Origin of the sequence: Curtobacterium sp. APC 4022 (assembly GCF_030407555.1) — a bacterium.
Lineage (GTDB): Bacteria > Actinomycetota > Actinomycetes > Actinomycetales > Microbacteriaceae > Curtobacterium.
This window is the reverse complement of sequence record NZ_JASDDD010000006.1, coordinates 54925-110890: the sequence shown is the minus strand read 5'-3', so window position 1 is coordinate 110890 and position 55966 is coordinate 54925. Positions and strand designations below refer to the sequence as shown.

Here is a 55966-nt window from a genome sequence, read left to right as displayed (position 1 = left end):
GGCCCGCGCGGCCGCCGTCGCACTGCCGCACGACTGGCTGTCCTGGCGCCTCCGCGGCTACGGCCCGGCGGACGAGAGCCCGCTCGGCCCGGACCTGGACGCGCTCGCGACCGACGGTTCCGACGCCAGCGGCACCGCCTACTGGGACCCGGCCCGCCGCGAGTACGACGCGGAGCTGTTCGAGCTCGCGCTCGGCCGCCCGCTCCGGGTCGCCGAGACCGGCGACGACGGGGACGCGGTCGTCGTGCCCCGCGTGGTGGAGCCGGCCGAGGCGATGGGGACCCTCGAGCAGGACGTCGACCTGCCGGGCGGGGCACGGGCCTCCCGTGGGCTCGTCGTCACGGCGGGCGCCGGGGACAACGCCGGCGCCGCGCTCGGACTCGGCCTGGCCGCCGGCGACGTCGCGGTGTCCCTCGGCACGAGCGGCACCGTGTTCGGCGTCACCGACACCGCGATCGCGGACCCGTCCGGCACCGTCGCCGGGTTCGCCGACGCCACGGGCTCCCGCCTGCCGATCGTCACCACGCTGAACGCGGCGCGGGTGCTCGAGGTGATCGGCGGCCTGCTCGGCGTCGACCACGCCGAACTCGGTCGACTGGCGCTGCAGGCCCCGGCCGGCGCCGACGGGCTCGTCCTGGTGCCGTACTTCGTCGGTGAGCGCACCCCGAACCGGCCGGACGCCACCGCCTCGCTGCTCGGCATGACGCCCGGCACGACGGACCGGGCACACCTGGCCCGTGCCGCGGTGGAGGGCATGCTCTGCGCCCTCGCCGACGGACTGGCCGCGGTGGAGCGCACCGGCGTCACCGTGGAGCGGCTGCTGCTCATCGGCGGGGCCGCGCAGAACGAGGCGGTCCGCGTCGTCGCGGCGCAGGTCTTCGGCCGCGAGGTCCTGGTGCCCGAACCCGGCGAGTACGTCGCCGCGGGTGCTGCACGACAGGCGGCGTGGGTCGTCACCGGGGAGCTCCCCGGCTGGTCGATCCCCACGACGTCGATCCCGGCGGACCCGCACCCCGAGGTGCTCGAGCGGTACCGCGCCGCCGTCGCCTGACCGCAACACGCAACGTCGGCGGCGAGACGCAACGCGATCGCGTTGTGGTTCGTCGCCGATGTTGCGTTCTGCGGGCGCCGTTCAGGCTGGCTTCGACCGCACGTGCGCCCGCTCCCCCTGCGGCCCGTACAGGCAGAGCACCTCGGTCACCTGGTCCGAGACGTTGCCGACCCAGTGCGGGGTGTGGGTGTCGAACTCGGCGACCTCACCCGGGCCGAGGTCGAACACCTCGTCGCCGAGCGCCAGTCGGAGCCGACCCGAGAGCACGTAGAGCCACTCGTAGCCCTCGTGCGTCTTCAGCGTCGTGTCCGAGCCGTGGTCGTTCGGTTCGATGAGCTGCTTGAACGACCGCACTCCCCCGGTCCGCTTCGTCAGCGGGATCACCACGCGGCGGCCGTGTCGCTCCGGCTTGAGGTGCACCCGCGGGTCCCCGGTCGCCGGTGCCCCGACCAGGTCGTCGAGCGGCACCTGGTACGCGCGTGCCAGCGGCAGCAGCAGTTCCAGGGTGGGCTTCCGCTGCCCGGACTCCAGCCGCGACAGGGTGCTGACCGAGATGCCGGTCCGCTCCGCGAGTGTCGCGAGGGTGACGTCGTGTCGGGTGCGGAGCGCCCGCAGGCGCGGGCCGACCGCGTCGACGACGTCGGCCGTCGTCGGTTCGGTGGGGCGTGCCTCCCGGCCGGATCTCATGCGGCCGATCTTGCCACACCGGCAACAGCACTTGCCGCGACGCTAGCTGCCTGGGGAGGGAGACGACGGCGGGGCGTGCCTTCCCGTGCAATCGGGTGCCAGGGATGCTGACCGTGCCGACGGAGCCTGCGACCAGGTGGACAGGTCCGGCGGCGTCACCGGGATGCGGAACGTGAAGCGTGCACCATGCGGCCGGACGTTCGCGACGTCGATGGTGCCGCCGTGCAGCTCGACGATCCGACGCGCGATGGTCAGGCCGAGGCCGTGCCCGGGCCCGTCGCGCTTTCGTGAGCGATCCGCTCGCCAGAGGCGATCGAACACCGAGCGGAGGTCGTCCTCGAGGATGCCGGCGCCGTCATCCTGCACGTCGACCTGGACCGAGCCGTCTCCGAGGGTGAGCGAGACGGTCACCGTGCTCGGACGGGCGTGCGCGAGGGCGTTGTCGATCAGGTTTCCCACGACCTGTCGCATCAGAACGGGATCGGCGATGACGACCGAGCGGATGGGCCCTCGGTACTCGACGACCGGCACCTGCCGCCACTGTGCGTTGACGGTGTCTCGCAGCAGCGCAGCGAGGTCGACCTCTTCGGGCTGCAGCTTCAGCTCCCCCGCGTCGGACGATGCGACCGTTCGTAGGTCGTCGATGAGACGCTCGAGGTGCTGAGTCTCACGACTGATCACACGGACGACCTCGTCCTTGTCGGAGACCACCCCGTCGTCCCAGGCCTCCGCCCAGCCACGGATGTTGGTCAAGGGGGTCCTGAGGTCGTGCGCGATGTCAGCCGTCAGCTGGTCGCGCTGTCGGCGCGCCTGCTCGAGTCCGTCTGCAAGTTGGTTGACCGCGCTCCCCAGTCGTGAGATCTCGTCCTGCCCTGACTCCGGTGCGCGAGCGGCGTGCTGCCCTGCCGTGAGCCGTTCAGTGACCAGCTGCAGGCGACGGACGCGACTGACCGCCTGGCCGCTCGCGACGAGCACCAGGGCCCCGCTGAGCGCCACGAGGCCGATGACGACGGCCGCTATCCGGGCGAGGGAATCGGTGGTGAGCGAGTCCAGGGATGGTCGGGTGCCGTCGACCGGCGAGGTGACCAGGTAGGCGCGGGGCGGGACGAGGTCCTCGTTGATCGTCGTCCAGGCCCTCGTGACGCAGCTCCTCGTCCGCTGCAGCGTCTCCAGGGGGACGGCTTCGTCGCCTCCGACGACGCGGAGCGAGATGCCCTCCGCGGCACCCGGCGACACCAGATCGAGCTCGACGGCGCTGACAGGGGTGATCGACTGGACCGCCAGGCACTCGTTGGTCCGCGCGGTGAGCAGGTCGAGGGCCGCCTGCTCCGGGCCGAGCGGCGTCGTGTAGGACGCGGTCTCGCAGCTGGGCGGGACGGAGCCCACGACGACCGCACGGCCGTTCGGCCAGAGCGTGACCGACGACGGCGCTCGGCCCGCGCAGGCGGCCACCGCATTCGCCGCGGCACGGGACGACCGTGCCTGCGACTCATCGAGAACCATCGCGCCCGCGACCGTCGTGCTGATCGGGCTCAGCGTGTCCGCGAAGGTCTCGGAGAGCGGGTCGACCGGCGTGCCGGGCAGCTGGGGCACAGGCCGCGACGCGTCGGTGTCGCCGATGGTCTGCCCGTCGACACCGAGGAGGACGAGGCGCCGATGGAACCGGTCGCCGAGCCGGTCGAGCTCGGTCGCGACCGTGGCCCAGCTCTGCTCCCGGCCCGCCCAGCTCCGCACCGCTGCCACGATGTCCTGGTCGGTGCGGGCGTCCCGATCGATCTGGACGGCGTCCCGGCGGGTGACGGCCGTCGAGACGATCCACGTCGTGCCCGCGATCGATAGGGTCACGATGACGATGCCGATCGCGAGGAAGCGGACGAGCAGACTACGACGCACGGGGGCCCGTCTCCCCGGTCGAGGAGAAGCGGTACCCGACGCCGTAGACGGTCTCGATGCCGCCGGGTGCCTCCGGGTCGAGCTCGAGCTTCGCCCTGAGGTTCTTCACGTGGGCGTCGATGGTCCGCTCCGTGATGAAGCGGCCGTCACCGTGCAGGGCGACCAGCAGTTGCCCTCGGCTGAGCACGCTCCCCGCTGCCGACATCAGCGCCCGCAGTAGGTCGAACTCGGCACGCGTGAGGTCGACGAGCCGACCGGAGCTCCGTGTCTCGCGCCGCGCCGGATCGAGGGCGATCGCTCCGGCGCGGAGCACGCCGTCCACGCGCCGGGGCGCGCTCCGCCGCAGCAGCGCCCGGACCCGGGCGAGGAGCTCGCGCGGGCTGTACGGCTTCGTCAGGTAGTCGTCCGCGCCGTGGTCGAGGCCGAGCAGCAGGTCGTTCTCCGCCACGCGGGCGGTGACCATCAGGATCGGCAGCTCCGACCCCTCCTCACGGAGGCGGGTGCTGACCTGCAGGCCGTCGAGGCCCGGCAGCATCACGTCGAGCACCAACAAGGAGGCGCGGCCGTCCTTCACGCTCTCGAGCGCGCGGACGCCGTCGGCGACCACCTCGACCTCGTGCCCCTCGCGTTCGAGGTAGCGCCGGAGCAGCTCCCCCTGCAGTTCGTCGTCCTCCGCCACCACTATCCGCGCCACGTGAGCCACGCTACGGGGCCGTGAGCCCGGTGATCTCCCTGCGACGGCTCTTCTCACCGAATGGGCACGGCGAGCGCACAGGTCCTTCACACTCCTGCCCGACGCTGGGATCTCCCCAACCGAAAGGACCGACATGTCCCTCACCAAGATCAGCGCCGTCGTCGGCGGCGCACTCGTCCTCGGAGGTGCCGCGGTCGCGGGTCTCTCGCTGTCCGCCCAGGCTGCCGAGGCTCCTGCTGCGGACGCGACCCGCGCCTCCGCGGAGGTCTCGTCGACGACGACCCACGCAGCTGCGAACGAGGTCGCGAAAGCCGTCGACGCGTCGACGCCGTCGGCGATCCAGGAGTACGGCACCCCCGGGCGAGAGTCGCTCGCCTACGTGGCTGCGGCGGACCCGGCGAACGACCTGTACCTGACGTGCATCGCCGACCGCACGGAGTCGGCGGCCAGCGCCGCGACCACGACCGGCACCACGACCACGGAGACCGCCGGATCGTCGTCGCTGACGCGGCCCGCGACGGCGGCCGAGACCGCGGTCGGCGAGCAGGCCGAGGCATTCTGCGCACCGCTCGAGCCGGCACCGCCGTGGGAGCTCGACCGGAGCAACCCCGAGGCGCCGGCGTTCGCCGCCGAGGTCGTGAAGCGCCTGAAGGCGGCCGGGGTCACCGAGGTGGCCGTCGCGCCGGACGACGGCGGCGACCGCGTGGCCATCGAGTTCGGCGGCGTGCAGAACGACGCCTCCTCGATCTCGAAGGGCATGGAGCTCCTGCCCTCGGTCGCGCTCGAGGTCGCCCGGGGCTGACCCGCTGACAAGTAGGGCCGTCGCCGTCGCCGGCACCGGCACCGGCGGCGGCGGCGCTGCGGCGCTGCGGCGCCAGCCCCGCAGCGCCAGCAGCGCAGCCTCGCCCTCCGGCGCAGCCAGAAGTCGACCGGGTCGAAGAGGCTGAGCCAAGATCGACCCCAGACAATTGCGGTAACCGCAATTCAGATAGGAAGTCATGACGAAGATCCTGTTCACCGCCGTATCCGCTCACGGGCATGTTCTGCCCCTCGGCCCGCTGATGCAGGCCGCCCTCGACGACGGCCACGACGTCGCGCTGATCGCAAGCGAGGGCCTTCGCGGGCTCGTCGAGTCGGAGCTCCCCGCGGGCGTCACCCTTCTCGCAGCCGGCCCCATGCCGTTCGAGCTCGCCACGACCGCCGCGGAACGCACGGGCGGCGACGTGATGCAGCCGAGCATCGAGGGGATCGGCGAGACGTTCGGTGGCGTGCTGGTCGACCTGTCGCTGCCCGAGGCTCTGCCGCTCGCCCGCGCATGGCAGCCCGACGTCGTCGTGGCCGACCAGTACAACACCGTGGGCCCGCTGATCGCGGCGATCTTGGACGTCCCGTGGTACCGCTACGCGATGTCGGTGCACCCGCCGCAGTCGTGGACCGAGGCGATCGACGCGTCGGCGGCCTCGCGGTACGAGTCGTACGAGACTGCGCCGGTCGCCCCGCAGGCGACTTTGCTCGCCTGGCCGTCGTCCCTCACGGATTCGGGCGATGCCGCTTGGACCGATGCCCCCGTCCACGAGATCGCGTTCACCGCGCACGTCGGGCGTTCGGGCGGCGACGTGGTCGATGTGGCCGATGCCGGTCGCACAGCCGACGCCAGCGAGGCGCAGCCGAAGGTGCTCGCCACCTTCGGCACGATCTTCTCCGACGCCGCATCGCTCGAGCGACTCGCCTCGTCGCTCGACGGGATCGACACGGTCATCACCCGTGGGCTCGCGCTCGGCGAGACGACGGCCGGCGACGAAACGACCGGGTCGGTGCAGTGGGCCGAGTTCGAGCCGATCGGCCGACTGCTCGAGGGCGTCGACCTCACGGTCAGCGCGGGCGGCGCGGGTACGGTGCTCGCCTCGCTCTCGCGGGGTGTTCCGCTCGTGCTGTGGCCCCAGGGCGCCGACCAGCCACACATTGCCGAACAGGTCGTCCGGGCGGGCGCCGGAGTCACCATCGCGTCCCTCGATGACACCCGGCAGGCGGTGGACGATGTGCTGCGCGACCCGCGCTTTGCCGAGCGCGCCGCAGCTATCGCCGACGAGAACCGATCACGGCCTCAGCCCCGCGAGGTGCTGGGCTCGATCCTGCAGCAGACGTCGCGCCTCAGCTGAGCCTCGGTCGTCCGCGTGCGCTCCGACGGCGGCGCGCTCCTGGACCCTGCGAGCCGGGTCGAGGCCCGGGTCGGGTGTGCCGCCGGACTCGGGCTGACGCCGGTGGCACCAGGAAGTCGACGGCACGGTGATCGGCCGAGTGCTGGCGGTCGACGCGGTCGGGTGGGCCGACGTGCTCGGCGTGTCCGCGGCGGGCAACGCGGCGAACGCGGTGCACACCGTGGTCGCCGCGGCCGCGGCCGCTGCGGGTCGCGGAGCGGGGCCGCGGTGCACGGCGACCTGCTGCAGGCGGACGTCGCGTCCGCGGTCCGGGGGCGCGCAGCGGAGGCCGTCGATGCGCCCGTCCCGGTCAGGTGAGGGTGCCGATCGCGACACCCGCGGCAGCAGCGGCCACCGACACCACGAGCATCCCGAGCCCGTTGACGGCGGCGGCCGTGGTGCGGCCGCTGCGGGCCAGGCGGACGGTCTCGAAGCTGGCGGTGCTGAACGTCGTGTAGCCGCCCAGGAGCCCGGTGCCGAGGACCGCGACCGACACGACACCGAGGTGCCCGGCGGCGCCGGTGACGACGCCCAGGAGGAACGAACCGGTGACGTTGATCGTCAGCGTCCCGACCGGGATCCGGAACTCCCGACCCCGGTTGACCGCCCCGTCCAGGAGGAAGCGCAGCGCCGCACCGAGTCCGCCGGCGGCCGCGACGCCGAGGAAGACCACCGCGCTCATGCCCGCGCTCCATTCGACCGGATCCGGCCCGCGACGGCGATGCCGACACCGGTCGCGACGGCACCGGTGAGCACCGTCAGCAGCGCGTACCCGGTCCCGTCGAGCCCGCGGCAGTCGCGGAACAGGACCGCGGTGCTCGTCGCGAGGGTGCTGTACGTGGTGAAGCCGCCGAGGACTCCGGTGCCGAGCAGGAGTCGCATGGTCCGGCGGCGGCCCGCATCAGCTCCTCGACGGGCGAGGTGCTCGAGCAGCAGCCCCAGCAGGAGCGCACCGGAGACGTTGATCCAGAAGATCGCCCACGACACCCCGTGCTGCGCCGGGAACGCCGTGCTGATCGCTTCACGCGCGGCGGTGCCGATCGCACCGCCGACCGCCACGAGGCCCAGGTACCGCCACCGCAGGTGCACAGGCCGCGGTGTCGCGGGCGTGGACGTGGACGTGGACGCATCGTCGATGTCGGGGTCGATCCCCACGGGTTCGGACATGGCTCTCCCTACCTCAGGCGCGTCGGAACGCGACCAGCTGAGATAGGGACTGTTGTCGACGGACGTCGAGGTTGGGTCCGGCAAGCCCCACTGCCGGGTCGGATGACGACACCAGTATGCACCTTCGACCGGGCACCGCGCGATCGCGTCCCGACCGGCCGTCACCCCGTCGGCGTGAGCGTGCTCGCGAGGAGCAGGTCCTTCGCCGGGCCCCGCGCGTGCCAGCGGACCGTCCACCGCTCGGGTGTCCCGGCGAGCAGACCGGTGTAGTCGTCGGGGGCGCAGGCATGCTCGACCTGCGTGCCCCATACCCAGTCGTGGAACGGGCGGCCGTCGGCGAAGCAGACCAGCCACCGACCGTCCGGGTCTGCTTGGCCCCGCCGGACCGTCAGTGTCCGCCACACCGGGGTCGTGCGGTCGCCGAGGACCATCGTGCCGGCCTCGTGCCAGCACACGGTGTCATCGTCGACCGTCGTGAGCTCGGTCGTGCCGGTGACGGTGCCGCGCAGGTCGGCCAGCCGGTCGTGCACGGTCCGGTCGAGCACCCACTGCCCGAGCAGGTCGGTGGGCGCGAGCGCGTCGGTCACTCGACCCGGTAGCCGGCCTGGGCGGCCAGCAACGGGGCGAGCGTGAAGAGCTGCTCGCCGCCGATCGTCGCACCGCGCAGACCGTCCAGCCGCTCGAGTCGGTCGAGGTCGGCGCCGCGCAGGTCGACGTCCTCGATGCGGGTGTTCGTGCCCGCGAACTCCCGGACGGTGCTGCCCGGGAACGACACCCGTAGCAGTCGGGCGTCCGCGATGTCGATCTCGTCGATGACGCAGTCGCGGAACACGACGTCGGTGAGCGTCGAGGCGCGGAGGTTGACGAACCCGAGCTTCAGGCCGACGAACTCGACGCTGGCGAGCGAGCTGTCGTGCAGTTCGGCCGAGCCGATCCGACCCCCGGCGATCCGGACCTCCCGCCAGGCACCGCTGACGGCGCGGAGCACGGGGGCATCGAGCACCTCGACGACGCTGTCACGGATCCGGAAGCCACGGAGTTCGGCGTCGCCGGCGCGGAGGGTCTCGATGACGCACTCCTCGACCTCCAGGTCGGGCAGCCGCTCACCGGACAGGTCGAGGACGCCGATGCGCTTGCCCTCGATGCGGTCGCCGGTCAGGACGTCGCCGGGGCCGGGCGTCCAGTCCTCCAGGTCCGTCGGTTCGGTGAGCGTGATGCGGGGCGCCGTGACGCCGGTCTTCCGTGCCATGCCCCCAGTCTGGCGCGCGGCACCGACGAGGTGCCGATCTGGTGGTGGGATTCGCTCGGTCGCCGGCGTGTGGAACGCCTATCCGTCGAGCACCGAGGCGCTCTGGCCGACCTTCCGCAGGAACGCGGTTTCGAGGCGCTTCGCGCGCCCTGATGCCTCCGGGTAGCCGCGGCCCCGGAGGGTCGCGATCGACGACCGGACGAGTTCCTCATCCGGTCGCTCACTCGCGACGACCTCGCAGGCTGCCGCGTAGAACACACGTTGCACAGGACCGCCCGGATGGCCCCAAGGAACGGTGAAGTCGTCGTCGTCGTGCGCCAGCAGGACGTCCCGCACTGCTTCCAGCGAGTCGAAGCGTGCCATGAGGTCATCGGCGCTTGAGAGCGCGTTCCCGATGCCGTTCGACAGCTCCGCGAGGTCCATCTCGCCGAGTTCGTCGCCGAGGATCGCTGAGAGGATCCGGCCCGGACCCGCACCGCTGTCCCGCAGGACTCCGCTCATGAACGACCACGCGACACTGCTGCCGTACCCCGGTTCCCAGATGATCGACGACACGTGCTCGTTGACCAGTCCCCATTGGATGTACTCGTTGAACCCGCTCCGCGTCCACCCCAGGGTGCGCGTGATCGACCCGACCGGCTTCCCCCATCCCTGCCCGCCGATCCGGCGGTACCCCCGGAGCTTGATCGACCGCACGAACGCGGCGTTCTTCACTTCTGCGCGCAACGACACCACGGCTCTCCCCTCGGCACCCGGCCTCGTACCGGACGCCACAGCGATCTTCGCCCGGACCAGGCAGGTCACCACGGACATGCCAGCCGATCTACGGAGAACCGCCACGGCCTGGCGGAAGACCGCGGCCCGCCTCAGCGCCCGGCGTTGTAGTGGTTCGCGACCTGTGTCGCGGAGAGCACCGAGCTGTACACGGCGGCGAACCGCATCGAGCCGGCGTAGTAGTAGTTGCCCGCGCCCGGCCACCCGGTGATCGTGTCGTAGCCGACCCGGAAGTACCCGGCCGCGTTCTCCGGGGTGGTGAAGGCGGTGTTCGACGCGACCAAGGCCCCGTCGGCGTAGAGCCGCATGCCCGTCGAGGGGGACATCGTCGCGACGACGTGGTGCCAGGCTCCGTCGCTGTACGCCTTGGGCGACGTGACGACCTGCGTGGTGTTGTTGTACGTGCCGAAGACGAGCTGCCCGCTGGTGTTGAGGTACACCTGGCGGTCGTGCTGCCCCGAGACGGAGACCTGGTTGCTGCCGAACCCGATGAGCAGGCCGCCGGCGACCGTGGTCCGGAACCAGACCTCCTCGCTGAAGGTGGTCGGGTTGCGGTACATCGTCGGCGTGGAGACGAAGCTCGACGACCCGTCCAGCACGTAGGCGCCACCGGTGTCGCGGGGGCAGGCCTTGGGGGTGGTCGTCGCCGTGATCATCGACCCCTGGTAGGTGCCGTTCGCGGCCTTGCCGGAGTCGTCGACGGCGGTCTTCGCGTTGCTGGCCTCGGTGAGCTGGTAGGTGAACAGTGCGTTGGCGTTGTCCACGTCGACGGCGCTCGCGCAGGTGAAGTAGCTGGCGGTGCCGGCGCTATTCGAGCCGTTGGTCACCTTCGCGCTGAACGCGGACCGGGTCGGCGCGAACTGGTTGAGCACGATGACGACGGCGAGTGCGACGACGAGCAGGACGGCGACGACCTTGCCGTCACGGAGTCGGTGCAGGTTCACGCGGCACGCACCGCCTCGACGCGGCCGATCGCCAGGCAGAACAGCAGCGGCAGCAGGCAGGCGGCGATGAGCGCGGCCCAGCCCATCGGGTCCAGGTCGATGTTCGACATCAGCTGGTACTGCCCGTGGTGGGAGAGCTCGTGGATGGTGACCCGCCCGACCTCGCCGTCGACCAGGTGCACGGTGTTGCCACCGACCGCGTCGATGCGGACGGGGAACATGCCGGAGGAGACCACGGTCGCCTCGACGGTGCCCTTCGCGGACGTGTTCGAGATCGTGGTGACGTTGACGAACGGCTTGAGCAGGAACGCGGCGTACGCCACGGTGAGCGCGCTGCCCGCGATGCGCAGGCTGCCACGGGTGATCCGGTCGGTGAAGGCGCTGGTCAGTGCCCAGATCAGGAGCGTGCCGATCAGGAGGATCGGAGCCGCCCGGAAGAGCCAGCCCAGGTGCGGGACGAGCAGGACCGGGGCGCCGACCAGGTTCTCCTGGGTGAGCGTCCACGGGTCCTCGGCACCGTTCACGTCACCGCGGGCGTGGATGCCGCCGTCGGGGTCGATCGCGACGATGCGGTGCGTGTAGGTGACGTCGGGGTTCGCGGGCGTCTGGTAGGACACGATGTCGCCGATCCGGAGGGACGACGCCTGCACCGGCATGTCGAGCACGAGCGTGCCGACGGGTGCGGCTTCGCCCATCGACGGGGTCTCGACGACGAACCAGCGGCCGCCGTTGGTGAGGAAGAGGACGGCGGCGGTGAGGAACAGTGCCGCGATCGTGGCGACCGACCAGGCGAGGACGGTCTCGGAGCGGCTGATCGCACGACCGCCGAGGAGCGACCGCGGGAGGGTCCCGCTGAGCGGGATGGCCGAGGTGAGGCTCATGTGTTGCTCCGTCCTGGTCGGTCGTGGTCACGGTGAATGGCGACGCTCGACCGTAGGGGGGTCGGTCGAGCGTCGCCGGTCTGGGGTGCTGCGGATCAGGCGGTGAAGGTCCAGGTCATCGGCACCGAGGCGGCGAGGCCCTGGTAGGTGTTGCCGGCCGAGGAGTCGAGCGTGACCGCGAAGTTGAAGGGGACGCTCGCACCGGCGGCGGGAGCGGTCGGCAGGGTGATCGCGGCGCCGCCCTTGAAGCTGGCGAGGGTGCCGGAGAAGACGGTGGTGGAGCCGGAGGTGACGACGAGGTTCATCTTCGCGCACAGGTCGGTCGCGGTGCCGTTCGACGTGCCGTTCGCGCTCTGCGTGCAGGCGGCGCCCGGGGTCAGGGTGAAGGTGCTGGCGGCTGCGGTGCCGGTGTTCTTGATGGTGATCGGGGTGTTCACCGTGTTGCCCGGGGTCATCGTCGTGCTGCCACCGAACTTGTTGATGGTGGAGCAGGTCGCGGCGTTGGTCGAGACCGAGCCACCGTCGGTGCTGAGGCAGGTGACCGACGCGTTGGCGTTCTGCTCCTGCATGATCAGCGTGCCGCTGGCAGCGGTGTTGCTGCTGTTGGTGATGCTCGCGGCGAACCCGGAGAGGGTGCCGGTGAGCGAGAGGGAGAGGAGCACGGCGGCGAAGATGCCCGCGAGGAGCGCCACGGGTGCGAAACGGATGCGCTTCAGCGGGGAGGTGCGGAGCTGGTTGGACACGGGGTACCTCGATGTTCGTGGGGGTCTGGTTCGCAATCTCCGTCTGGCCGATTGCTCAATGATTAAGATAGTCACCGGTTCAACAAGATGGAACCGCCGTGTGGCCCCCAGAGCGGGGGACACGACGGACTGGAGGCGCATCCACGTCCGGCAGGCACGCCTCGGACCGGTAACCTCCCGCAACGAGAGAGATCTGGAGAACGACTGGTGAGCACGCGAGACGAGAAGGACGCGACGGACCTGATGGCCGCGTTCGACGCCGTCGTGCGCGCCAACGCGAGCCTGGTGGGGCAGCTCAGCGCCCGCGCCGGCGTGCACGAGAGCGGCCTCCGCGCGCTCGTGCTCATCAGCGACACCGGCTACTCCACCCCCACCGAGGTCGCCGGGTTCCTCGGCCTGACCTCCGGCGCGGTGACGAACATGGTCGACCGACTCTCGACGGCGGGACTCCTCGAGCGCACACCGAACCCGTCCGACCGACGAGGGTCGCTCCTGCGCCTCAGTTCGGCGGGCGAGGCCGTGGTCGCGGACTACCGGGAGCGCTACGCCGCCATGCTCCGCGCCGTCGACTCCGGCCACCGCGGGGACCTGCACGCGGTCCTCAACGACCTGGCGACCGGCCTGTTCGAGCAGGCCGCGACGGCCGGCCCTGCACCGGCGGACGCCCCGGACTGACCCCGCCGCCGGACAGCAGAACGGGCGCCACGGTCGACGACCGTGACGCCCGTTGCTCCGCTCAGATGCCCGCCGTGCTCCGGATCCACGAGGACGCCTGTGCGAGCAGCGCGTAGTTCGACCCGGCACGGGTGTTCGCCCCCGGGTCGGCGCTGTCACCGGTGGAGCACACGCCGACGACCTTGCCGTTGACGATGAGCGGCCCGCCGGAGTCTCCGTGGTTCGAGGCGCCCGAGACACCGGTCACGTGCTGCGCCCGACCGCCGAACGCGTCGGTGCTCGCCCCGGTCAGGGACACGGACGCCTGGTACAGCCCGTCGGACTGCACGGCGTTCGCGCGGAGGCCGTAGCCTTGGATGGTGCCGGTGCCGCTCGACTTCGCGGTCGCGGCCAGGTCCAGCGGCGTGTACGAGGACAGCGCGTACGCGGTGCGCAGGTGCACCAGGGCGACGTCACCGGTGGGGGCGGCGCTGATCCGGTCGACGGCGACCGGGGTGCCGCGATTCACCGTCGAGTTCGAGTGGTAGACGTTCATCGCCCCGATGCCGTCGATGCAGTGCCGGGCGGTGAGGACCCAGGACGCGGAGATCTGCTCGCCGGTGCACGAGCTGGCGTAGCCGGCGGGGATCGTGCCGCCCGTCGCCTGGAGCTGGACGATCGACGCCGTCGCCGGGGCCTTCTCGCCGCCGACCACACGGGTCGACGCGGTGAGCGCCGAGGCGGGGGCGGCGGCGAACAGGCCGGCGGCGATGACGGTGGCCACGGCGGCGGCCGCGATGGACTTCTGCATGTCGACTCCTCTGTCGGTGAAGCACAAGACAGTTGCGTACTGCAACTGACTCGTATCCTCACCCGCCGCAGAGGGCGACGCCAGTCCGCTCTTCAGCGGACCCGGCCGGGCGACCTCAGCCGCGCAGCGGCGGCGACGCGGGCACGCCGTGCTCGTCGGCGAACCCGGCCACGAGGTCACGGAAGGCGTCCTCGGCACTGTGCCGGGCCTCCCACCCGAGCACCTCGCGCGCCCGGTCGGTGCGCATGATCGGCACCCCGGCGGCGATGTCCACCCAGCCGGCGTCGGTCGGCTGCAGGCGCAGCCGCCACGTGAGCGTGACGAGGCCGCGCACCAGGCCGAGCGGCACGCGGACCGCGCCGAGCATCCCGAACACACGCGCCATCCGCGGTGGCGTGAGCACGGGGGCAGCGGCGATGTTGAACGCGCCCGCGGCCTTCCGGTCGATCGCCCGCCAGTAGGCGTCGGCCAGGTCGTCGGCGTGCACGGCCTGGAACACGAACGGGTACGGCAGCGGCAGGACGGCCCAGCGGATCCATCGCACGATCCGCATCGGCACCAGGTGTCCGAGGAACAGCCCCCGGATCTCGGCGGCGGCATCGCGCTGGAAGACCAGCCCGGGGCGCAGTCGGGTGACGACGACGTCCGGGTGCTCGCGCTCGAAGACGTCCATCGCCCGCTCGTTCTCGGCCTTGTGGATCGAGTAGGTGGCGGTCGGGATGCCGTCGGTCGGCCAGGACTCGTCCACCGGAGTGCGCTTGCCGTCGGCGTCGACCCCGCGGTAGGTGCCGACCGAGGACGCGACGACGACCTGCGGCACGCCCGCGGCGGCGACGGCGGCCAGGACGTTCGCGGTGCCGCGGACGTCGGTGCGGTGCTGCGCCGGGATGTCGTGCGTCGGCTGCAGCGCCCACGCCAGGTGCACGACGGCGTCGGCTCCGCGGAACACGGCGGTCAGCCGGTCGATGGCGTCCGGGGCACCGACGTCGACCGTGTGCCAGAGCGCACTGTCGTACGGCTGGGCGCGCAGGTCGGGCTGGCGGCGGGCGACACCGACCACGTCGGCGCCGGCGTCCCGGAAGCGACGGAGCAGCGCGGTCCCGACGTTCCCGGTGGCGCCGACGACGACGATGCGGGTCATGCTGCGGAGGAGGCGGCGAGTGCCGGGTCGAGGACGACCTTGATGCAGTCGTCCTCCTTCTTCTGGAAGACCTCGTACATGTGCGGGGCGTCCTCGAGCGACACCCGGTGGGTCGTCAGGTCGAGGGTGCCGAGCGGGTCGGACGGGTCCTCGACGAGCGGCATGATGTCGTCGATCCAGCGCTTCACGTTGCACTGGCCCTCGCGGATGGTGATCTGCTTGTCGAACATGGTCATCATCGGCATCGGGTCGGCCATGCCGCCGTAGACGCCGCTCAGCGAGACGGTGCCACCGCGGCGGACCAGGTCGATCGCGGTGTGCACGGCGTCGAGCCGGTCGACACCGGCGGTCTCGATGGCCTTCTGCGCGAGCTTGTCGGGCAGCAGACCGGCGGCACGCTGGGCGAACCCGGCGACGGGGTTGCCGTGCGCCTCCATGCCGACCCCGTCGACGACGGCGTCGGGGCCGCGGCCGTCGGTCAGGTCGACGAGCTCCGCGACGAGGTCCTTCGACAGGTCGAACGTCTCGATGTCGTACTTCGCCGCGAGGTCACGACGGACCTGCTCCGGCTCGACGGCGAGCACGCGGTAGCCGAGGTGCTTGCCGATGCGGGCGGCGAACTGCCCGACCGGGCCGAGGCCGAGGACCGCGAGCGTCCCACCCTCGGGCACGTCCGCGTACTGCACGGCCTGCCAGGCGGTCGGCAGGATGTCGCTCATGAACAGCCACTGGTCGTCGGCGCCGGTGTCGGGCACCTTGATGGGGCCGTAGTCGGCGTGCGGCACGCGGAGGTACTCGGCCTGGCCGCCGGGGACCTGGCCGTACATCTTCGTGTAGCCGAACAGTGCGGCGCCGCTGCCGTACGCGGTCACCTGGGTGGTCTCGCACTGGGACTGCAGCCCGCGCTTGCACATGTAGCAGTGGCCGCAGGAGATGTTGAAGGGGACGACGACACGGTCGCCGACCTTGAGGTTCGTGACGGCCGAGCCGACCTCCTCGACGATGCCCATCGGCTCGTGGCCCAGGACGTCGCCCTTGTCGATGTACGGGCCGAGGACGCGGTACAGGTGCAGGTCGGAGCCGCAGATCGCCGTGGAGGTGATCCGGACGATCGCGTCCGTGGGCTCCTGGATGGTCGGGTCGGGAACGGTCTCGACGGACACCTTCTCGGTGCCCTGCCAGGTCAGTGCGCGCATGCGTGCGCTCCTCTCGTCGCGGTCGCGGCCGGACGGGAGGCCCGGCACGCGTCGTCCCATCGGTACGCCTCCGCCTCGTGCGGGCTTCCCAGCGTGGGTCGCTCAGCGCTGCGGGAAGGCAGCGAACGCGCCGGACACGCCGAAGGAGCGGACGCGTCGACGGAGCAGACGCCTCGGGGTGCGCTCAGCTCGCCGCGTCGGAGGCGACGGGTGCGGCGGGCGCGGGGCGGGCCTCCCGGACGTCTGCGGCCACCCGCTCGTCGTGTGCGGTCCGCGCGTCGCGGGCTCGTTCGCCGGCGATGACGACGCCGAGCGCGACCGCGTACAGGACCGCGCCGATCCACAGGGCGGCCGAGGCCGACGGCACCTGGTCGGCCGGGATCCCGGGCACACCGGCGGCTCCCATCAGCGCGGCCTCGACGCAGAGGACCGCGGTCGACAGCACGACGACGGTCACGCGCAGCCAGCGCGGGGTGCGGCGGATGCCGGCCGAGACGCCGACCACGCCCGCGGTCAGGAGCAGCCCGGCGAGCAGGAACCCGATCATCACGACCGAGTGCAGCGCCGGGTCGCGGGTCGAGTCGGATGCGGTGGTGCCGGTGTAGAGCAGCCAGGAGCCGCCGACGACGAGGACGGCGGCGACCACCGGGAACGCGAGTGCCCGGGTGAGCGGGTTGCCGGCCAGCCGACCGAGGCGCTGCAGCGGGACGGGCTCGAGCGTGCGGCGGGCGAGCGTCACCGGCGAGCCGAGCACCAGCAGCACCGGGGCGACCATGCCGATGACGACGTGCCCGAGGACGTGCGTGGTGAGGTCGTGGCCTCCGGCGTGGCCGAGTGGACCGACCAGGACCGCGGCGATGGCGAGCAGTCCGGCGATCCAGGCGACCGTGCGGGCCAGGGGCCAGGCGGCGTGACCGCGTCGCCGCTGTCCGGCCGCGCCGACGATGTACACCGCGCCCGCCACGGTGAGGGCGATGAGGGTGAAGGTCCCGAGCATGCCGCCGTGAGAGTGCACCGATGAGCTCCTGTCGTGTTCCGACCATCCTGTCGGAGACCGGTGCGCTGTGTTCGGCGCGACCGGGATCCACGACTGGTCAGCCGCGCAATCGGTCCCGTTCCGCCGGTGGCAGGTGCTCGGTCGCGGTCTCCAGCGCCGCACGACTGAGGAACCGGCCCTGGCGTTCCAGGAACCCGATCAGCTCGGCCTCGGACGCCCGCTTGCCGGTCTCGCGCAGCACCCAGCCGAGGGCGGACTGCACGAGGTCGCCGCGCTCCCGGACCAGCCGACCGACGACGGCGAGCGGGACCTCGGCGTCGCCCTGCTTCGCGAACGCCAGGGTCGCCACCGCCGCGGCCCGACGGACGAGCGCCACGTCGGACTTCGCGAGCGCGAACAGCGGCCCGGTCGAGCCGCCGAGCAGCGGGGCGCCGACCAGGTCCTCGGCTGCCAGGTCGACCAGCGCCGGGTCGTCGATCCGCTCGGCCCGGAGTGCGGACAGGTACTCGTCGGTCAGGTCGGGATCCGGAGCCCGGCGTGCGGCCTGGCGTTCGCGGGCCGCCTGCAGGAGCAGCACGACGGCGACGAGCCGGCCGCCGGGGTCCTCGCTCCAGAGCAGTGCCGACCGCTCCCCCGGGTCCAGGTCCGCGAAGCGGCGGGCGACGCGGCGTGCGGCACCGACGTCCCCGGGCGTTCTCGCGAACGCGACGAGGACGTCCTCGGCGGTGGGGCGTGACATCCCCACCACCCTACGGCCGGGGCTCGGCGTGCCGGCGTCAGCGGAACGCGAGGATCGTCAGCGGGTCCTTGAGCGTCCCGTTCACACGCGTCTCGACGTGGACGTGCGGGCCGGTCGACTGCCCGGTGTTGCCGGACTTGCCGAGCTGCGTGCCCAGCGAGACGACCTGGTCCTTGGTCACGGCGATCGAGCTCATGTGCGCCGTCAGCACCGTGGTCAGGCCGTACGTCACGATGACGTAGTTGCCGTAGCTGGCGTTGTTGCGCACCACCGTCGTCACGCGACCGGCACCGGAGGCGTAGACCGGCGTGCCGACCTTCACCGGCGAGTCCGTGCCCTGGTGGTAGCGCGGCACGTGTCCCGCGCCGCGGTCGTCGCCGTAGCGCCCGGTGATCGTGGTGCCGGCGACCGGCCACTGCAGTCCGGTGACCTTCTTCGTCGACCAGGACCGGGTGTCCGCCTTGCCGTAGAGGACGACGTTGCCGTCGAGCTGCACCAGCAGTGCTCCGCCGCCCTTGCGGGACGTGTTCGACGCCCAGAGCGCCTTGCCGCCGCCCTTCGGGTAGACCACCAGGTTGCCGTCGGCCTGCACCGCGGCGGTCGCGCCGGGGTGCCGGAAGGTCTTGGACGACCACGCGGCAGCGGTCCCGACGTACTGCACGAGGTTGCCGTCGGCCTGCATCGTGAACGTCTGCTGCCGGCCGGACCCGGATCGCAGGACGGTGCCGGGCAGGATCGTCGTGCCGGCGGGGACCCGGTTCTGGAACGTGTCGAGCTTCCATGTGGTCTTGCCGGCGGTGTCGAGCAGGCGCAGGCTGCCGTCACCGCTGACGGTCAGGGCCTTCGTCGGGGAGCTCTTCGGGCCCCACTGCGCCACCAGCTTGCCGTCCTTGATGATCGACAGCGGCCCCTCCTTCTGGACGACCGTGGCGGCCCCGTACTGGTTCGGGGTGTTCGACGCCCAGAGCACCACGTTGCCGATGCCGTACTCGACGAGGTTGCCGTCGCCCTGCATCACCAGGCGGAACTGCCCGTTCGGGGAGGTCACCTGGTCGCCGGCGCGCAGCCAGGTGCCCGCCGGTGCGGAGCCGGTGTAGGTGGTCGCTGCGTGTGCCGGTGCGGCGACCGCGACGAGTCCCGCGGCCGCGATCGCGACGGCGGTGACGGCCGCGGCGAAGCGTGCTCGTGCCCTGATCATGTGGTGGTCGTCCCTGCTCGTGGTGAGGCCCACCGCGGGCGGCCGAGCGCCAGCGCGGTGCGTGTCCTGTGTCGAGCGGTCCCTGTACAGCTCGACGGTCAAGGGTCGCAGGCCGGGCGCGCCTGGGGTATCCCCCGGTCCGGGGGCGTTGCGCGACGCGGGTCCGTGTGCTCCCGGCGTTCCGGGGACACGACGCGCACATGCGTGCTCAGTCGGCGACGTGTTCGACGCGGCCGTCGCGGGGGCGATGGTTTTACACGATCGAAACAGATTGTGCACAAACGGGGGCCCTCATCCGTGATTGTATGCAATCAACCCCGCTCCTGAGCGCGATCCCACGAGGAACGCCACGCCACACACCGCATCAGGAACCCCCATGTCCCCGATCAGTCCCCGTCGCCGCCGCACGCTCCTCGCCCTGCCAGCGGTCGTCATCGCCGCCACGCTCGCCCTGACCGCGTGCGTGCCCGTCCAACGCTCGAAGGCCGGCGGCACGACCGCCGGCACCGTCACCACCGCACCGATCGGCGACCGCCAGGTCCGCGAGGGCGGCGACCTCGTGATGGCCCTCTCCGCGGAGCCGGACCGTCTCGACCCCACGACCTCGTCGTCGCTGTACACCCGGTACGTCATGGAGACGATGTGCCAGAAGCTGTACGACATCGACGACGAGGGCGCGATCGTCCCGATGCTCGCGACGGCGCTGCCGACGGTGTCCGACGGCGGGAAGACGGTCACGTTCCCCGTCAAGACCGGCGTCCGGTTCGCCGACGGCACCCCGTTCGACGCGGCGGCCGTGGTCACGACGCTCGAGCGGAACCTCACCAAGGCCGACTCCAGCCGGAAGAGCGAGATGGGGCCGGTGTCGGACGTCACCGCGGTGGACGACCACACCGTCCAGCTGCACTACGACACCCCGTTCGCACCGATCACGGCGGCGCTCGCCGACCGCGCGGGCATGGTGATGTCACCGACCGCGCTGCAGGAGGAAGGCGACGGGTTCGGGGACGCCCCGGTGTGCGTCGGCCCGTACAAGTTCGTCAAGCGGGTGCCGCAGACCTCGATCCAGGTGGAGCGCGACCCGGAGTACTACGACACGGCGAGCGCCCACTTCGACACGATCACCTACCGGATCATCACCGACGCCAGCATCCGCGCGGCGAACCTGAAGTCCGGGGACGTGCAGGTGGCGGACACGATCTCCACCCAGGACGTCGACGACCTGCGGAAGCGGAAGGACCTGACCGTCCTGCGCACCGGGTCGCTCGGGTACCAGGGCATCACGGTGAACATCGGCAACCAGGACGGCGTCGGCACGGACCCGCGGCAGATCGACACCCCGCTGGCGAAGCGTGCGGACGTGCGGCGAGCGCTGTCGATGTCGATCAACCGCGCCGAGCTCGTGCAGAGCGTGTTCCACGGCTGGGCGGACGTCGCCTGCTCCCCGGTGCCGGACACGAGCATCTTCGCGAGCGACGCCAGCAAGGCGTGCCCCGCGTACGACCCGGACGCCGCGAAGGAGATCCTGCGGAAGGCCGGCGTGCAGCAGCCGTTCCCGATCGAGATGGAGGTGACGAACACCCCCGACACGGTCCGGTTCGCCCAGGCCCTGCAGGCGCAGGCCCGTGCCGGTGGCTTCGCGATCACGATCACCCCGGTGGAGTACACGACGCTGCTCGACGACCAGACCCGTGGCGACTTCCAGGCGCTGCAGCTCGGTTGGTCGGGCCGCGTGGACCCGCACGGCAACATCGGCGGGTTCCTGGCGACCGGCGGCGGCAACAACTACGCCGGCTACAGCAACCCCGAGGTCGACGACCTGATCGACCGCGCCGCGCAGGCGACCGACGAGCAGGAGCGTGCCGACCTGTACGGGCAGATGACCGAGCTGGTGCAGCGCGACGACCCGATCATCTACCTCTACCGGACCCGGAGCATCACCGGGCTCCGGAACGACGTCGCGGGCGTCTCGACGTACGCCGACGGCGTGGTCCGGCTCAGCCAGGCCGCGTTCGTGGAAGGGACCGACAAGTGATCCGCTACGTGACGACCCGCCTGTGGCAGGCGGCGCTGACCCTCGTGCTCGCGTCCATCGTGGTGTTCGTCGGCGTTCGGCAGCTGCCGGGCGACCCGGCGCTCGCACTCGCCGGTGAGGAAGCGAGCCCCGCCCGCCTCGCCGCGGTCCGGGCCTCGCTCGGCCTCGACGACTCGATCGTCGTGCAGTACTGGCGGTTCGTCGTCAACGCGCTGCAGGGCGACCTCGGCCGCTCGACCCGCACCGGCACCCCCGTCACCGAACTCCTCGGCGCGACGCTCCCGGTCACGCTGTGGCTGGCGCTGTACGCGATCGTCATCGCGGTGCTGGTCGGCGTCGCCCTCGGCACCCTGGCCGAGCGGTACCGCGGCCGCTGGCCCGAGTGGATGGCGAACGCCGCGGCGCTCGTCGGGCTGTCGGTGCCGAACTTCTGGCTCGGGATCCTGGCGATCGTGTGGCTCGCGGCCGGCCTCGGGTGGTTCCCCGCCTCGGGCTACGTCCCGATGACGACGAACCCGCTGAACGCGCTGTACCACCTGACGCTCCCGGCCGTGATCCTCGGCACGTCCCTGGCAGCCGTGATCATGCGGCAGACCCGGGCGTCGATGATCGAGACGATGAAGACCGACTTCGTCCGGACCGCCCGGGCCAAGGGGCTCTCCCGCGGCCGGGTGCTGTTCCGGTACGGCCTGCGGAACTCGATGATCGTGGTCGTCACCATCGTCGGGCTGCAGCTCGGCGGGCTCATCTCGGGCGCCGTCGTCACCGAGCGCATCTTCGCCCTGCCCGGGTTCGGCAAGCTCACACTCGACTCGGTGTTCACCCGGGACTACCCGGTGATCCAGGCCGTCGTCCTCGTCATCACGCTCGGCTACGTGCTCATCAACTTCGCCGTCGACGTGCTCTACTCCGTCATCAACCCGAAGATCCGCGTGGGAGGGACCAAGTGACCACGCTCACCCCGACCGAAGCCGCCGCGTTCGACCTCGGCTCCAGCCGCGGCCGTGTCTGGCGGCAGGTCCGATCGAACCGCCTCGGCATGACCGGGGGCGTCATGCTCGCGGTCGTCGTCCTCGCGGCGCTCACCGCACCGCTCGTCGCCCCGCACGACCCCACCGAGACGCACTTCGACCTGCCGTTCCAGGTGCCGTTCACGGTCGGGTTCGGCCTGGGCACCGACGACCTGGGGCGCGACATCCTGTCCCGCACGCTCTACGGCGTGCAGGTCTCGCTGATCGTCGGCGCGCTGTCCGTCCTGGTGTCCGTCGTCATCGGCACGCCGCTCGGCCTGCTCGCCGGGTACTGGAAGTGGCTCGACGCGGTCATCTCCCGCCTGACCGACGTGGCCCTCGCGTTCCCGTTCCTCATCATCGCGGTCGGCCTCGCCGCCATCAGCGGCCCGAGCCTGTCGAACGCGGTCATCGCGATCGGCGTCTCGCACGTCCCGGCGATGATCCGCATCGTCCGCGGTGAGACGCTCCGCATCACGAGCGCCGACTTCGTCACGAGCGCGAAGACCCTCGACGCCGGTGGCGCCCGCATCATCGCCCAGCACGTGCTGCCGAACTGCGTGTCGGCGATCATCGTGCAGGCGACGGTGATCATGCCGGTCGCCGTGATCGGCGAGGCGCTGCTGTCCTTCCTCGGGCTCGGCATCCAGCCGCCCACGCCGAGCCTCGGCATCATGCTCTCGGACGCCCAGCAGTACCTCGGCCAGGCGCCGTGGGCCGCGGTCGTCCCCGGCATCGCCATCGCCGTCATCTGCCTCGGCTTCAACCTGTTCGGGGACGCCCTGCGCGACGCCCTCGACCCCACCGCCTCCGACCGGAAGTGACACCGTGAGCACCAACCCCGCCTTCGTCGAACCGAGTGCCGAGACCACCCGGCCGGACCTGCTGGGCACGTTCGGCATGGCCGCGTCCACGCACTGGATCGCGACCGCCACCGCGCAGTCCGTCCTGGAGCGCGGCGGCAACGCCTTCGACGCCGCCGTCGCCGGCGCGTTCGTCCTGCACGTCGTGGAACCGCACCTGAACGGCCCCGGTGGCGACATGACCGGGATCTTCGCCACCGCGGACGACCCGACGCCCCGGGTCCTCATGGGGCAGGGTCCGGCTCCGGCCGGCGCGACGCCGGAGCACTTCCGCGCCGAGGGCCTCGACCTCGTCCCCGGCGCCGGGGCACTCGCCGCGGCCGTCCCGGGCGCCGTCGACGCCTGGCTCCTGCTGCTCCGCGACCACGGCACGTGGGAACTCGCCGACGTCCTCGCGCCGGCCGTCGGCTACGCCCGTGACGGGCACCCGATCGCGCCGCGAGTGGCCGCGACGATCGCGACGGTGGAGAGCCTGTTCCGCGACCACTGGCCGTCCTCCGCCGACCGGTGGATGCCGGGAGGCTCGTTGCCGGTCGCCGGGGACGTCGTCCGGAACGAGACGTGGGCTTCCGTGCTCGAGCGGCTCGTCGACGCCGGGTCCGGTCACGACGGGGCCGCAGCGGAGGGCCGCGTCGCCCGGATCGACGCCGCCCGGGACGCCTGGGCCACCGGGTTCGTCGCCGAGGCGATCGACCGCTTCGTGCGGACCCCGCACCGCCACGCCTCGGGCACCGACCACGCCGGGGTCATCCGGGCCGAGGACCTCGCCGCGTTCCGGGCCTCGTACGAACCGGCGACGACGGCCGAATTCCGCGGCTGCACGATCGCGAAGACCGGGCCGTGGGGACAGGGGCCGGCGCTGCTCCAGACGCTGCGACTGCTCGACCCGCTCGACGACGCCCTGCTCGACCCGTCCACCGTCGCCGGTGCGCACACGATCGTCGAGGCGCAGAAGCTCGCCCTCGCCGACCGCGAGGCGTACTACGGCGACGGCGACGTCCCGATGGCCGAACTGCTCTCCGACGCGTACTCCGACGAGCGCCGCACCCTCATCGGCGAGCGCGCCTCGCACGAGCTCCGTCCGGGGTCGGTGTCCGTCGCCGCCGGGGCGCTCCCGCCACTCCGCGAGACGTACACGCCGAGGGGTGAACCCGTCGCCGGTGTCGGCGAACCGACCGTGCCCGGTGCCCGTGGGAACGCGGTCGCGGCCCCCGCCGAGGACGACGCCCTGACCGAGGACCGCGGCGAGCCGATCGTGATGGCGACCGGCGAGACCCGGGGCGACACGGTCCACATCGACGTCGTCGACCACTGGGGCAACATCGTCAGCGCCACCCCGTCCGGCGGCTGGCTGCAGTCCTCGCCGACGGTCCCGGAGCTCGGGTTCTGCCTCGGCACCCGCCTGCAGATGGTCTGGCTCGAGGACGGCACCGCGTCGACGCTGCGCCCCGGCCAGCGCCCGCGGACGACCCTCACGCCGACCCTGGTGCTCCGCGACGGCGCACCCGTCATGGCGCTCGGCTCCCCCGGCGGTGACCAGCAGGACCAGTGGCAGCTGCTGTTCCTGCTCCGGACGATCGTCGGCGGGTACACCCCCCAGCAGGCCATCGACGCTCCCGCGCTGCACACCACGTCCTTCCCGGGCTCGTTCTGGCCCCGGACCTGGACGCCCGGTGGCCTGGTGGTCGAGGACCGCCTCGGCGACGACGTCATCACCGGCCTCGAGGCCCTCGGCCACGTCGTCACCCGCGCCGGTGACTGGTCGCTCGGCCGTCTGTCCTGCGTGACGCGGGACCCCGCCACCGGCGTCCTCGGCGCCGCCGCCAACCCGAGAGGAGCCCAGGGACATGCCACAGGACGCTGACGCACCCATGACCGACCGGACGACGACCGACGGACGCGGGCCGAGCCTCCCGGCCGCCCCCGGCGAGCCCCTGCTCTCCGTGCGTGACCTGCGGGTCGCGTTCGGCAGTACCGAGGTGCTGCACGGGGTCGACCTCGACGTCCGCCGCGGCGAGCGCGTCGCGATCGTCGGCCAGTCCGGCTCGGGCAAGTCGACGCTCATCGCGGCGGTGCTGCGGCTGCTGCCGGGCGCCGGACACGTCACGGGTGGATCGATCCGGCTCGGCGACCTCGACGTGACCGGGGCCGACGAGTCCGCGATGCGGCGCGTCCGCGGCGGCCGGATCGGGCTCGTCCCGCAGGACCCGTCGACCAACCTCAACCCCTCGATGCGCGTCGGGGCGCAGATCGCGGACACGCTGCGCGCCGGCGGGATGCGCGGGCGGGCCACGATCCGCCAGCGGGTGGTCGCCCTGATGACCGAAGCCGGCATCCCGGAGGCGAGCCGGCGCGCGGACCAGTTCCCCCACGAGTTCTCCGGCGGCATGCGGCAGCGCATCCTCATCGCGATCGCGTTGGCCCGCCAGCCGGAGCTGCTCATCGCGGACGAGCCGACGAGCGCACTCGACGTGACCGTGCAGCGGCAGATCCTCGACCACCTGCAGACGCTCGTCGACCAGCACGGCACGACGCTGCTGTTCGTCACGCACGACCTCGGGGTCGCGGCCGACCGGACCGACCGGGTGGTCGTCATGCTCGACGGCGAGGTCGTCGAGCAGGGCGCGCCCGACGACATCCTGCGGAACCCGCAGCACGAGTACACGAAGCGGCTCATCGCGGCCGCACCGGCACTGTCCGGACTGCCGCCCGAGCCGATCGTCACCGGTGAGCCGATCCTCGTCGTGTCGGACCTGGTCAAGGAGTACCGGATCCGCGGTCGAGGCGCGGGGACGCTGCGGGCGGCGGACGGGGTGTCGTTCGCGGTCCGCCGTGGGACGACCACCGCCGTCGTCGGGGAGTCCGGCTCGGGCAAGACGACCGTGGCCCGGATCGTGCTCGGCCTCGAGGCGCCGACGTCCGGCAGCGCCCTGGTCGACGGGCTCTCGATCGGCAGCGCGCGCGGGGCGGAACGACGGGGCGTCCGGCGACGGGTGCAGCCGGTGTTCCAGGACCCGTACGGGTCGCTCGACCCGACGTCCACCATCGAGCGGGTGATCGACGAACCGCTCCGGGTGTTCGGCATCGGCGACCGGGCCGCGCGCACCGAGCGGGTGGCGACCCTGCTCGACCAGGTCGCCCTGCCCCGGGCCGTCGCCCAGCTGCGGCCGAACGAGCTCTCCGGCGGACAGCGTCAGCGTGTCGCGATCGCCCGGGCGCTCGCGCTCGAGCCGGACCTGCTCATCCTCGACGAGGCGGTCTCCGCGCTCGACGTGCTCGTGCAGGAGCAGATCCTCGCCCTGCTCGACGACCTGCAGGACCGACTCGGGTTGAGCTACCTGTTCATCACGCACGACCTCGGGGTGGTCCGGCGGATCGCGGACGACGTCGTGGTGATGCGGCGCGGACAGGTCGTCGAGCGGGGCTCGGTCGCCCGGGTGTTCGACGACCCGCAGGAGCAGTACACGAAGGACCTGCTCGACGCGATCCCGGGCCGGTCCCTCGCGGAGAGCGCGGTGTGACGAGCGTCCCGGCCGGTTGTGGGACGCTTGGCCCCGTGCTGAACGGAGCCGGTGTCCTCGACGCGATCCGCCGCGACATCGTCGCGGGGGACCTGTTGCCCGGCACCCGGGTGACTGAGGCGTTCCTGGCGGAGCGCTACGGCGTCTCCCGGGTGCCCGTGCGCGAGGCGCTCCGCGGGCTCGAGGGCGAGGGCTTCGTCGTGTCGCAACCGAACGTGGGCTCGCGCATCGCGGCGATCCCCGTCGACGAGGCCGACGACCTGTTCGCGGTGCGTGAGTCGCTCGAGGTCGCCACCGCCAGGCGTGCCGCGACCCGTGCCAGGACACTGTTCGACGGCGACACCCCACCGGCGGACTGGTGGCGGGTGCGCCGGGAGCTCGGCGTGGTCCTCGACACCGGGGACCGAGCGGTGGAGCACGACGACCTCGGGCAGCTCGTCGACCTCAACGACCGCTTCCACTTCCTGGTCGCCGAGCTCTCCGGCAGCACCACGCTCGCCACGCTGCTCCGCCAGCTCTCGCGGAAGATCGAGTGGCTGTACGCGATGGACACCTTCTCGCGCGGCAAGCGGCTCTGGCCCGAGCACCGACAGATCCTGTCCGCGATCGACGCCGGGGACGTCGAGACGGCGGTCGCGCGCATGGCAGCGCACGTCCAGCAGAGCCGCGTCGGGTACGCGGCACGGACCCCGGACCGCGCCCGGTGACCGTGCCGTCGACCTCCTGCACCAGGGTGCCGTCCGCCTGCGTCGAGCGCGCCGGCTGACGACCGGAGGCGCGGGCCGTCAGGCGGTGGCGGCGACGGGCTTCATCCAGAACGGCGACCAGTGGTACCCGTCGGGGTCGTCGAACTGGCGTTGGTACATGAACGGGTAGTCGTCAGTGTCGCCGATCCTGCCGCCCGCAGCGGCCGCGCGTTCGACGAGCTCGTCCACGGCCTCCTGGCTGGGCAGGTCGAACGACACCGTCGTCTTCGAGGGGGTGTCCGGGCCGCCGATCAGGTCCTCGGTACCGCCGACGCTGGCGTACATCTCCCGACTGGCGAGCATGACGTACTGCTCGGGGGCGATCGCGAAGCAGGACACGGCGTCACCGGACATCTCGGCGTTCTGCGTCCACCCGAGCGCCGTGTAGAACGCGGTCGCACGCTCGACGCTCGCGACCGGACAGCTGATGAAGAGGGTCATGCGCGCAACACTCCTGCTGCCGAGGTCCCCCGTCAAGGCGTCACCGCACCTGCGATGCAACGATTGCATTGACTAACGAACACAAATGTTGCCCATACGTGCGCTGCGGTCCATCAGACCGTCGGCATGCCCGGGTAGCCCGTCGGCGTGACCCACACCAGCGACGACACCACCTCGCGACTACTCGCCAGGGCGTTCCGGAGCGACCGGGTGTTGCCGGGGTGGATGTGCCCGCGGAGCACGTCCGAGGGGCCGGCCGGCAGCGCACGAGCGAGCTGGCGCAGGACGAGCGGCCCGTACCCGTGCCCGCGGTGCTCGGCGTCCAGGACGATCTCCTCGACCGTGAACCCGGTGAAGCCGTCCACGTCGTCCCGCGCCGCAGCGACGACCCCGGCGGTGCGTCCGGCGATCACCACGTCGAACAGCAGCCCTTCCTCGTCCGCGTCGGCGAGCGAGTCCTGGTCGGCGGCGGTCGCCCACTGGTCCAGGTCCGGCTCCGAGCGCCGTAGCCCGTCGTAAGCATCGGCGACTCGGACCGCGGCGCCGGCCGGCTCGGCCCGGACGAGTTCGACGTCCACACCGGTGCTCGCGGCGCCGGCGGCCACCCGCGCGACCGGGGCCGCCACCACGAGCAGGTCCGGCACGGCGGTGAACCCGTCCGACGCCGGCGCCGACCGCTGGTCGCCGGGCAGGTGCACACGGAGGCACAGCGGAGCGAACTCCCGGTGGGCGATGAGCACCTCGGCGAGTTCTGCGATGCCGGCGGCGTCCGGGGTCACGTCCGTGGCGATCACGTCGACGAAGGGCTTCGCGATGTCCCGTCCGCGGAACCGGATGCCCGTGATGGCCCAGTGCCCGGACGACAGGTCGAGGCGTCGGTTGGCCCACAACAGTGGATCGGCGACGGGGAGCTGCACGGCATCGCGGACGGCTGCACCCCAGGAGGCGTCACCGACCAGGGCGAGCGCAGGGGCCGCCGACGCCGCCAGGTCCTGACGCCAGGACGGGTTCCAGTCCCGCAGCTGTGCCGGGGACCAGGTCTCGAGTGCCGAGTGGACTGCGGTGTCGGTCATCGGACCCGACCCTAGGGCCCGACGACCGGCGCACGCTAGAGCGTCGGCACGACCACCGCGCGGCCACTGAGCTCGCCGGCCTCGAGCTTCCGGTAGGCCTCGAGCGCGTCGGCCAGGGCGAACCGCTCGATGTCCGGCTCGATCTGACCCGCGCGGTACATCGCGACGACGTCGTGCAGGTCCTCGATCGTGCCCCAGTAGGTGTTCGTGATGGTCGACTCGTACGGCGTCGAGAAGAAGTTCCACTCGGTGGTCCCGCCGGCGATCCCGACGACGGTGAACCGGCCGCCGACGGCCATCGACGCCTGCGCGGTCTGGATGGTCGGGGTGACACCGACGAAGTCGAACGCGGCGTCGACGCCGGTACCGCCCGTGATCTCGCGGATCCGGGCGACCTGGTCGGGTCCGCTCGGCACGGTGATCGCGCCGCGCTCGGCGGCGCGGGCCATCGCGTCCTCCTTGGTGTCCGTCGCGATGACGGTCGCACCGGTGAGGGCGGTGAGGATCTGGACGGCGATCTGCCCGAGTCCGCCCAGGCCGACGACGAGCGCGTACTTGCCGCCACCGGCCAGGTTCGGCAGGGCGTTCTTGATCGCGTGGTACGGCGTCAGGGCGGCGTCACTGAGGGGTGCTGCCGCGATCGGGTCGGCGTCTCCAAGCGGGACGAGGTTGCGTGCCGGCACGACGACGTACTCGGCCATCCCGCCGTCGCGGCCCAGGCCGATGCCGGCGTACGGGTTGGTGGCCGTGTTCTCGCAGTAGGTGTCCTGCCCCTTCGAGCAGTACCGGCAGTGCCCGCAGCCGACCGGCCCGTAGACCAGGTACGCGTCGCCCACGGTGAAACCGGTGACGCCCTCGCCGACGGACTCGACCCAGCCGGAGTTCTCGTGGCCGAGGACGAACGCGGGCCGCTGTGCGCCGGGCTGCCCCTCCTGGAACTCACGGTAGACGGCGACGTCCGAGTGGCAGGCACCGGCGCCGGCGACCTTGAGGAGGACCTCGCCCGGACCCGGCGCGGGCTTCTCGACGTCGGTCAGGGACGGGGAGGTCTGGTACTGCTCGAAGACGACTGCACGCATGGCCCAAAACTACACCTGTTGCCGAAATCGCCGTCGGACCGGAGGACGCGCGACAGTCCGCCTTGCGCACCACCTGAGCCCCGGGAGCCGTCAGCCTGCGTCTTCCCCGGGAACCGGTTGCGAGAACGAGCGTTCTCCGATTGACTCGGCACCGAGGGTCGCACCCGGCCCACACCCCGAACGAAAGGAGCGGCCATGCCCACGCGCACCGCACGCACCGCCTGGAACGGTGGCCTCAACGACGGTTCCGGCCAGGTCGAACTCTCCAGCTCGAAGGTCGGCACGTACGACGTGTCCTTCCCGAAGCGCGCCGCTGACGAGGCCGGCGGCACCACCAGCCCCGAAGAGCTCATCGCCGCAGCGCACTCCGCCTGCTACGCCATGCAGTTCTCCGCCGTCCTCGGCGAGGCCGGCGGCACCGTCGAGTCCCTCGACGTCAAGGCCGACGTCTCGCTCGGCCCGGACACGGCCGGCTTCAAGCTCACCGGCATCGTCCTCACCGTGCACGGCGAGGTCACCGGCATCGACGAGGCGACCTTCCTGAAGGCCGCCGACGAGGCCAAGGCGACCTGCCCGGTCAGCAAGGCCCTGACCGGCGTCGACATCGAACTGCACGCCACGTTCGAGCAGTAAGCAGCGCGCACCGCACTGACGGGAGGCTCCCCACCGGTCCGGTGGGGAGCCTCCCGTCAGTCGTCCCACCCGGCACCAGGCGGCGCACGAGGACGGCAGGCACAATGGTCCGATGGCCGAACCGCTCCCTCCCGGCCCCCGGCCGGGCCGTCCACCCCGTCCGCGCCCGAAGGCCCGGAGCGTCGCCCAGCACGACATGCGGGACGTCCGCGCGCGACTGCGCGGCACGATCTACGAGCACGTCACGCCCGACACCCGCTCACTGCGGGAGCAGTACTCGGCCCGGCAGATCGTCGACTTCTGTCTCGACCTGACCGAGGTGATGCTCGCCTCCGGCGCCGACACCCGGAGCGTCGAGACCGCCGTGATCGCGGTGGCGACGAAGTGGAACCTCGCACCGCTCGACCTGGACTTCTCGGGCAGCTCGGTGACGATCCAGTACTCGCCGACCGAGGGCCCGCCGCTCGTCAAGATGCGCAGCACGCGCTCCGACGGCGCCGACCTCGGACGGCTGACGTGGGCGAACCAGATCGTCGACGACGTGATCCACGACGACCGGGACATGACCAGCGCGGTGAGCGCCCTCGTGGCGGTGCTGCGGATGCCACCGCGGTGGCCGATGTGGCTCGCCGACGTCGGCTTGTCGGTGCTCGGGACCTCGATCGCACTGCAGGCCGGTGGTGGTTGGCGGGCCGGCGTCGGGGCGTTCGTCCTGATGCTCGGCATCATCGTCTCCGGCCGGTGGCTGACCGGCCGCGGGTACCCGCAGTTCTTCGTCTCGGGCGCGCAGGGGGCGGTGGCGTCGGTGATCGGCACGCTCGCGATCTGGGCGGGTGTGCTCACGCCGACCGGTGCGGCGACGATGGTGGCGGCCCTCGTGGTGCTCCTGCTGCCACACGTGCAACTGGTGACGTGGGCGCAGGACGCGATCTCGGGGTTCCGCGCGATGGCGGTCGCCCGGGCGTTCACCATCGGCATGCTCATCGCGGCGATCGTCGTCGGGGTGCCGGCGGGCATCGCCGTGACGCACTGGCTCCGGCTCGAGGTCGAGCCGTCCGGCATCGTCACCCAGGCCCTGCCGCTCTGGGCGTCGCTGTCCCTGACCGTGGCGTCGGCCGGGGCGAACTGCTTCGTGCAGCAGGCCAGCGCGCGGGTGATCCCGGTCGCGGTGGTGTTCTCGGTCGCGGCGGGGGCGGCGCTCTGGCAGCTCAAGGAGTTCGGCCTGCCGCTGCTCGGCGCGACGTTCCTGGCGGCGGTGCTGCTCGGCGTGCTCTCGACCTACGCGGCCGTCCGGATGCGCACGGCCGTGTCGGCGATCGCGGTGCCGGCGTTCTGCGGGGCGCTGCTGCCCGGTGTCGCGGTGTCGAACGCGCTGCTCAACGTGATGAGCGGGTCGTCGAGTTCGGTGCTGGACTTCGGGTCGGCGGTGACCGTGGCGCTCGCGATCGGGGCCGGACTGGTGCTCGGCGGGCTCTTCGCGACCCCCGGGGCCCGGCGTGCCCTGCGTCGGGGACGGCGGATCGAGGTGCACTCGGTGCACAGCGACACCACCGCGCTGCCGGTCATCCGCGACTCCGGCTACGACCCGGGCAACGGCAGCGTGCCGCGCTGGTGAGCCGGTCGCGGCGCCGGGATTCGCGCTGAGCGACACGACGCGGGCACGGGGCCGCGCGCGGTGTCGCCCAGCGCGAACCTCGGCAGCCCGCAGCCGGAGCCTGAGCCGGAGGCGCTAGCTCGCGTCCGAGACGGCCTTCGACACGTCGGTCGGGGCGTCGTACTCGCCGTCCGGGATCGCACGGAGCGCCTCGAGCACGTCGTCGGGGGCGTTCTCCTTCTCGGCGGTCGACACGACGTCGTCCTTCGAGGCGGGGTAGTCGATGCCGCTCAGGTACTTCTGGATCTGGATGGGGTTCGGTGCTGCCACGATCGTTCCTTCCGTTGGGCTTCCCGGCGTACCCGGGCTCCCCTCGGCGACGTCCCAGCGGGTGCGGTCGGCGGCCAACACGGAACGAGCCGACCCGGCGGAGGCCGACCCGTCAGACCGACCAGGTCTCGTCGTCGGACCAGGACACGTCGCCCCAGGTCGACAGCCGGCGCTGCGCGGTCGCCTCGTACCGTTCCATCCAGCCGCGCTCGAGGCGGGCGACGGCTCGGTCGAAGGCCGCGACCAGGTCGAGGTCGCTGCGCAGGAGCGCCTGCAGCTGCAGCCCCTCGTACAGGGCGATGAGCTGCTCGGCTCCGCGGCGCGGGTCCATCGTGTGCGGGGCTCGTCCGACCGCGATGTCGTGCTCCAGGCCGCGCTTCACCTGCGAGAAGAACAGCTGGTAGCGCGACCGGAGGTAGCTCGACATGGCGTGCTGGGGGTTGCCGGCGACGCTGAGCAGTGCGACGAGCAGACGCATCAGTGCCGGGTCGTCGGCGTTCGAGGCCACGATCGCGCGGAGGAGCTCGACGGTGCTGCCGTTGCCGACCTCGCGGGTGACCTCGTCCATCCGGGCGCCGTTCCACCGGTCCACCGCTGCCAGGACGAGCCCGTCCCACGACGGGAAGTGCTGCTGCAGCTCGTGCGTCGAGATGTCCAGCCGCTCGGCGACGTGTTCGGCGCGTGCCTCGTGGAAGGGCACGTCACGGAGCAGGTCGACGGTGGCACCCACGATCCTGATCCGCAGGTGCAGGGTCGCCGCAGCCGCAGCGGCAGCCATCGTGTCGGCGCTGGTGTCCTCGAGCATCGTGCCCTCCGTGTCCGGGACGCACGGTCAGGTCGTGGCCGTCGCGTCCAGGCGGTGCGGACGTCCTGTCCGCACGTCGATCTTGGCGGAGATCGGGGGTCCGGCGCATCCCCGGTCCGGGGGTCGGCAACATGGGGGACAAGCGGAGGCGTTCGGCGGCCACTGCCTGGGCGTGTCCGCGGCGGGGTGTGTGACGATGCCGGGATGTCCCCGAACGACTCCACCGCACAGGGCCTGGCGACCATGGCGTCCGCCGGGTTCGAGTTCGCGAGCACCCCGGAGCAGGTGGCGCACGACGTCCGCACGATGTGGGAGCACCTCGGCCGCCCGGAGGGTGCGTTCGAGGCCGCCGCCGCCGCGATCGCCGTCCTGCCGCAGCGGCCCGAGGTACCGGTCGCGCTGCAGGCCCGGCGTCGGGAGTTCGAGCAGGCCGTCGGCATCAACCCCGTCGAGGTCGAGCTGGCCGCGGCCCTCGCAGCGCGCGAGCTGCTCGAGTCGATGGCGCGGACCTGCGGCACGCACTGACGGGCCGCCGACACGCGGCTGGTCCCACCGCATGACGGGAGGCCCGTGGCTGAGCAGCCACGGGCCTCCCGTCATGCGCGGCGTCGCCGCCGGGTCACCGACTACGGCGTGGGCATGCCGCCGTCGACGTGCAGCGTCTCGCCCACCACGTAGGACGACTCCCCGCTGGCGAGGAACACGAACGCCGGCGCGAGCTCGGCGGGCTGGCCCCAGCGGCCGAGGTAAGTCTGCTCGCCCGCGGACGGCAGCGCGTCGGACGGCTGGCCGCCGGCCGGCTGCAGCGGGGTCCAGATCGGACCCGGTGCGACGGCGTTGACGCGGATGCCCTTCGGCGCGAGCTGCGCGGCCAGGCCCTTCGCCAGGTTGTTCACGGTCGCCTTCGTGGCGGCGTAGTGCACCAGGTGCGGGGACGGTGCGTACGCCTGGATCGACGTGGTGTTGATGATCGTCGAACCCGGCTTGAGGTGCGGCACGGCGGCCTTCGTGATGCGGAACGTCGCGTACGCGTTCGTCTTGAAGGTCTCGTCGAACTCGTCGTCGGAGATCTTCGTGATGTCGTCGACGTTCTGCTGCTTGCCGGCGTTGTTGACCAGGATGTCGAGGCCGCCGAGCTCCTGCACGGCCGTCTCGACGAGCTGCTCGCAGAACGCCAGGTCCTTGATGTCCCCGGGCAGGGCGACGGCCTTGCGACCGGCGGCTTCGATGAGGGCGACGATGCGGTCGGCGTCCTCCTGCTCCTCGGGCAGGTAGCCGATGGCGACGTCGGCGCCTTCACGGGCGTAGGCGATGGCGACGGCCGCGCCGATGCCGGAGTCGCCGCCGGTGATGAGCGCCTTGCGACCCTCGAGACGGCCGGAGCCGCGGTAGGTGTCCTCGCCGTGGTCGGCCGGGACGTTCTCCGCCATCTCGGCGTCGGTGCCGGCACCCTCGAGGTACTGCTCGTCCGGCTTCTTGTCGGCGTAGAGCTTCGTCGGGTCCTGCATGGTGTACTGGTCGATCCGCTGGTCCGTCATGGCTGCGACGGTACGCACGGCCGCTCCGGTCCCCGTTCAGGAGGCTGTCCCCCGCCGCGCAGACCGGCTGCTGCCGCGTGGACCCGCAGTGGGCCGCCCTCAGACCGGGCGGTACACCGCGATCGGCGGGGCGTCGTCACCCTGGTCCTCGGCGTCACCGGTCCGCGACCAGGTCCGGCCGTCGTGGTCGATGGTCGCCGGCAGGTCGCCGTGCACGATCATCCGCACCGCCGGTTCGTCGCCGTCGATCAGGTCGACGCCGTGCGCCGCGTTGTCTCCGGTGCTGTCCACCACGTACTCCGCCATGCGTCCGACGGTACGCGAGGCGACGCCGTCCGGCCCGGGCTCCGGCAATGTCACGGTCCGGTGACGGTGCGGAACCGTTTCGGTAACACCCGTCGCCCAGCCCGGGAGGGGCGGCTACGGTCGAGCGAGTGACTCCCAGGACTGTGATGACGATCGGCGCCGTGGCGCTCGCCCTCGTGGTGGGCAACGGCCAGGCGGTCGACCACTGGTCCGGCCAGGACGCCGACCGCGCTGCTGCCGCTGAGCCGACCGCGTCCGCGACCCGCACCGCCGATCCCGTGCCGACCTGGCGTCCGGTGTCGTCCGGCGCGCTGAAGTCCGTCGACGCCGTCGAGCTCCGCGCCGAGTCGATCGTGTTCCGCTCCGACGACCACACCGTCACGACCGTGTCGATGCGCGACGCAAAGCACACCGTCTCGGTCCTCAACCGCATCCTCGGCACCCCCGCACGCACGCAGACCGCCGTCGGCGACGCCGGTCGCTGCGTGCCGGCCAGCACGACCTCGACGTGGGGCGGTGCGATCCGCGTCGCCGCGTTGGCGGAGCCCGGCACCGCCGGCAACCGGGTCGAGGTCCGCGTGCTCCGCGACCACGTCCGCTCCCGTCTCGGCGCGGTCATCGAGCTCTCCGGGCCGGACGGGGTCCAGGTCGGCGACGACGTCTCCGACCAGATCGACGACGCACCGGCGAGCGACCGCGAGTCCCTCGGGTCGGACGACGCCCAGGCGTGGCAGCTCCTGCTGCAGCGCGGGTGGACCGACGACAGTGACCACGATGGCGACCGCGGGACCGGCGGCCACCACGGCACCGAGGGCGACGGTGCAAACGGCGACGGTGCCAACGGCGTCTCCGTCCTGACCGACGACTCCACCGTCACCGTGATCGGGTCGCCGATGCCGATCCGCCCCGCCCGCGGCTGCTGAGGCCCCGCGGCAGCTGCGGTTCAGACCCGGATCGTCGCGATCACCGGGAAGTGGTCGCTCGCGAACCACGTCTCCGGCCCGTCGTGGTCGATCCGCACCCGGTCGACCGCAGTGACGTCACGCGTGAACACCCAGTCGATGCGCTCCCCGGTCGCCACCGGCGGCTGCCAGTCGTTGAAGGACGCCGTGTGGTCGTCCGGGTCCCCCGCCACGCTCCAGGCGTCGGTGTAGCCCGCGTCCGCGAACACCTGCGAGGCCGCACCCGCCCCGGCCGGCTCGTTGCAGTCCCCCGCGAAGAGCACCGGGCCGTCGACGACCGACAGCCGCTGCACGACGAGCGCGGCACTGCGGGCGCGGACCTCGTCGCCGTGCGGGCCCTGCTCGTGGTCCATGTGCGTCGTCAGCAGCGTGAACGCCGGACCCTCGGCATCGAGGAACCGCGCGTGGTTCGCGATCCGCGGGTACAGGCTGTCCCAGGTGTTCGAGACGGGCTCGTCCGGGGTGTCCGACAACCAGAACGATCCGGAGTCGACGGGGCGGAACCGGTCGCGCCGGTAGAACACCGCGGCGTGCTCTCCCGCCGTACCGCCCTCTCTTCCCTGGCCGACGGCGTCGTGGTCCGGCAGGCCTTGGCGGAGGGCGTCCATCTGGTGGTCGAAGGCCTCCTGCACGCAGAGCAGGTCGGGGTCGTGGCGGCGGATGACGTCGAGGACGACGGGCAGTCGGGCGGGCCAGTCGTGCACCGGGTCCGGGTTCTTGATGTTGTAGGTCATGAGGGTGATCGGGCGTGCGGTGCTGGTCACCCCTCGAACCTACCCAGGCGGCGCCCGGAGCCCTCGCTGCCTTCGCCTGCCGGACCGACCAGGGTCCGCCGGAGCGTCAGCACGCCGTCCCGAGCGCGCGACTTCGCCGTGCCGGTGGGGACCCCGAGCGCTCGCCCGAGCTCGGGGCCGGACAGGTCGGCCAGGTAGCGCAGGACCACCGCGTGCCGCTGTCGCTCCGGCAGCGTGCCCAGTGCCCGGCGGAGCGCCTGTCGGTCGAGCACGGCCTCGGCGCGGTCCAGTGAGCTGTGGTCGAGTGCCTCGTGGTCGCGGATGCCCAGACGCCGGTCCCGCTCGCGGTCCGCCTGGGCCTTCCGGACCCGGTCGATCGCCCGCCGGGTCGCGATGGTCCGGATCCAGGCGATCACCGGGTGTGACGGGTCGTAGCGGGGGGCGAGCCGCCAGACCTCGAGCATCACGTCCTGCGTGACGTCCTCAGCGAGCCAGGCGTCGTGCAGCTGGCGCCGGGCGACCTGCAGGACGAGCGGCCGGAACCGTTCGTCGATCCGGCGGAAGGCCTCCCGGTCCCCCGCGGCGACCCGCAGCAGCAGGGCGCGCTCCTCGTCCCGTCGTCGGCGCAGCTCGTCATCCACGTCCCGTAATGTGACATGCCAGTCTGGATGACAGCGGCGAGACGTGGCCGACCGGCCGGCGTCAGTTGATGCAGACGCCTTCCTGGCCGTACTCGTGGACGGCGGTGGACGACGGGCTCGGCTCGGCGGGCGCCGTCGTCGGCTTCGGCGCGGCGGCCTCCTTCGACGGCTCCGCCGGGGCGGGCGTCGACGTGCCCGGCTGGGCGGCGGCCTGCGGCGTCTTGCCGTCGGTGCCGAGCACCAGGGTGACCCCCTGCACGGCGGTGCTCTGGACCGGCACCGCGCCGGGCACGACGGCGACCAGGGCCTTGGCCTGCGCCTCCATGCCGACCGGGTACTGCACCATCGTCGTCGCCGTGGTGTCCGAGGAACCCGGGGCACCGACCTGGAAGCCACGACCCGCGAGCACCCCGGAGGCGGCGGCCGCGGCACCCGTGACGCCGCTGCCGTTCGAGACCGTCACCGAGACGGACCCGGCCGCAGCCGCGGTCGCCTGCGTGTACGCCGGCGGCTCACCGACCAGGCTCTGCACGAACGCGGGCATGCCGGCGGTGTCGACCTCGACGATCGACAGCGCCGAACCGTTCGGGTAGATCGTCGGGGTGCCGAGGATCGGGATCGTCGCCGACTTGATGTTCGACGGCCGCAGGTTGCTCATCTGCCGCGCCAGGGTCAGCATGTCGAGCCCCTGGTCGGTCTCCACCGAGCTGCCGATCGCGTCGATGATGTTCGTCGTCTTCACCGGGTTGAGCAGGGTGCCGGCGGACAGGATCTTCCGCGCCTCCTGCGACAGGAAGTACTGCTGCCGGACCTGGCGGTCGAGGTCACCGTTCGGCAGACCGTGCCGCTGCCGGACGAACGACAGGGCCTGCGCCGCGTTGAGCTCCGAGACGCCGGCCGGCAGGTCGACACCCGAGAAGTCGTCCTGGGCGGCCTGGTTCAGACAGACGTTCACCGGACCGAGCTGCTTGACGATCTCGTAGAACCCGAGCAGCGAGACGCGCACGTAGTGGTCGATCGTCAGCCCGCTGAGGCCCTGGATCGTCGCGATGAGCTTCTTCGCGCCGCCGGTGTCCCCGCCGCCGTTCATCGTGCCGTACGAGAACGCGCTGTTGAGCTTGCCCTTGCCGACGCCCGGGATGTCCACGTACGAGTCGCGCGGGAACGAGATCATCGTCGCGCTCCGGCCGTCCGCGGCGATGTGCAGCACGATCATCGTGTCCGTGTTGGTCGCGCCGCCGTCGGACTGGGTGTTGAGCTCCGCCATCTGCTCCGGCGTCGCGTTGTCCGGACGGTGGTCGTCGCCGACGAGCAGGATGTTCATCGCGCGGCCGTCGACGTCGTCCTTCGCGGGCGGCGCGCTGCCGATCGCGTCCACCTTCGTGACGCTGCTGGCCAGGCGGTTGTACGCGTACGCCGCGTACCCGCCGCTCAGCAGCACAGCCATCGTGAGGACGCCGGCGAGCGCAGGGAAGACGACTCCCCAGTGGCGCTTGCGGCGTCCGTGGCGGGGCGGCACGGCGCGATCGGCCCGGCGTGGCCTGGTCTCCTCGGGTGCGTTCGTCACGGGGAGAACCATAACCGTGGAGCGCGCAGATGACATGGATTCCGGCTGGACGACCTGTACGCACCGTTCCGGGAGGCCCGGTGCCGGACGTGCGCACCGCCTCCCGTCCACCCATGCTCGCCCCGTACTGTCGGTCGCGTGTTCCTGACCGTCGTCGCCGTCTGCTGCGCCGCCGTGGCGGTCCCCCTGCTGGTGAACGGGGCCCGTGCGTTCCGGCGCGGCGCACGGAGCCTGACCCGGTTGCTGGCGCTCGTCGCCGGGCTGGCCGTCCTGGCGCTCGGCGTCCTGGTCGCGGTCCTCGCAGCCGTCGGGACCACGGTGAGCACGGCGCTGCTCGTGCTGGTCCTGGCACTGGCGGGGTACCTGGCGCTGGTGTTCGCCGTGTTCCTCGGCGCCGCGGTCGCGTACGGCCACGTCCGGGTCACGGAGGAGGCCGAGTCACTGGTCGTCCTCGGCTGCGGGCTCGTGCACGGTGCGGTCTCGCCGATGCTGCGGTCCCGCCTGGACCGCACGCTCGAGGTGTTCCACCGCTCCGTCGCCGCCGGCCGCACGCCGGTCGTGGTGCCCTCCGGCGGCCAGGGCGAGGACGAGGACCGCACCGAGGCCGACGCGATGGCGGAGTACCTGGTCGCGCACGGTGTGCCCGCCGGACTGGTGCACCGGGAGGGCCGGTCGACGAACACCCGCGAGAACCTCCGGTACTCCGCCGACGTGCTGCGCGACGCCGGCTTGCACGGCCGGACGCTCGTCGTCACGAACGACTACCACGTGATGCGCACCGCGATGACGGCGCGACGGACGGGCCTCGACGCCCGGGTGCTCGGGGCGCCGACGGCCAGGCAGTCGGTGCCGAGCGCGTTCCTCCGCGAGTTCGCGGCCGTGCTCGTGATGCACGGGTGGTGGCACCTCGGGGCACTCGCGGCGATCGTGGTGCTGTGGGGCGTGGGGCTCGCGACCGGGCTGCTCCCAGCCTGAGCGACCGCCCTCTCAGCTCCGCTCGGTGCCCGCCGCTCAGCTCCGCTCGGTGCTCACGTCTCAGCTCCGCTCGGGCAGCAGGTGCACGGCCTCCATGGCCAGCTCGGCGGCGATCGGGTCCTTCGCACGCACCGCGTCACGGAGGTCCGCGATCCGGGGTGTGACGACGTCGACGGGCACGACCTCGGCGATCTCGGGCACGCGGAGCTTGAACGACAGCCCGTCGGTCGTCGCCTTGCAGAGCTGCGCGAGCGAGGCGTTGCCGCACGCGTCCGCCCACATCGCGTAGACGTCGGCGCCGTCGTGCGCCAGGGCCGCCTGCTCGCCCTTACCGAGTCGTGTGAGCACCTGGTCGAGCGTCGCCACGACCCGGCGGCGCTCGGCGTCGGTGAAGCGCGGGACCGCCAGCCGGACGACACCGCCGTAGATCACGCCGAGGGTCTGGTACGCGTCGAGCAGCTCGGTCTTGGTGGGGGCGGCGACCCGGGTGTACCGGTTCGGCGCCATCTCGACCAGTCCGGCGCGGGCCAGTTCGGCGAGCGCTTCGCGGATCGGGGTGCGGGAGACACCGAGCCAGGCGATCAGGTCGTCGTCGTTGAGGCGTTCGCCGGGCTCCAGGGTGCCGTCCATGATCGCGTCGCGGATCTTGTCCTGGACGGTGTCACGGAGGAGCTTGCGCTCGGCGGCCGGCTGCGTGGAGGGTACGGGCATGCGCTCAGCGTGTCACATGTCACGCGGTCGGCGCGAGAGGCGCGACGGCCACCAGGCCCGACGACCGAGGTCGAGCACGAGCGCCGGGACGAGCAGGGACCGGACCACCACGGTGTCGAGCAGCACCCCGAACGCGACGACGAAGGCGATCTGCACGAGGAACAGGATCGGGATCACCCCGAGGGCCGCGAAGGTGGCGGCGAGCACGACCCCCGCAGAGGTGATCACCCCACCGGTGGCCCCGAGCCCGCGCAGGACGCCCTCGCGCGGACCGTGGCGGAGCGTCTCTTCCCGCACCCGGGTCATGAGGAAGATGTTGTAGTCCACGCCGAGCGCCACCAGGAACACGAACGAGAACAGCGGCACGGACGGGTCGGCTCCGGGGAAGTGGAACAGGTGGTCGAAGACGAGCGCGCCGACGCCGAGTGCCGCCGCGAAGGACACGATGACGCTGCCGATGAGGACGAGCGGTGTCACGATGCTCCGGAGCAGCAGCATCAGGATGAGCAGGATCACGCCCAGGACGACGGGGATGATCAGGGTGCGGTCGCGGATGCCGGTGTCGTTCGTGTCGATCGCGGTCGCGGTGACCCCACCGACGCGGGCACCGGGGTCGACCCGTTCGACCGCGGTGCGGAGCTGTCGGACGGTCCGCTCGGCCGCGGCGGAGTCGGCCGGGTCGGCGAGGGTCGCCTCGAGGAGCACCTGGCCGCGTGACACGGTCGGGTCGGCAGCCGGGGCGCCGGTGGCAGTGCCGGTCGTCGTGCCGGCGGCGTCCGCGCCGACCGGAGTGGTGCCGGAGGGTGCGTCCTTCGCGGCCGCGGTGACACCGTCGACCCCGTCCACCCCGGTGACCGCGTCGGCGAGCCGGTCGATCCGGTCCGCGTCGCCGAGCACGAGCGCCGGGCTGCCGGAGCCGCCGGGGAAGTGGTCCGCCAGCACGGTCTGGCCGTCGCGGGCCTGCGACTGCCCGATCACCAGGTCGCTCTGCGGTACCCCGTCGGCGCGCAGCCCGAGCAGGCCCGTGCTCATCGCCAGGAGCCCGACCGTGCAGACGATCCAGACCAACCGGGAGCGCCGCCCGACGAGCCGGCCCACCCGGGCCCAGAGTCCCCGGGCGTCCGGGCCGGTGAGCACCGGGTGGGCGCTGCCGAACGCGGGGCGCAGCGGCCAGAACGCGGCGCGCCGGAAGCAGAGGAGGAGCGCGGGCAGCAGGGTGAGGGCGGCGAGCACGCTGAAGGCGATGCCGATCGCCGCGACCGGGCCGAGCGCCTTGTTCGAGTTGAGGTCCGACAGCAGCAGGCACAGCACGCCGACGATGACCGTGCCGCCCGAGGCGATGATCGGCTCGAGGCTGCCGCGGAGTGCTGCCTTGGTGGCGTCCCACCCGGTGCGGTGGTCGCGGAGGGCCTCGCGGTACCGGGACGTGTAGAGGAGCGCGTAGTCGGTCGCGGCCCCGATCACCAGGATCGAGAGGATGCCCTGGACCTGCCCGTTCACGGTGACGACGCCGGCCTTCGCCAGCGCCCAGACGACGAGGATCGACGCGGTCAGGGCGAACACGGCGGTGGCGAGCACCAGGAACGGCAGCAGCGGCGAGCGGTAGACCACGATGAGGATGACGAGCACCGCGAGGAGCGCGACCCCGAGCAGCAGGCCGTCGATGCCCGCGAACGCCTCGGTGAGGTCGGCGGTGAAGCCCGCCGGACCGGTGACGTACCCGCGCAACCCGGTCGGCAGGGCGTCGTCCACGTCCGCCCGGATCGCTGCGACCGCGTCCCCGGTCTCGGCCGAGGCGGTCAGCGTGGCGACGACCTCGACCGCGTCGCCGTCCCGGCTCGGGATCACCGGGCTGACCTGGTCGACGTCGTCCCGGTCCCCGAGGGCCTCGGCGATCCGGTCGGCGGCGGCGTTGTCGGCGGAGGTCAGCCCGCCGTCCCGCTCGAGCACGACGATGGCCGGCGCCCCGCTGGCGTCCCGGAAGGCACTGCTGCGGTCCTGCACCGCGGTGGCGTCGGCGGAGGCCGGCAGGAACGAGGTCTGGTCGTTCGTGGAGACCTCGGAGATCCGCCCGAAGAAGGGGCCGCCGACCGAGGCGACGACCAGCCAGACGAGGATGACGAGGGCGGGGATCGCGATGCGGAGGGAGCGGGGCACGACGGCGAGCGTACACCGATCGTCAGCATGCTGAACACTTTGCGGCACACCGCGGTCGGGTGGACTGCTCCACCGTAGACTCGGGGCATGGAGGACCAGTCCGCGCAGTGGCCGATCGGACGCCTGCTCGCCGCTGCGTCCCGCGCCGTCGAACGCGAGTGGGACGAGCGTCTCCGGGCCATCGGGCTGCAGCACGCCGCCCTCATCGCGCTCGACATCGCCCTCCGCACCGGACCGACCAGCGCCGACGTCATCGCCCGCACCGCCCGCGTCCAGCCCCAGACGATGTCGCGCACCCTCGAGCGCCTGGAGCGCGACGGGATGATCGAGCGCAGCCCGCACCCGGAGGACGGCCGGCGGCGACTCGTCATGGTCACCGACCACGGGCGGCGGATGTGGGAGACCGCGCGGCACATCGAGCGCGAGGTGCTGCCGGACGACCCGGAGCTCCGCGCCCGGCTCGGCGCGATCGTGGCCGGCGTGCGGCGGACCGATCCCGACGAGGTACTTGCACCTGATATGTGAGATGTGTAACCCTGGATGAGTCGGTGACCAGGCCGGCCTGCCCCCAGGGAGTCCCATGTCCGGCCGTCGAGCCCTCGCCCTGAACGACCGTCGACGCCCACTCCGCACCGCCCTGCTCGTCGCCACCGGGCTGCTCACGGTCGTGACGATCGTCCTCGCCGTCGTGGTGAGCGCCTTCGTCAGCGGACTGGCGCACCGCTACGACGCCGGGCGGACGGTCATCGAGTCCGCGTTCCCGGATGCCGATCGCCCCGCACCCGCCGAGGACGCCGAGGACGCCGTCAACGTGCTGCTCATCGGCTCGGACTCCCGCGCCCGATCCGACCCGGACCAGGACCGTGCCGGCGGCGGCCGGTCGGACGTCCTGATGCTCGCGCACGTTTCGGGTGACCGCCGGCACGTCTCCCTGGTGTCGATCCTCCGCGACTCCTGGGTCGACGTCCCCGGTCACGGCAGCGCGAAGATCAACGCCGCGTACTCCTGGGGCGGGGTCCCACTGACGGTGCAGACCGTCGAACAGCTCCTCGACGTCCGGATCGACCACGTCGCCGAGATCGACTTCGCGGGCTTCGCCGGCATGACCGATGCGCTGGGCGGTGTCACCGTCGAGTCCTCGACCGCGTTCGACGCCCGGGGGCACCACTTCCGGGTCGGACCGAACCACCTCGACGGGGCGGCGGCGCTCGCCTTCGTCCGGGAGCGGTACGCCTTCGCCGACGCCGACCGCACCAGGGTGCGGAACCAGCAGGCGTTCCTGCGCGCCCTCGTCCAGCGGGTCGTGTCCGAGGACACCCTGACGAGCCCGGGGCGGATCCGGCAGTTCGTGTCCTCGAGCAGCGAGTACCTCTCGGTGGACCCCGGCCTGGACTTCTCGACACTCGTCGGACTGGGGTGGTCACTCCGTGACTTCCGCGCGCAGGACCTCGACACCGTGACCCTGCCGTCGGCCGGCGGCGGCACGAGCGACGACGGGCAGTCCTACGTCCGGGTCGACCGGTCGGCCGTCTCCAGCCTGTCGATCGCGCTCCGCTCCGACGACGTGTCCGGCTGGGTCGCGACCCACGCCGGATGACGAAGCGCCCCACGACCGAGGTCGTGGGGCGCTTCCGATCGGCGCGAGACGCTCAGCGCGAGAGGCTGGGCGTCAGGCCGGGAGCTGCAGGGTCTGTCCTGCGTAGATGAGGTTCGCGTCGTCGACGGTCGACGTGTTCGCCGCCCACAGCTGCTTCCAGCCGCCCTCGACGCCGAGCTTCGTCGCGATGGTGTCGAGCGTGTCGCCCGAGGCCACCTTGTAGGTCTTGCCGCTGGTCGGGACGGCGGCCGGCTTGGTCGCGGTCGCCGACGGGGCCGGCGTGCTCGCGACGGCCTTCGGGGCCGTGGCCTGCGGTGCCGGAGCCGCCTGACGGGTCGGTGCTGCCGGGGCCGCCGCCTGCGGAGCCGGGGCCGGGGCCGCGGGCTGGGCGACGGGTGCCGGGGCCGCGCCGCTCGTGCCGCTCAGGCCGAGCTTCGCGGAGCAGGCGGGCCAGGCGCCCCAGCCCTGCGAGGCGAGGACGTTCTCGGCCACGGCGATCTGCGTCGAACGGCTCGCGCCGGCCGGGCTGCCCGTGCCGCCGTTGGCGGTCCAGGTGCTCTGCGTGAACTGCAGTCCGCCGTAGTAGCCGTTGCCGGTGTTCGCGGCCCAGTTGCCGCTGGACTCGCAGGCCGCCAGGGCGTCCCAGGTCGAGCCGTCGGCCGCGCTGGCCGGTGCAGCCGCGAGACCGACGCCCGTTGCGGCGATGCCAGCGAAGGCGAGTCCGCCGACGAGGGCGCGAGTTCGGGTGTGGTTCTTCATGTCGTTGCTCCACCGGGGTCGCGTCGTCGTTCCCGACGTCGGCTGCCCACCCCGACCGATCGCGGTCAGTCTGATGGTGTCGCCGGGGGCAGCCTCCGCGCCGGCGTCACGGTGGGCCACCATAGGAAACTCACGCTCGTTATCAAACTGAGACCAACGGTTCTACCCAGTAGTGCTATGTACCCCAGACCGACCCTGTACGTCGCGATGCCCATGGGCGCGGCGATCGCACGTACCCGGGTACACGACCTTCCGAGTTCCCTGGCAATCGTGGATCCGGCGACCCGACGACGGACGGGAGGCGCGGGGCGGGCCCGCACCGCGCCTCCCGTCCGTCAGGCCCGCGACAGCAACGTGACGGCCTCGAGGTGCCCCGTCTGCGGGAACATGTCGAGCACGCGGACGCGCCGCAGCCGGAACGAGGGCATCACCGCGAGGTCGCGGGCGAGCGTCACCGGGTTGCAGCTGGAGTAGACGACGTGCCGGACCTCGGACGTCTCGAACCAGCCCGCGAGTTCGGCGCCGATCCCGCGACGCGGCGGGTTGACGACGACGAGTTCCGGGGCGGTACCGGGGCGGGCACGGAGTGCGTGGGCGGTGGCGTCGTCGGCGGCGAAGCGGACGTCGGTCAGGCCGGCCTCGCGGGCGGACTGCTTCGCGGACACGATCGCCTCGAGGCTGGTCTCGATGCCGGTGACCGAGCGACCCGAACGTGCGGCGTGCAGCGCGAACCCGCCGACACCGCAGTACAGGTCCCACATCGAGGCCGGGTCGACCTCGTCGATCCACGCCGACGCCTGCGCGTACAGCTGCGTCGCGACGGACGTGTTCGTCTGGAAGAAGCTCTGCGGGCGCAGGTGCATCGTCACCGGCCCCAGGCGCATCGGCAGGGTCTGCTGCTCCGTGAGCACGACCTCCCGGTCCCCCTCGGTCACGGCCTTGTGCTCGGGCAGCAGGTTCGCGGTGACCACGACGGCCTGCGGCAGGACCCGACGGAGCTCGCCGAGCCGGTCGCGCAGCCGCGGCAGCTGCCCCTCGCTGCGGAGGACGAAGCGCACCATCAGCTCGCCGTCGGGCGACTCGGTGACGAGCACGTACTTCAGCTCACCACGGCGCTGCCGGACGTCGTACGGGATCAGCCCCGCGGACGCGACGAAGTCGGCCAGGACCGGCAGCGCGTGCTGGATGCCCGGCGTGCAGATGCCGCAGTGGCGCAGGTCGACCCCGCGCTGCCGCTCGTCGAGGATCCCGACGGTCGGCTGCTGCACCGTGCCGCCGACGACCATCTTCGCCTTGTTGCGGTAGCCGGACTCCGGGCTGGTGACCGCCGGCAGCCACTCCACCGCCCCTGGGCCGCCGGCCGCGTCGACGGCGTCGTGCAGGAGTTCGCGGGTGCGGAGCTCCTTGTCGAGGACCTGGTCTCCGTATGGCTGACCCATCAGGGTGCACGACCGGCAGACCCCGCGGTCGAAGTAGTCGCACTGCATGGCCGAGTCAGGATACGTCAGCGGCGGGCGGCGTCCCGGGTGGTGGTCCGGATGCGGTGCACCGAGGTCGTCGCCGTGACGAACAGGTCGCGGCCGTCGTCGCCGCCGAAGCAGAGGTTCGCGACGGTCTCGGGCACCGGGACCAGGCCGATCCGGCTGCCGTCCGGCTCGTGGACGAACACCCCGACCGCCGCCGAGGTCCAGATCCGCCCGTCCTCGTCCACCCGGAGGCCGTCGGGCACGCCCTCGTCCGGGGCGAAGCGCACCAGGTCGCGGCCGTTCTTCACCCGCACCCCGGGGACGCCGGGGGCCGCCGGAGCGTCCGTGACGACGTCGTAGGCGCGGATCACCGGGCGGTCGCCGTCCGAGCTCGCCACGTACAGGACCCGCTCGTCGGGCGAGAACGCCAGGCCGTTCGGCTCGTCGACGTCGAGGACGACCGGGCGCAGGTCCTCGCCGTCCGGGCCGCAGCGGAACACCCAGTGGTCGCCGTACTCCCGCTCGCCCGGGTGCCCTTCGCGCGGCTGGGTGATGCCGTAGGCCGGGTCGGTGAACCAGACGCTGCCGTCCCGGGCGACGACGACGTCGTTCGGGGAGTTGTAGGCCACCGCGCCCCACCGGGTCGTGATGGGGGTGACCACGCCGTCCCGGTCGCGCTCCACCCGTCGGCGCCCGTGCGAGCACTGCACCACCGAACCGTCGTGGTCGAGGGTCCGGCCGTTGGTGAACTCGACGCCCTGGGCGTACACCGACACGGAGCCGTCGGCCGCGGACCACTGCAGGACGCGGTCCGCCGGGATGTCCGACCACCGCAGGGTCCGGGTCGCGGGGACCCAGCACGGCCCCTCGGCCCAGGTGCTGCCGGTGTGCAGGGTCTCGAGCGCGGTGGGGTCGGGGACGAGGTCGGTGAGGCTCGGCACGGGTGCTCCTTCGGACGGTGCGACCACGCTAGTGCGCGGGCACCGGCCGGAGCCCAGGCCACTCGACGGACCAGGCCATCGCCGGATCAGACCGCCGCGGCCGCCGCCTCGCTGCGTCGCCGCACGGCCTTCTCGATCGCCGAGATCCCCAGGCCGAGCAGGATCGACGCCACGACCGCGAGCACGGTCACCAGGAACGGCTGCTCCCGGCTCCAGTGTCCGGTCGCCGCGGCGATCCCGACGCAGTACGCGGCCCAGACGACGTCGGCGAGCGCGCAGCTGAGCAGGAACCGACGGAGGTCGAGCCCGCTGTCGGCGCCGACCAGGTTCGTCGTCAGCCGACCCATCGGGATGAAGCGCCCGAGGACCGCGATGCGACCCGGGGCCGCGCGGTACCGCTCGTCGATGGACTCCCGGGCCTTCCGGACCTTCGGCCGGGCGAACCAGGACTTCGAGCCGAGGTCGACAGACCGGGCCAGCCGGTAGAGCGCCAGGTCGCCGAGCACCATGCCGATCGTGGCCGCGACGACCAGGAGCAGCACCGGCAGCAGCCCACCGTCACCGCCGACCAGGAGCGTGCCGATCGCGACGACCATCGCCTGGCTGGGCAGGAAGACCGCGATGCTGCCGACGGCGAGCACGAGGCCGACGACCAGGAACGCCCACGGGGTGCCGACGAGCTGCAGCACCACCTGTTCTGCTGCGTCCACTGCGCACCCTCCACGGCACGAGCCTGACGCGCCGCTGTCGATCATCTCAGGTCGGCGAGCGGGCCGCGCGCCGGTGCGGTCCCCGGCCCGGCCTTCAGTGCTGTGACACCGGTGACAGCACGAGCTCGTCGATCCGCACGTGTGCCGGAGCGCAGAGCACGAAGCCGATCGCCCGACCGACGTCCTCGGGCGTGAGCATGACCGCCCGGGCCGCGGCGTCCGGCACGCTCGGGCGCTGCTCGAGGAAGTCCGTCGCGACGTCGCCCGGGCACAGGTGCGTGGCGCGGACGCCGTGCTGCGCCTCCTGCTGGTTGAGCGTGCGGACGACGGGACCGAGCGCGGTCTTGCTCGCCGAGTACGCCACCCCGGCTCCCGGCTGCGACGACCACCCGGCGTACGAGGACACCACGACGACGACCCCGCCGGAGCGCCGGAGCGCGGGGAGGGCCGCGTCGACGACCTGCACCACCGCGGTCAGGTTGGTGTCGATCACGGCGCGGAGGTCCGTCATGCTCTGGTCGTCCCAGCGCCGCCGCGGGGAGTTCAGCCCGGCCGACAGCACGAGTCCGTCGATCCGGCCGTGGCGTTCGAGGAGGGTGTCCCGGGCCTCGGTCACGGCCTCGGGGTCGGTGGCGTCGAGGGGCAGGACGTCCGCGGTGCCGCCCTCGGCGCGGATGCCGGCGGCGACCGCTTCGAGACGCTCGGTGCGACGGCCGCTGAGGACGAGCCTCCAGCCCGACCGGGCCGCCACCTGCGCGGCCGCAGCCCCCATGCCGCTGCCACCGCCAGTGACCCAGAGGACGCGGTCGTCCGTCGTGCTCCGGTCTGCTGTGCGCTCGTCCGTCATGGGTGGGACAGTAGACGCGTCGGCGTCGACGGACGCCCCGAAGGAGCGACGATGCACCTCGACCTCAGCGACCGGGTGGTGGTCGTCACCGGCGGCGCCCGCGGGATCGGCCGGACCATCGCGGAGCGGTTCCGCCGGGAGGGCGCGCACGTGGTCGCGCTCGACCTGGCCGCGGCGCTCGCGGACCGCGGGGCGGACGACCAGCCGGGAGGCCCGCCCAGCGTCCCCGACGGCACCCACGCTGTCGGGGCCCCCGCTGTCGGGACCCACGCTGTCGAGGCCCACGCGCTCGAGGTGCTCGCCTGCGACGTCACCGACCCGGCGTCGGTGCGCGCCGCCGTCGACGCGGTCGTCGCCCGGCACGGCACGGTCGACGTCCTCGTCAACAACGCCGGCATCAACGTCGAGGGCCGGGTGGCGGACCTGGAGTGGGACGCGTGGCGCCGGTGCATGGACGTGAACCTCGGCGGCACCTTCCTCATGAGCCAGGCGGTGGCGCCGGTGATGCAGCGGGCGGGACGCGGCCGGATCATCAACGCGGCGTCCTTCGCGGCGATCGTGCCGAGCGTCGGCAGTGCGGCGTACGCGGCGTCGAAGGCGGCCGTCGTGCAGTTCACCCGGGTCCTGGCGTCCGAGCTCGGGCCGTGGGGCATCACCGTGAACGCGTACGCGCCGGGGATGGTGCCGACCGCGATGAACGGCTTCGCGACCATGCCGACCGCCGACCAGGACCGGCTGCTCGACACCCTGTCGATCCGGCGGTGGGAGACACCGGACGACGTCGCGGACGTGCTGCTGTTCCTGGCGAGCGACCTGGCGGGGTACGTGACGGGGACGCTGCTCGACGTGTCCGGCGGCAAGCTCGCCACCCAGATCCCGTCGCGGGCGTACGAGGGCTGAACCGGGCCGGGCAGTCCTGCCGGCGAGCGGGCAGAGTCGGAGGCAGTGTGGACCATCGCGACGGACCCTGTCCGCTCGCACAGGATCTGCTCATGCGGCTCTCCGTAGGCTGTGAGGTGCCAAGAGAGCCGGACTGCAGCCCGACCCCCGAGGAGGTGCCCCTGTGTTCACCGTCCTCATTGCGTTCGGCGTCATCGCACTCGTCGTCCCCGCACTCACTCCCCTGCTGGGGCGTCGCGTCTTCTTCGTCGCCGCCTTCGCACCCGCCGCCGCCGCGGTCCTCACGCTGACCCAGACCGCTCCGGCGCTCGGTGACGGCGTCACGGAACGCGTCCGCTGGATCCCGCAGCTCGCCCTCGACCTGGCGTTCCGGGTGGACGCCCTGTCCTGGGTGCTCGCCCTCGTGGTCACCGTGGTCGGTGCGCTCGTGCTGGTCTACTGCGCCTCGTACTTCGCCGACAACGAGCCGGGTCTCGGTCGGTTCGCCGGCGTCCTGACCGCGTTCGCCGGGTCCATGTACGGCCTGGTGATCGCCGACGACGTCATCGTGCTCTTCGTCCTGTGGGAGGCCACGACGGTCTTCTCCTACCTGCTCATCGGGCACGACGCCGTGAAGCGGGCGAGCCGGGCCGCCGCCATGCAGGCACTCGTCGTCACCACGGCCGGTGGACTCGCGATGCTGGCCGGGCTCGTCGTCATCTCGGTCGCCGCCGGCACCACCTCGCTCTCCGGCATCATCGCCGCGCCCCCGACCGGTACGGCGGTCACGGTGTCGGTGATCCTCGTCCTGGTCGGCGCACTGACCAAGTCGGCGATCGTGCCGTTCCACTTCTGGCTGCCCGCCGCGATGGCCGCGCCGACCCCGGTGAGCGCGTACCTGCACGCCGCCGCGATGGTGAAGGCCGGCATCTACCTGGTCGCCCGGCTGGCCCCGGCGTTCGCGCTGCTCGACGGATGGCGCGAGACCATCACGGTGCTCGGCGTGCTCGGCATGCTCGTCGGCGGGTACCGGGCACTCCGGCAGACCGACCTCAAGCTGCTGCTGGCGTACGGCACGGTCGCCCAGCTCGGGTTCCTCGTGCTCGCCGCGGGCTGGGGCGTGCCGGAGATCGCCCTCGGCGGGGTCGTGCTGCTCGTCGCCCACGCCACGTTCAAGTCCACGCTGTTCCTGGTCGTCGGCACGGTCGACCACGTCAGCGGCACCCGGGACCTCTGGAAGCTCAGCGGGGTCGGTCGACGACTGCCCGGGCTGGCGGTCGTCGCGGTGCTCGCCCTCGCGTCGATGGCCGGGATCCCGCCGCTGATCGGCTTCGTCGCGAAGGAAGCGGTGCTCGGCGGCTTCCTCGAGGAACTGCACGGCACCGACGCCGGCTGGGCCTGGGTCGCGCTCGTCGGCGTGACGGTCGGGTCGGTCCTGACCGTGGCGTACTCGTGCCGGTTCTTCTGGGGCACGTTCGCCCGGAAGTCCGGGGTCGCCCAGACCGAGCCGCACGCGCTGCACGGACTCTGGGTCGTCCCCACCGTCCTCGGCGTCGCGGGGCTCGTCCTCGGCCTCGCCACCCCGTTCGTCGCGCACGGGTTCGAGTCCGCCGCCACGGCCGCACGGCACGGCAGCGCCGAGGTCCCGCACCTGGCGCTCTGGCACGGGTTCGAGCCGGCACTCGGCATCTCCGCCCTGACCCTGGTCGGCGGTGGCGTCCTGTTCCTGCTCCGCACCCGGGTCGAGGCCGTCCAGCACCGCCTGGCCGGGTCGCCGTCCGCCTCCGCCAACTACCGACGGCTCATGCGCGGCCTCGACCGGTTCGCGACCTGGCTGACCGCCGGCCTGCAGCGCGGTTCGCTGCCCTACTACCTGACCGTGATCCTGTCGGTGTTCGTCGCCGGGGCCCTCGCGAACCTCGTCGTCGGCGGCCCCTGGGCCTTCCACATCCGGTTCGCCGACTCCTGGGGCCAGCTGCCCGTCGTCGTCGTGATGGCGATGGCCGCGATCGCCGTACTCGCCGCGAAGACCCGGTTCGCCGCCGCCGTCCTGGTCGGGGTCACCGGGTACGGCACCGCGATCCTGTTCCTGCTGCACGGCGCCGTCGACCTCGCCCTCACCCAGCTCGTCGTCGAGACCGTCACGCTCATCGCGTTCGTCCTGGTGCTGCGGCGACTGCCCCCGCGGATCGGCACCGCCAACCCGTCGCGCTTCCGGGTGCTCCGCGCGCTGTTCGCCGCGCTCGCCGGGCTGACCCTGGCGATCGTGGTCATCGTCGCCGCGTCCGCGCGCACCGCCGAGCCGCTCTGGCCGGACCTCCCGGCGCTGACCAGTTCCTTCGGGCACGGCCTCAACGTCGTGAACGTCGCCCTGGTCGACCTCCGCGGTTGGGACACCCTCGGCGAGCTGACCGTCGTCGTCGCTGCGGCGACCGGCGTCGCGAGCCTGATCTTCGTGCGCTCCCGCGAGGACACCCTGCCCCGGCTCCGGGACATGCCGTCCTCGGTCGCGAGCGGGGACGACCGGGCCGACGGCGAACCGCGGGCCTGGCTGCCGACCAGCGCGGCGATCCCGACCGGACGCTCGGCGCTGCTCGACATCGTCGTGCGCCTGCTGTTCCACGGCCTGGTCGTACTGTCGGTGTACCTGCTCTTCGCCGGTCACAACTCGGCCGGTGGCGGGTTCGCCGGTGGCCTGGTCGCCGGCATCGCCCTCGCCGCCCGCTACCTGGCCGGCGGCCCGGCGGAACTCGGGGCCGCGGCACCGATCCGCGCCGGTCGGCTGCTCGGCCTCGGCGTCGCCACCGCCGGCATCACCGCGATCACGCCGATGTTCTTCGGCAAGGACGCGCTCTACTCCGAGTTCTTCGAGGCCACCGTCCCCGTCCTCGGCCACGTCGAGTTCGTCACCGCCACGTTCTTCGACATCGGCGTCTACCTGGTCGTCGTCGGACTCGTGCTCGACGTGCTCCGCTCGCTCGGGGCCGAGGTCGACCGCCAGCGCCTCGAGGACCGCCGCGTCCCCACCGCCGACACCCTGGAGGGACCCGCATGACCGTCACCCTCGTCCTCGTCATCGCGATGGCCGTGCTGTTCTCGTGCGGCGTCTACCTGCTCCTCGAACGCTCCCTGACCCGGATGCTGCTCGGGTTCCTGCTGCTCGGCAACGCCCTCAACCTGCTGCTCCTGACGATGTCCGGCGCCGCGGGTGACCCGCCGATCGGCGAGACGGCGGACGGGATCACCGACCCGCTGCCGCAGGCGTTCGCCCTCACCGCGATCGTCATCACCTTCGCGGTCAGTGCGTTCCTGCTCGCCCTCATCCACCGCTCGTGGCGGCTGTCCCGCGCCGACGAGGTCGAGGTCGACGAAGCGGACGTCGCGATCCGCACCGACCGCCAGGACCCCGCCGACGACGACCCGGAGCTCGCCGAGGACGACAGCCCGAGGCGGCACGACCCGAAGTCCCCCGAGGACGCCGACGACCCGCACGAGACGACACCGCACGACACCGCACCGCACACCGCCCCGCACGAGACCGAGAGCAGGCCCCGCACGTGACCTTCCTCGTCCCGCTCCTGGTCCTCGTCCCGCTGCTCGGTGCCGCCGTCGCCCTCGGGCTCCTCCGCCACCAGCAGTTGCAGCGCGCCATCACGGTCGCGGTGCTCGTCATCGCCGTCGCGGTCGCCGTCACGCTGATGGTCCTGGTCGACCGGCACGGCACGATCGTCGTGCAGGTCGGCGGCTGGCAGGCGCCGTACGGCATCTCGCTCGTCGTCGACCGGTTGAGCGCCCTGCTCCTGACGGTGTCGAGCTCGGTGCTGCTCGTCGTCCTGCTGTTCTCGATCGGCCAGGGCCTGGCCGACGACGACGAGGACGCCCCGGTCACGATCTTCTACCCGACGTACCTGGTGCTGGCGGCGGGCGTGCTCGACTCGTTCATCGCCGGTGACCTGTTCAACCTCTACGTCGCGTTCGAGATGCTGCTCGTGGCGAGCTACGTGCTCATCACCGTCGGCGGCAGCGTGCAGCGGGTCCGCGCCGGCACGACGTACATCGTCACCAGCCTCATCGCGTCGTCGATCTTCCTCGCCGCGATCGGCCTGGTCTACGGCGCGACCGGCACCGTGAACATCGCGCAGATCAGCCAGCGGGTGGCCGAGCTGCCGGACCACGTCCAGCTGCTGCTGCACACCATGCTGCTCATCGGCTTCGGCATCAAGGCCGCCGTGTTCCCGCTGGCGTTCTGGCTGCCCGACTCGTACCCGACCGCCCCGGCCCCGGTCACCGCGGTGTTCGCGGGTCTGCTCACGAAGGTCGGCATCTACGCGATCATCCGGCTCGAGACGATCATCTTCCCGGGCCCGCAACTCAACGGGGTCCTGCTCGTCGTCGCCGTCCTGACGATGGTGGTCGGGGTGCTCGGCGCGGTGTCGCAGACCGACGTGAAACGGCTGCTGTCCTTCACGCTCATCAGCCACATCGGGTTCATGGTGATGGGCATCGGGCTCGGGTCGGTGGTCGGCACCGCGGCCGCGGTGTTCTACACGGTGCACCACATCGTCGTGCAGACCACCCTGTTCCTGGTCTCCGGGCTGATGGAACGGGTCGGCGGCACCACGTCCACGCGCTCGCTCGGCGGCCTGCTCAAGGCGGCTCCCCTGCTCGCGGCGCTCTACCTGATCCCGGCGTTCAACCTCGGTGGCATCCCGCCGTTCTCCGGCTTCATCGGCAAGCTCGGGCTGTTCCGCGCCGCGGCCGAGGACGGCTCCCCACTCGCGTACGTGACGATCGGTGCCGGGGTCGTGACGAGCCTCCTGACCCTGTACGCCCTGATGCGCGTCTGGGACGCGGCCTTCTGGCGGCCCAAGCCGGCCGCCGAGGCCGCCGCCCCGCACGCCAGCGTCGCCGAGCCGCACGAGCACCTGCGCGCGCCGGAACCCGCGCCGGTCACGGTCCCCGAGACGGAGACCGACGGTCGGACAGGAGGCTCGTCCGACTCCGGTACGCCGGCTGCGGTCGTCCGCGCCCCGGCCGGCGACGGGTCGGTCGCGACGCTCGACGACCCGACACGGTCGGACGCCCACCGCCACGGCAGCGCACCGACCAACGAGGAGGCACGGGCGAAGCTGCCGCCGATGCTCGTCGCGGTGACCACCATCGCCGTGCTCGGTTCGGTGGCCCTGACGGTCCTGGCCGGGCCCCTCTACGGCTACGCGACGCGGGCGGCCGAGTCGCTCGAGTCCCCCGACCGGTACGTGCAGGCCGTCCTGGGCGGTACGACCCGATGAGCGACGTCAAGCGGTTCACGAACGCCCGTCGGATGGCGCTGGCGTGGCGGTACGACGTGCCGCTCGTGCTCGGGCTCACCGTCCTGTGGGCGCTGCTCTGGGGCAGCTGGACCCCGCTGACGCTGCTGTGCGGGGTCGTCGTCGCCCTGCTCGTCACCCAGTCGCTGCCGCTGCCGCCGGTGCCGCTGTCCGCCCGGTTCTCGGTCGTGCACGTCCTCTGGTTCCTGCTCGTCTGGGCCGGGTACGTCGTGGTCGCCTCCTTCCGGGTCGCCTGGGTCGCGATCCGGCCGCGCGGGGTCCGGAAGAGCTCGATCGTCCTGGTCCAGCTGCACACCACGTCGGAGATGACCTTCACCCTGTCCACCATCGCGATCTCGCTCGTCCCCGGCTCCTACGTCATCGACGAGGACCTGCGCCGCCGACGCCTGCTGCTGCACGTGCTCGACACCGAACGGGTCGAGCAGGTCGACGACGCCCGCCGGGAGGCCATGCGCATCGAGGCCCTCGTGATCCGGGCGATCGGCTCCGCGCAGGACGTCTCCGAGCTGTCCGAGCCGCTGCCCGAGGTCGTCCGGTGAGCGCCGCCGTGATCGTCCTGGCCGTCGGGATCGCCCTGGTCCTGGCGTTGCTCGGTGCCACCCTCGTGCTGGCGGTCGGGAGGATCGTCCGCGGTCCGACGATCCTCGACCGGATGATCGGGTCGGACATGGTGCTCACCACCGTCCTGCTCGTCATCGC

Annotated in this window: 57 protein-coding genes (2 of these 57 running past the window's edge); 23 read left to right on the top strand and 34 right to left on the bottom strand. The window is 72.3% G+C overall.

Translation table 11 applies throughout. The features are described 5' to 3' along the window. Positions 1-1051, top strand: partial view of a xylulokinase gene (gene xylB, locus QL987_RS03685; protein WP_290156319.1) — the 3' portion only. Its footprint begins 458 nt before the window's first position; 1051 of the gene's 1509 nt are visible here — the last part of the coding sequence; its start codon lies off the left edge, out of view; it ends in the stop codon at positions 1049-1051. Positions 1052-1132: 81 nt separating this feature from the next. Here xylB and QL987_RS03680 read toward each other — a convergent pair whose 3' ends face one another. The 3 genes from QL987_RS03680 to QL987_RS03670 are packed head-to-tail and all read right to left on the bottom strand — an operon-like array spanning position 1133 to position 4325. Further along, positions 1133-1738: an XRE family transcriptional regulator gene (locus QL987_RS03680; protein ID WP_290156318.1), complete on the bottom strand. Its 606-nt coding sequence runs from the start codon at positions 1736-1738 to the stop codon at positions 1133-1135. Positions 1739-1780: 42 nt separating this feature from the next. Further along, positions 1781-3631, bottom strand: a complete 1851-nt coding sequence (locus QL987_RS03675) for a HAMP domain-containing sensor histidine kinase (RefSeq protein ID WP_290156316.1) — start codon at positions 3629-3631, stop codon at positions 1781-1783. Then, positions 3621-4325, bottom strand: a complete 705-nt coding sequence (locus tag QL987_RS03670) for a response regulator transcription factor (protein WP_290156315.1) — start codon at positions 4323-4325, stop codon at positions 3621-3623. Before QL987_RS03670 ends, QL987_RS03675 begins: the two co-directional genes overlap by 11 nt. A gap of 133 nt (positions 4326-4458) precedes the next feature. On the opposite strand from QL987_RS03670, the gene QL987_RS03665 reads away from it, so the two are divergent. Further along, entirely contained in the window at positions 4459-5127 is a 669-nt protein-coding gene (locus tag QL987_RS03665) for a hypothetical protein (protein WP_290156314.1), read from the top strand. Positions 5128-5323: 196 nt separating this feature from the next. Further along, positions 5324-6484 carry a glycosyltransferase gene (locus tag QL987_RS03660; RefSeq protein ID WP_290156313.1) on the top strand — a complete coding sequence of 387 codons (1161 nt, stop codon included), beginning with the start codon at positions 5324-5326 and terminating at the stop codon, positions 6482-6484. A gap of 349 nt (positions 6485-6833) precedes the next feature. Here QL987_RS03660 and QL987_RS03655 read toward each other — a convergent pair whose 3' ends face one another. The 8 genes from QL987_RS03655 to QL987_RS03620 all read right to left on the bottom strand — a co-directional run bounded on the left by QL987_RS03655 (position 6834) and on the right by QL987_RS03620 (position 12281). Beyond that, positions 6834-7205, bottom strand: coding sequence for a CrcB family protein (locus QL987_RS03655; RefSeq protein WP_290156312.1), 372 nt, complete (start codon positions 7203-7205; stop codon positions 6834-6836). Beyond that, positions 7202-7690, bottom strand: coding sequence for a CrcB family protein (locus QL987_RS03650; RefSeq protein ID WP_290156311.1), 489 nt, complete (start codon positions 7688-7690; stop codon positions 7202-7204). The genes QL987_RS03655 and QL987_RS03650 overlap by 4 nt, the downstream gene beginning before the upstream one ends. Before the next feature lie 161 nt (positions 7691-7851). Beyond that, on the bottom strand, positions 7852-8277 hold the full coding sequence (locus QL987_RS03645) for a DUF6314 family protein (protein ID WP_290156310.1): 426 nt from the start codon (positions 8275-8277) through the stop codon (positions 7852-7854). Further along, positions 8274-8939 carry a pentapeptide repeat-containing protein gene (locus tag QL987_RS03640; RefSeq protein ID WP_290156309.1) on the bottom strand — a complete coding sequence of 222 codons (666 nt, stop codon included), beginning with the start codon at positions 8937-8939 and terminating at the stop codon, positions 8274-8276. Before QL987_RS03640 ends, QL987_RS03645 begins: the two co-directional genes overlap by 4 nt. A 78-nt stretch (positions 8940-9017) precedes the next feature. Further along, positions 9018-9674: a hypothetical protein gene (locus QL987_RS03635; protein ID WP_253466436.1), complete on the bottom strand. Its 657-nt coding sequence runs from the start codon at positions 9672-9674 to the stop codon at positions 9018-9020. 131 nt (positions 9675-9805) lie between these two features. Continuing rightward, a complete protein-coding gene (locus tag QL987_RS03630; protein ID WP_290156308.1) occupies positions 9806-10657 on the bottom strand; it encodes a LamG domain-containing protein in 852 nt (283 codons plus the stop codon). Next, positions 10654-11538 carry a S26 family signal peptidase gene (locus QL987_RS03625; RefSeq protein ID WP_290156307.1) on the bottom strand — a complete coding sequence of 295 codons (885 nt, stop codon included), beginning with the start codon at positions 11536-11538 and terminating at the stop codon, positions 10654-10656. The genes QL987_RS03630 and QL987_RS03625 overlap by 4 nt, the downstream gene beginning before the upstream one ends. Positions 11539-11633: 95 nt before the next feature. Then, positions 11634-12281, bottom strand: a complete 648-nt coding sequence (locus tag QL987_RS03620; protein ID WP_111075140.1) for a hypothetical protein — start codon at positions 12279-12281, stop codon at positions 11634-11636. 207 nt (positions 12282-12488) lie between these two features. On the opposite strand from QL987_RS03620, the gene QL987_RS03615 reads away from it, so the two are divergent. Continuing rightward, complete coding sequence (locus tag QL987_RS03615) at positions 12489-12956, top strand: MarR family transcriptional regulator (RefSeq protein WP_284158303.1); 468 nt, start codon at positions 12489-12491, stop codon at positions 12954-12956. Positions 12957-13017: 61 nt separating this feature from the next. Here QL987_RS03615 and QL987_RS03610 read toward each other — a convergent pair whose 3' ends face one another. From QL987_RS03610 to QL987_RS03585, 6 genes are all read right to left on the bottom strand, one after another. Further along, positions 13018-13746 carry a S1 family peptidase gene (locus QL987_RS03610; RefSeq protein WP_111075142.1) on the bottom strand — a complete coding sequence of 243 codons (729 nt, stop codon included), beginning with the start codon at positions 13744-13746 and terminating at the stop codon, positions 13018-13020. A 115-nt stretch (positions 13747-13861) separates the two neighbouring features. Further along, the gene (locus tag QL987_RS03605) at positions 13862-14887 is read right to left on the bottom strand and encodes an NAD-dependent epimerase/dehydratase family protein (protein WP_290156306.1); all 1026 of its coding nucleotides are present in this window, start codon (positions 14885-14887) and stop codon (positions 13862-13864) included. After that, the gene (locus tag QL987_RS03600; RefSeq protein WP_111075278.1) at positions 14884-16083 is read right to left on the bottom strand and encodes a zinc-dependent alcohol dehydrogenase; all 1200 of its coding nucleotides are present in this window, start codon (positions 16081-16083) and stop codon (positions 14884-14886) included. Before QL987_RS03600 ends, QL987_RS03605 begins: the two co-directional genes overlap by 4 nt. 184 nt (positions 16084-16267) lie before the next feature. Beyond that, on the bottom strand, positions 16268-17098 hold the full coding sequence (locus QL987_RS03595) for a cytochrome c oxidase assembly protein (protein ID WP_290156304.1): 831 nt from the start codon (positions 17096-17098) through the stop codon (positions 16268-16270). A 79-nt stretch (positions 17099-17177) separates the two neighbouring features. Then, positions 17178-17819 carry a DNA alkylation repair protein gene (locus QL987_RS03590; RefSeq protein WP_290156303.1) on the bottom strand — a complete coding sequence of 214 codons (642 nt, stop codon included), beginning with the start codon at positions 17817-17819 and terminating at the stop codon, positions 17178-17180. Between the two features lie 37 nt (positions 17820-17856). Then, complete coding sequence (locus QL987_RS03585) at positions 17857-19017, bottom strand: peptidoglycan DD-metalloendopeptidase family protein (protein ID WP_111075146.1); 1161 nt, start codon at positions 19015-19017, stop codon at positions 17857-17859. 376 nt (positions 19018-19393) lie between these two features. On the opposite strand from QL987_RS03585, the gene QL987_RS03580 reads away from it, so the two are divergent. From QL987_RS03580 to QL987_RS03555, 6 genes are all read left to right on the top strand, one after another. Then, the gene (locus QL987_RS03580) at positions 19394-21052 is read left to right on the top strand and encodes an ABC transporter substrate-binding protein (protein ID WP_290156300.1); all 1659 of its coding nucleotides are present in this window, start codon (positions 19394-19396) and stop codon (positions 21050-21052) included. Further along, positions 21049-22002, top strand: a complete 954-nt coding sequence (locus tag QL987_RS03575; protein ID WP_290156299.1) for an ABC transporter permease — start codon at positions 21049-21051, stop codon at positions 22000-22002. The genes QL987_RS03580 and QL987_RS03575 overlap by 4 nt, the downstream gene beginning before the upstream one ends. Beyond that, positions 21999-22886: an ABC transporter permease gene (locus QL987_RS03570; RefSeq protein WP_290156297.1), complete on the top strand. Its 888-nt coding sequence runs from the start codon at positions 21999-22001 to the stop codon at positions 22884-22886. The genes QL987_RS03575 and QL987_RS03570 overlap by 4 nt, the downstream gene beginning before the upstream one ends. Before the next feature lie 76 nt (positions 22887-22962). Next, a complete protein-coding gene (locus tag QL987_RS03565) occupies positions 22963-24789 on the top strand; it encodes a gamma-glutamyltransferase (RefSeq protein ID WP_290156337.1) in 1827 nt (608 codons plus the stop codon). 7 nt (positions 24790-24796) lie between these two features. Continuing rightward, the gene (locus tag QL987_RS03560) at positions 24797-26446 is read left to right on the top strand and encodes an ABC transporter ATP-binding protein (RefSeq protein ID WP_290156294.1); all 1650 of its coding nucleotides are present in this window, start codon (positions 24797-24799) and stop codon (positions 26444-26446) included. Between the two features lie 35 nt (positions 26447-26481). Then, positions 26482-27153, top strand: a complete 672-nt coding sequence (locus tag QL987_RS03555; RefSeq protein WP_290156293.1) for a GntR family transcriptional regulator — start codon at positions 26482-26484, stop codon at positions 27151-27153. Between the two features lie 78 nt (positions 27154-27231). Here QL987_RS03555 and QL987_RS03550 read toward each other — a convergent pair whose 3' ends face one another. The 3 genes from QL987_RS03550 to QL987_RS03540 all read right to left on the bottom strand — a co-directional run bounded on the left by QL987_RS03550 (position 27232) and on the right by QL987_RS03540 (position 29785). Continuing rightward, positions 27232-27633, bottom strand: a complete 402-nt coding sequence (locus QL987_RS03550; RefSeq protein WP_290156291.1) for a VOC family protein — start codon at positions 27631-27633, stop codon at positions 27232-27234. A 113-nt stretch (positions 27634-27746) separates the two neighbouring features. Further along, complete coding sequence (locus QL987_RS03545) at positions 27747-28706, bottom strand: hypothetical protein (protein ID WP_290156289.1); 960 nt, start codon at positions 28704-28706, stop codon at positions 27747-27749. Between the two features lie 35 nt (positions 28707-28741). Continuing rightward, positions 28742-29785 (bottom strand): NAD(P)-dependent alcohol dehydrogenase, encoded by a 1044-nt coding sequence (locus QL987_RS03540; protein WP_290156288.1) that lies wholly within the window; start codon positions 29783-29785, stop codon positions 28742-28744. A gap of 195 nt (positions 29786-29980) precedes the next feature. Between QL987_RS03540 and QL987_RS03535 the strand changes: the two genes are divergently transcribed. Further along, the gene (locus QL987_RS03535; RefSeq protein ID WP_111075154.1) at positions 29981-30418 is read left to right on the top strand and encodes an OsmC family protein; all 438 of its coding nucleotides are present in this window, start codon (positions 29981-29983) and stop codon (positions 30416-30418) included. Positions 30419-30530: 112 nt separating this feature from the next. Next, entirely contained in the window at positions 30531-32033 is a 1503-nt protein-coding gene (locus QL987_RS03530; protein WP_221849821.1) for a threonine/serine exporter family protein, read from the top strand. 114 nt (positions 32034-32147) lie between these two features. On the opposite strand, the gene QL987_RS03525 is transcribed toward QL987_RS03530, so the two are convergent. Together QL987_RS03525 and QL987_RS03520 are read right to left on the bottom strand one after the other, a co-directional pair. Further along, positions 32148-32342 (bottom strand): DUF2795 domain-containing protein, encoded by a 195-nt coding sequence (locus QL987_RS03525; protein WP_290156287.1) that lies wholly within the window; start codon positions 32340-32342, stop codon positions 32148-32150. A gap of 112 nt (positions 32343-32454) precedes the next feature. Then, complete coding sequence (locus QL987_RS03520) at positions 32455-33147, bottom strand: TetR/AcrR family transcriptional regulator (protein WP_290156286.1); 693 nt, start codon at positions 33145-33147, stop codon at positions 32455-32457. 204 nt (positions 33148-33351) lie between these two features. Here QL987_RS03520 and QL987_RS03515 point away from each other — a divergent pair, with 204 nt between their 5' ends. After that, a complete protein-coding gene (locus QL987_RS03515; RefSeq protein ID WP_253466368.1) occupies positions 33352-33672 on the top strand; it encodes a hypothetical protein in 321 nt (106 codons plus the stop codon). Between the two features lie 101 nt (positions 33673-33773). Here QL987_RS03515 and QL987_RS03510 read toward each other — a convergent pair whose 3' ends face one another. Both QL987_RS03510 and QL987_RS03505 read right to left on the bottom strand, forming a co-directional pair. Continuing rightward, positions 33774-34685: an SDR family oxidoreductase gene (locus QL987_RS03510; RefSeq protein WP_111075159.1), complete on the bottom strand. Its 912-nt coding sequence runs from the start codon at positions 34683-34685 to the stop codon at positions 33774-33776. A gap of 99 nt (positions 34686-34784) precedes the next feature. Further along, the gene (locus tag QL987_RS03505) at positions 34785-34991 is read right to left on the bottom strand and encodes a hypothetical protein (RefSeq protein WP_290156285.1); all 207 of its coding nucleotides are present in this window, start codon (positions 34989-34991) and stop codon (positions 34785-34787) included. Positions 34992-35119: 128 nt separating this feature from the next. Here QL987_RS03505 and QL987_RS03500 point away from each other — a divergent pair, with 128 nt between their 5' ends. Further along, entirely contained in the window at positions 35120-35914 is a 795-nt protein-coding gene (locus QL987_RS03500; protein WP_290156284.1) for a hypothetical protein, read from the top strand. 20 nt (positions 35915-35934) lie between these two features. Here the strand turns inward: QL987_RS03500 and QL987_RS03495 are convergent, their stop codons facing one another. The 3 genes from QL987_RS03495 to QL987_RS03485 form a co-directional block, all read right to left on the bottom strand. Further along, positions 35935-36717, bottom strand: coding sequence for an endonuclease/exonuclease/phosphatase family protein (locus QL987_RS03495; RefSeq protein WP_290156282.1), 783 nt, complete (start codon positions 36715-36717; stop codon positions 35935-35937). Next, entirely contained in the window at positions 36714-37328 is a 615-nt protein-coding gene (locus tag QL987_RS03490; protein ID WP_111075163.1) for a sigma-70 family RNA polymerase sigma factor, read from the bottom strand. Before QL987_RS03490 ends, QL987_RS03495 begins: the two co-directional genes overlap by 4 nt. Positions 37329-37389: 61 nt before the next feature. After that, positions 37390-38895, bottom strand: a complete 1506-nt coding sequence (locus QL987_RS03485; protein WP_290156281.1) for an LCP family protein — start codon at positions 38893-38895, stop codon at positions 37390-37392. 138 nt (positions 38896-39033) lie between these two features. On the opposite strand from QL987_RS03485, the gene QL987_RS03480 reads away from it, so the two are divergent. Beyond that, the gene (locus QL987_RS03480) at positions 39034-39870 is read left to right on the top strand and encodes a YdcF family protein (RefSeq protein WP_111075164.1); all 837 of its coding nucleotides are present in this window, start codon (positions 39034-39036) and stop codon (positions 39868-39870) included. Between the two features lie 60 nt (positions 39871-39930). Here the strand turns inward: QL987_RS03480 and QL987_RS03475 are convergent, their stop codons facing one another. Together QL987_RS03475 and QL987_RS03470 are read right to left on the bottom strand one after the other, a co-directional pair. After that, a complete protein-coding gene (locus tag QL987_RS03475; RefSeq protein ID WP_290156280.1) occupies positions 39931-40581 on the bottom strand; it encodes a GntR family transcriptional regulator in 651 nt (216 codons plus the stop codon). A gap of 12 nt (positions 40582-40593) precedes the next feature. Continuing rightward, a complete protein-coding gene (locus tag QL987_RS03470; RefSeq protein ID WP_290156279.1) occupies positions 40594-42738 on the bottom strand; it encodes an efflux RND transporter permease subunit in 2145 nt (714 codons plus the stop codon). Positions 42739-42825: 87 nt separating this feature from the next. Here QL987_RS03470 and QL987_RS03465 point away from each other — a divergent pair, with 87 nt between their 5' ends. Next, complete coding sequence (locus QL987_RS03465) at positions 42826-43263, top strand: MarR family transcriptional regulator (protein WP_290156278.1); 438 nt, start codon at positions 42826-42828, stop codon at positions 43261-43263. 55 nt (positions 43264-43318) lie between these two features. After that, the gene (locus tag QL987_RS03460; RefSeq protein WP_290156277.1) at positions 43319-44335 is read left to right on the top strand and encodes an LCP family protein; all 1017 of its coding nucleotides are present in this window, start codon (positions 43319-43321) and stop codon (positions 44333-44335) included. 72 nt (positions 44336-44407) lie between these two features. On the opposite strand, the gene QL987_RS03455 is transcribed toward QL987_RS03460, so the two are convergent. The 5 genes from QL987_RS03455 to QL987_RS03435 all read right to left on the bottom strand — a co-directional run bounded on the left by QL987_RS03455 (position 44408) and on the right by QL987_RS03435 (position 49058). Next, entirely contained in the window at positions 44408-45094 is a 687-nt protein-coding gene (locus QL987_RS03455) for a transglycosylase family protein (protein WP_111075285.1), read from the bottom strand. A 335-nt stretch (positions 45095-45429) separates the two neighbouring features. Further along, complete coding sequence (gene rlmC, locus QL987_RS03450; RefSeq protein WP_290156276.1) at positions 45430-46581, bottom strand: 23S rRNA (uracil(747)-C(5))-methyltransferase RlmC; 1152 nt, start codon at positions 46579-46581, stop codon at positions 45430-45432. Between the two features lie 17 nt (positions 46582-46598). Beyond that, on the bottom strand, positions 46599-47501 hold the full coding sequence (locus QL987_RS03445; RefSeq protein WP_290156274.1) for an SMP-30/gluconolactonase/LRE family protein: 903 nt from the start codon (positions 47499-47501) through the stop codon (positions 46599-46601). 86 nt (positions 47502-47587) lie between these two features. After that, positions 47588-48211: a VTT domain-containing protein gene (locus QL987_RS03440; RefSeq protein WP_253466331.1), complete on the bottom strand. Its 624-nt coding sequence runs from the start codon at positions 48209-48211 to the stop codon at positions 47588-47590. A 94-nt stretch (positions 48212-48305) separates the two neighbouring features. Continuing rightward, a complete protein-coding gene (locus QL987_RS03435; RefSeq protein WP_290156272.1) occupies positions 48306-49058 on the bottom strand; it encodes an SDR family NAD(P)-dependent oxidoreductase in 753 nt (250 codons plus the stop codon). A gap of 51 nt (positions 49059-49109) precedes the next feature. On the opposite strand from QL987_RS03435, the gene QL987_RS03430 reads away from it, so the two are divergent. The 6 genes from QL987_RS03430 to QL987_RS03405 form a co-directional block, all read left to right on the top strand. After that, entirely contained in the window at positions 49110-49958 is an 849-nt protein-coding gene (locus QL987_RS03430) for an SDR family NAD(P)-dependent oxidoreductase (RefSeq protein ID WP_290156271.1), read from the top strand. 163 nt (positions 49959-50121) lie between these two features. Beyond that, complete coding sequence (locus tag QL987_RS03425) at positions 50122-52992, top strand: Na+/H+ antiporter subunit A (RefSeq protein WP_290156269.1); 2871 nt, start codon at positions 50122-50124, stop codon at positions 52990-52992. Continuing rightward, a complete protein-coding gene (locus tag QL987_RS03420; RefSeq protein ID WP_290156268.1) occupies positions 52989-53498 on the top strand; it encodes a Na(+)/H(+) antiporter subunit C in 510 nt (169 codons plus the stop codon). The genes QL987_RS03425 and QL987_RS03420 overlap by 4 nt, the downstream gene beginning before the upstream one ends. Beyond that, positions 53495-55228 (top strand): Na+/H+ antiporter subunit D, encoded by a 1734-nt coding sequence (locus QL987_RS03415; protein ID WP_290156267.1) that lies wholly within the window; start codon positions 53495-53497, stop codon positions 55226-55228. The genes QL987_RS03420 and QL987_RS03415 overlap by 4 nt, the downstream gene beginning before the upstream one ends. Further along, on the top strand, positions 55225-55806 hold the full coding sequence (locus QL987_RS03410; RefSeq protein WP_111075177.1) for a Na+/H+ antiporter subunit E: 582 nt from the start codon (positions 55225-55227) through the stop codon (positions 55804-55806). Before QL987_RS03415 ends, QL987_RS03410 begins: the two co-directional genes overlap by 4 nt. Next, positions 55803-55966: the 5' portion of a hypothetical protein gene (locus QL987_RS03405; RefSeq protein WP_290156266.1), read on the top strand. 247 nt of this gene lie beyond the right edge of the window; only the first 164 of its 411 coding nucleotides appear in the window; it begins with the start codon at positions 55803-55805; its stop codon lies beyond the right edge, outside the window. The genes QL987_RS03410 and QL987_RS03405 overlap by 4 nt, the downstream gene beginning before the upstream one ends.

What these genes read in the sequence shown, in the direction of transcription:
- QL987_RS03680 (WP_290156318.1), bottom strand. Translation starts at nt 1,738, where the DNA reads ATGAGATCCGGCCGGGAGGCACGCCCCACCGAACCGACGACGGCCGAC.
- QL987_RS03665 (WP_290156314.1), top strand. Translation starts at nt 4,459, where the DNA reads ATGTCCCTCACCAAGATCAGCGCCGTCGTCGGCGGCGCACTCGTCCTC.
- QL987_RS03660 (WP_290156313.1), top strand. Translation starts at nt 5,324, where the DNA reads ATGACGAAGATCCTGTTCACCGCCGTATCCGCTCACGGGCATGTTCTG.
- QL987_RS03655 (WP_290156312.1), bottom strand. Translation starts at nt 7,205, where the DNA reads ATGAGCGCGGTGGTCTTCCTCGGCGTCGCGGCCGCCGGCGGACTCGGT.
- QL987_RS03650 (WP_290156311.1), bottom strand. Translation starts at nt 7,690, where the DNA reads ATGTCCGAACCCGTGGGGATCGACCCCGACATCGACGATGCGTCCACG.
- QL987_RS03640 (WP_290156309.1), bottom strand. Translation starts at nt 8,939, where the DNA reads ATGGCACGGAAGACCGGCGTCACGGCGCCCCGCATCACGCTCACCGAA.
- QL987_RS03625 (WP_290156307.1), bottom strand. Translation starts at nt 11,538, where the DNA reads ATGAGCCTCACCTCGGCCATCCCGCTCAGCGGGACCCTCCCGCGGTCG.
- QL987_RS03610 (WP_111075142.1), bottom strand. Translation starts at nt 13,746, where the DNA reads ATGCAGAAGTCCATCGCGGCCGCCGCCGTGGCCACCGTCATCGCCGCC.
- QL987_RS03605 (WP_290156306.1), bottom strand. Translation starts at nt 14,887, where the DNA reads ATGACCCGCATCGTCGTCGTCGGCGCCACCGGGAACGTCGGGACCGCG.
- QL987_RS03600 (WP_111075278.1), bottom strand. Translation starts at nt 16,083, where the DNA reads ATGCGCGCACTGACCTGGCAGGGCACCGAGAAGGTGTCCGTCGAGACC.
- QL987_RS03590 (WP_290156303.1), bottom strand. Translation starts at nt 17,819, where the DNA reads ATGTCACGCCCCACCGCCGAGGACGTCCTCGTCGCGTTCGCGAGAACG.
- QL987_RS03585 (WP_111075146.1), bottom strand. Translation starts at nt 19,017, where the DNA reads ATGATCAGGGCACGAGCACGCTTCGCCGCGGCCGTCACCGCCGTCGCG.
- QL987_RS03580 (WP_290156300.1), top strand. Translation starts at nt 19,394, where the DNA reads ATGTCCCCGATCAGTCCCCGTCGCCGCCGCACGCTCCTCGCCCTGCCA.
- QL987_RS03565 (WP_290156337.1), top strand. Translation starts at nt 22,963, where the DNA reads ATGGCCGCGTCCACGCACTGGATCGCGACCGCCACCGCGCAGTCCGTC.
- QL987_RS03560 (WP_290156294.1), top strand. Translation starts at nt 24,797, where the DNA reads ATGACCGACCGGACGACGACCGACGGACGCGGGCCGAGCCTCCCGGCC.
- QL987_RS03550 (WP_290156291.1), bottom strand. Translation starts at nt 27,633, where the DNA reads ATGACCCTCTTCATCAGCTGTCCGGTCGCGAGCGTCGAGCGTGCGACC.
- QL987_RS03545 (WP_290156289.1), bottom strand. Translation starts at nt 28,706, where the DNA reads ATGACCGACACCGCAGTCCACTCGGCACTCGAGACCTGGTCCCCGGCA.
- QL987_RS03540 (WP_290156288.1), bottom strand. Translation starts at nt 29,785, where the DNA reads ATGCGTGCAGTCGTCTTCGAGCAGTACCAGACCTCCCCGTCCCTGACC.
- QL987_RS03535 (WP_111075154.1), top strand. Translation starts at nt 29,981, where the DNA reads ATGCCCACGCGCACCGCACGCACCGCCTGGAACGGTGGCCTCAACGAC.
- QL987_RS03530 (WP_221849821.1), top strand. Translation starts at nt 30,531, where the DNA reads ATGGCCGAACCGCTCCCTCCCGGCCCCCGGCCGGGCCGTCCACCCCGT.
- QL987_RS03520 (WP_290156286.1), bottom strand. Translation starts at nt 33,147, where the DNA reads ATGCTCGAGGACACCAGCGCCGACACGATGGCTGCCGCTGCGGCTGCG.
- QL987_RS03515 (WP_253466368.1), top strand. Translation starts at nt 33,352, where the DNA reads ATGTCCCCGAACGACTCCACCGCACAGGGCCTGGCGACCATGGCGTCC.
- QL987_RS03510 (WP_111075159.1), bottom strand. Translation starts at nt 34,685, where the DNA reads ATGACGGACCAGCGGATCGACCAGTACACCATGCAGGACCCGACGAAG.
- QL987_RS03505 (WP_290156285.1), bottom strand. Translation starts at nt 34,991, where the DNA reads ATGGCGGAGTACGTGGTGGACAGCACCGGAGACAACGCGGCGCACGGC.
- QL987_RS03475 (WP_290156280.1), bottom strand. Translation starts at nt 40,581, where the DNA reads ATGCCCGTACCCTCCACGCAGCCGGCCGCCGAGCGCAAGCTCCTCCGT.
- QL987_RS03465 (WP_290156278.1), top strand. Translation starts at nt 42,826, where the DNA reads ATGGAGGACCAGTCCGCGCAGTGGCCGATCGGACGCCTGCTCGCCGCT.
- QL987_RS03460 (WP_290156277.1), top strand. Translation starts at nt 43,319, where the DNA reads ATGTCCGGCCGTCGAGCCCTCGCCCTGAACGACCGTCGACGCCCACTC.
- QL987_RS03455 (WP_111075285.1), bottom strand. Translation starts at nt 45,094, where the DNA reads ATGAAGAACCACACCCGAACTCGCGCCCTCGTCGGCGGACTCGCCTTC.
- rlmC (WP_290156276.1), bottom strand. Translation starts at nt 46,581, where the DNA reads ATGCAGTGCGACTACTTCGACCGCGGGGTCTGCCGGTCGTGCACCCTG.
- QL987_RS03435 (WP_290156272.1), bottom strand. Translation starts at nt 49,058, where the DNA reads ATGACGGACGAGCGCACAGCAGACCGGAGCACGACGGACGACCGCGTC.
- QL987_RS03430 (WP_290156271.1), top strand. Translation starts at nt 49,110, where the DNA reads ATGCACCTCGACCTCAGCGACCGGGTGGTGGTCGTCACCGGCGGCGCC.
- QL987_RS03420 (WP_290156268.1), top strand. Translation starts at nt 52,989, where the DNA reads ATGACCGTCACCCTCGTCCTCGTCATCGCGATGGCCGTGCTGTTCTCG.
- QL987_RS03410 (WP_111075177.1), top strand. Translation starts at nt 55,225, where the DNA reads ATGAGCGACGTCAAGCGGTTCACGAACGCCCGTCGGATGGCGCTGGCG.